Raw genomic sequence first — 56,229 nt, 5'->3', positions numbered from 1 at the left:
CCCACTGCTCGCGCCGCCCCCATCGACGAATCACGGGGGCGGCGAAGACAAGCGGTGGCTACTCGGCCTCGCTGAAGGTCACCTCGACGCCGCCCACCAGATCGGAGGCGATGTTGTAGATGACCGCACCCAGCGTGGCCAAAGCCGTGATCAGCACGACGTTCACCGCGCCGATCAGCGCCGTGTAGCCCAGGATGCGCACCGGCTCGAACCAGGAGGCGATGTTGATCGGGATGGAGTTCTGGCCCTGCTCGCCCTTGCCGAGCTGGTTGACCAGGTCGACCAGCGAGTCGAACACGCCCAGGGCCGACAGCACGCCGTACAGCACGGCGACCGCCACGAACAGCACCACGAAGCAGACCAGGGACACCACGAAGCTGAACTTCATGGCCGACCAGGGCTCGATCCGGCGCAGGACCAGGTGGGCCTTGCGCGGCAGCCTGGCCCCGGCGGCGCCCCCCGCGGACTTCTTCTTGGTGGGTAGCTCGATCTTGGGTGGCGGAGGGGGAGCCTCGGTGGCGAGGGACGGCCGGATGCGGACCGTGTCGTTACCCTCCGCGGGAGCCGGGGCCTCCGGTGCCCTCTGCTCTTCCTTGATCGAGTCAGCGGTCTCCGCCGGCGTGTTCTTCTGAGGCTGCTGCTGGCCGTTCTCGCGAACGACCGGCTTGGTCTTGGCGGGACCACCCTGGGCGGCGCTCATCCGTTACTCTCCTCCCCCGTCTTCCTCTGCCTCGACCGAAGCCTCCAACGACTCGGCGTTTCGGGCGAGAGCCACCACGCTGTCGCCTTCGGCGAGATTCATCAAGCGCACTCCCATGGTCTGACGGCCGGACTGCTTGATCTGCCCGGCACTCGTCCGGATCACCCCGCCCGCTGACGTGATCGCGAAGACCTCGTCCTCCGGGTTGACCATGACGGCTCCAACCAGCTTGCCACGTGCGCTGACAATTTTCGCCGTCAGCACGCCCTTACCGCCACGGCCCTGAACTGGATACTGGTCCACGGGCGTCCGCTTCGCGTACCCAGCCTTAGTGGCAATAAGCACATCTTGACCGTCTGCGATGCGATTCATGGCGAGAAGTTCGTCGCCTTCGAGGAACCTCATCCCGATGACGCCGCTGGTCGCGCGGCCCATCGGGCGTAGCGCGTCGTCCGAGGCGGTGAACCTGATCGACTGCGCCCCCTTCGACACGAGCAGCAGGTCATCCTCCTCCGACACCAGCCGGGCGGCGATGACCTCGTCGTCGTCGCGAAGGTTGATCGCGATGAGGCCGCCGGTCCTGGGGGAGTCGTACTCCTCCAGGCGGGTCTTCTTGACCAGGCCGCTGCGTGTTGCCAGCACCAGGTACTGCGCGACGTCGTAGTCACGCAAATCCAGAACTTCCATGACTGTTTCGTCGGGCTGCATGGCAAGAAGGTTCGCAAGATGCATGCCCCGCGCGTCCCGTGCCACGTCAGGCAGCTCGTACGCCTTGACCCGGTACACACGCCCCTTGTTCGTGAAGAACAGCAGCCAGTGGTGCGTCGTGGTGACGAAGAAGTGGTCGACGATGTCGTCCTGGCGCAGCTGCGCGCCGCGTACACCCTTGCCGCCGCGCTTCTGCTGGCGGTACAGGTCGGTCTTGGTGCGCTTGGCGTAGCCGTCGCGCGTGATCGAGACGACCACGCCCTCCTCGGCGATGAGGTCCTCGATCGACATGTCGCCGTCATAGGCGATGATCTCGGTACGCCGCTCGTCGCCGAACTTGTTGACGATCTCCGTCAGCTCTTCGTTGACGATCTCCCGCTGCCGTGCCTCGCTGGCCAGGATCGCGTTGTACTCGGCGATCAGGGCCATCAGCTGGTCGTACTCGTCCTGGATCGACCGGCGCTCCAGGGCGGCGAGCTTGCGCAGCTGCATGTCGAGGATGGCCTGCGCCTGCACCTCGTCGATGTCCAGCAGCGACATCAGGCCCTGCTGGGCGTGCGAGGCCGACTCGGACGCGCGGATGAGGGCGATGACCTCGTCCAGCCGGTCGAGCGCCTTCAGCAGCGCGCGCAGGATGTGCGCCCGCTCCTCGGCCTTGCGCAGCAGGTAGCGCGTCCGGCGGACGATGACCTCGATCTGGTGGGCCACGTAGTGCCGGACGAACTGGTCGAGCCGCAGCGTACGCGGCACGCCGTCGACCAGGGCCAGCATGTTGGCCCCGAAGGTGTCCTGCAGCTGGGTGTGCTTGTAGAGGTTGTTCAGCACGACCTTGGCGACCGCGTCGCGCTTGAGCACGATCACCAGACGCTGCCCGACCCGCGAAGAGCTCTCATCGCGTACGTCGGCGATCCCCGTCAGCTTGCCTTCCCGGACCAGCTCGGCGATCTTCAGCGCCAGGTTGTCCGGGTTGACCTGATAGGGCAGCTCGGTGACGACCAGCGCCTGGCGGCCCTTGCCGTCCTCCTCGACCTCGACCACCGCGCGCATGGTGATCGAACCGCGGCCGGTGCGGTAGGCGTCCTCGATGCCCCGCCGGCCCACGATGAGCGCGCGGGTCGGGAAGTCGGGCCCCTTGACCAGCCCGATCGCAGCTTCGAGCAGCTCCTCGTCGGGGGCCTCTGGGTTCTCCAGGTACCACTTGACCGCGGCCGCCACCTCGCGCAGGTTGTGCGGCGGGATGTTGGTGGCCATGCCGACGGCGATGCCGCCCGAGCCGTTGACCAGCAGCTGCGGGAACCGCGCCGGCAGGACGTCCGGCTCCTGCGACTTGCCGTCGTAGTTGGGGCGGAAGTCGACGGTGTCCTTGTCGATGTCGCGCAGCATCTCCATGGCGATGGGCGCGAGCTTGCACTCGGTGTAGCGCATCGCCGCCGCCGGGTCGTTGCCCGGCGAGCCGAAGTTGCCCTGGCCGTCGACCAGCGGGTAGCGCAGCGACCAGGGCTGCGCCAGCCGTACCAGCGCGTCGTAGATCGACGTGTCGCCGTGGGGATGGTAGGTGCCCATCACGTCACCGACGACGCGCGCGCACTTGAAGTAGCCGCGATCGGGACGGTAGCCGCCGTCGTACATCGCGTAGAGGACCCGGCGGTGCACCGGCTTGAGGCCGTCGCGGACGTCAGGCAGCGCACGGGACACGATGACGGACATCGCGTAGTCCATGTAGCTGCGCTGCATCTCGGACTGGATGTCCACCGGCTCGATGCGCTCAGCCGGGAAACTGGTGTTCACTTCCGTCACAGGTGGTGATCCTTATTCTGGCTAAACGTCGAGGAAGCGGACGTCGCGGGCGTTACGGATGATGAAGTCGCGCCTTGCTTCGACGTCCTCGCCCATCAGCACGCTGAACAGGTCGTCGGCCTGCGCGGCGTCATCGAGCGTGACCAGGCGAAGCAGCCGGGTCTCCGGGTTCATCGTGGTCTCCCAGAGCTGGCCGGCGTTCATCTCGCCGAGACCCTTGAAGCGCTGGACGTTGTCACGCGGCCGCGGGTCGGGCTTGCCCGCCTCGATGCCGGCCTGGATGACCGCGTCGCGCTCGGTGTCGGAGTAGGCGTACGAGGCGTCGTCACCGCTGCGGTTCCACTTGATCTTGTAGAGCGGCGGGCAGGACAGGTAGACGTGCCCGGCCTCGATCAGCGGCCGCATGAAGCGGAACAGCAACGTCAGCAGCAGCGTGTTGATGTGCTGGCCGTCGACGTCGGCGTCGGCCATCAGGATCACCTTGTGGTAGCGCAGCTTCGAGATGTCGAACTCGTCGTGCACACCCGTGCCGAGGGCGGTGATGAGCGCCTGGACCTCGTTGTTCTTGAGCACCTTGTCGATCCGGGCCTTCTCCACGTTGAGGATCTTGCCGCGGATCGGGAGGATCGCCTGGTAGCGCGAGTCGCGCCCGCCCTTGGCGGAACCGCCGGCCGAGTCGCCCTCGACGATGTAGAGCTCGCACTTCTCGGGGTCGTTCCACTGGCAGTCGGCCAGCTTGCCCGGCAGGCCGCTGCCGGACTCCAGCAGCGACTTGCGCCGGGTCAGGTCGCGAGCCTGGCGGGCGGCGACGCGGGCGCGGGCGGCCTGCAGCGACTTGTTGATGACGTCCTTGGCCTCGCCCGGGTTGCGCTCGAACCAGTCGCGCAGGTGGTCGTTGCAGGCCTTCTGCACGAACGACTTGGCCTCGGTGTTGCCCAGCTTGGTCTTGGTCTGGCCCTCGAACTGCGGGTCGGCCAGCTTCACCGAGATGATCGCGGTCAGGCCCTCGCGGACGTCCTCGCCGGAGAGGTTCTCGTCCTTGCCCTCCTTGAGGAACTTCTGCTCGCGCGCGTAGCGGTTGACGATCGACGTCAGCGCCGCGCGGAAGCCCTCCTCGTGGGTGCCGCCCTCGGCGGTGTTGATGACGTTGGCGAAGGAGTAGACCGACTCCGAGTAGGAGTTGTTCCACTGCATCGCGATCTCGACCGAGATGCCGTCGCCCTCTTCCTCGAACGCGATGATCGAGGCGTGGGCCGGCTCCTTCTTGCCGTTGAGGTGCTTGACGAAGTCGGACAGGCCGCCCTCGTAGAGGTACTCGACCTTGTGCACGTCACCGTTGATGTGGTCGGGCCGCTCGTCGGTGAGCGTGATCGTCAGGCCCTTGTTGAGGAAGGCCATCTCCTGGAAGCGGCGCGAGAGCAGCTCGAAGTTCCACGTGGTGGTCTCGAAGATCGTGCCGTCGGCCCAGAAGGTGATCTCGGTGCCGGTCTCCTCGGTCGGCTCGCCCTGCTGCAGCGGCGCCAGCGGCTTGGAGTTCTCCAGGCGCAGGTGGTGGTAGTAGCCGTTCTGCTTGACCACCACGTCCATGGCTGTGGACAACGCGTTGACCACGGCCGAACCCACGCCGTGCAGGCCGCCGGAGACGGCGTACGAGCTGCCGTCGAACTTGCCGCCGGCGTGCAGCGTGGTCAGGACGACCTCGACCGCGGAACGCTTCTCGACGGGGTGGATGCCCGTCGGGATGCCGCGGCCGTCGTCCACGACGCGCACGCCGTTGTCGGGAAGTAGGGTGACGTCGATGTGTTTGGCAAAACCCGCGAGGGCCTCGTCCACAGCGTTGTCCACGATCTCCTGGACAAGGTGGTGCAGGCCGCGCTCGCCGGTGGAGCCGATATACATACCCGGGCGCTTGCGGACCGCCTCAAGCCCTTCGAGTACGGTGATTGAGCTAGCGTCGTAGGACAAGTGCGAAATCCTCCTGCCGCGGACACGCGGCTGGGTAAGCAGTCAACTGCGAGCTGCCCCTGCCGTGCCCGTCACCGTCGTGAGTGCCCCGATGCGCGGTCACCCGGGGGAGTCGGCTTGCTGCCGGGGTGACACGCAAGCGGACGTGTCCGGAATCCGCTTTCATTCTACCGGCTCGGAGCGCCGAAGGTGGCATTGAACGCGCCTGTGATGCTCTCTAGCTCGTTTTCCCCCCGCTTAAGCATCCCCCCTTTGCGTGGGGGGCTCATCGCGTCAGTGGCTCTCTGATCGCCCGGAGCGGGCTAGCCATAGGTGTCTCCGGGGCCCCGGCTGCCGGTCACGCGCAGGCCGCCGCTGGGGCGTGGCGCGTTCTGCGGACCCCTGACCTTCACTTTTGTGACCGTGTTGTCACCGAGCTCCTCGTTCAGCCTGCGTACGAGGGTGCGCGCGAGCAGCCTGACCTGCGTCGCCCATGCCGTGGAGTCGGCCACGACGAGCACCTCGCCGTCCTCGAAGGACTCCGGTTTGGTGTGCGCGGCGAGATCGGTGCCGACGATGTCGGCCCAGCGACCGAAAACCCCGCCGACCGCCGCGGAGCGCTCCCAGCCGCGATCGGACAGCAGATCCATGATGGCGCGGCCGAAAAGCTGGGGATCGCCCGCTCCACGCGACGGCCCCGCGGCCCTGCGGCGCGGCTCGCGCCGGGGGAGCTGGCCGCGTTTGGCCGCGTCCGCCTTGGCCTGGGCCAGCTTCTCCCTGGCCATCGCGGCGCCACGCGCCGCCGGGTTCTCCTCATCGGACACGGTTCACACTCCCCTCGGCGACGTCGTAACGGGCTCCGACCAGCTCGCCGGGCACGTCGTCATCCACAGCCGCCGTGATCAGGACCTGCTCGGCCGGCGCCACGATCTCGGCCAGCCGGCGCCTGCGCTGGGTGTCGAGCTCGGCGAAGACGTCGTCCAGGATCAGCACCGGATCACCGCCGTCGGCCTTCAGCAGGTCGTAGGCGGCCAGACGCAGCGCCAGCGCGAACGACCACGACTCGCCGTGGCTGGCGTAGCCGCGCGCGGGCAGTTCGCCGAGCCCTAGAACAAGATCATCGCGGTGCGGGCCGACGAGTGTGACCCCCCGCTCCAACTCCGCGGAGCGCACCTCTTGTAGCCGCTCGCGCAGCCGCTCTTCAAGGGTTTTCCCCAAGTCTGTGGATAACGTCTGTGTATCAGAAGATCCACGTCCGCCGGGCTCTTCGCCCTCAGGATCATCCCCACCTGTGGACAACGTGCTGCGGTACGACAGGGTCGCCGCACCGCTCGCCGGGGCCAGCGCGGCATAGGCTCCGGCCACCAGCGGCCGCAGCGCCTCCACGAGATCGAGCCGCGCCTGAAGCAACTCGGCGCCGTGCCGCGCGAGATGCGCGTCCCAGACCTCCAGAGTGCTCAGGACGTCCCCGGCGCCCGCCGACGCGAACGCGGTGTCACTCTCCGCCCGCCGGGCGCTCCTGGAGCCTCTGCGGGCCTGCGCGGCCGTGCGCAGCAGCGCGCCGCGTTGCTTGAGCACCCGGTCGTAGTCGGCCCGCACCGCCGCGAACCGCGGCGCCCTGGACACCAGCAGGTCGTCGAGGAAGCGCCGCCGCTCCGACGGGTCGCCCTTGACCAGCGCCAGGTCCTCCGGCGCGAACAGCACCGTGCGCAGCAGCCCGATCACGTCCCTGGGCCGGGAGACGGCGGAGCGGTTCAGCCTGGCCCGGTTGGCCTTGCCCGGGTTGATCTCCAGCTCGACCAGTGCCCGCCGGTCATCCCTGTGTACGGCGCAGCGGACGATGGCCCGCGCGGCGCCCTGCCGTACCAGGGGAGCGTCGTTGGCGACGCGGTGGCTGGAGTGCGTCGCCACGTAGCCCAGGGCCTCGACCAGGTTGGTCTTGCCCTGGCCGTTCGGCCCCACGAGGGCGGTGATGCCCGGCTCCAGGCCGAGCTCCACCGACGCGTAGGACCGGAAGTCGGTCAGCGAGAGATGGGCGACATGCACCCAAGGAAGGTTAGTGGGCCACACCGGTCCCTGGGGTCACCGCCGTGCCGCCTGTGGAAAACCTAACCGGCTTCCTTGGGCGGCTTGACGTCGGCGCCGGGGGAGTCCGCTCCCTTTTCGTCCGAGCCCGCCGTACCGGTGACCGCGTGGCCGCCGAACTGGTTGCGGAGGGCGGCCACGACCTTCATCGCCGGCGAGTCGTCCTGGCGGGAGGCGAAGCGGGCGTACAGCGCGGCGGTGATCACCGGCAGCGGCACGGCGTGGTCCACAGCCGCCTGCACCGTCCACCGGCCCTCACCGGAGTCCTGTGCATAACCCTTGAGCTCGTCCAGGTGCTCGTCGTCGTCGAGCGCGCGGACCATCAGGTCGAGCAGCCACGAGCGGATGACGGTGCCGGTGCGCCAGCTGCTGAAGCTGCCGCGCACGTCCTTGACGACGTCGGAGGCCTCCAGCAGCTCCCAGCCCTCGGCGAAGGCCTGCATCATGCCGTACTCGATGCCGTTGTGGACCATCTTGGCGAAATGACCCGCGCCCACCTCGCCGGCGTGGACGAAGCCGTCCTCGCCCTCCGGCTTGAGCGTCTCGAAGATCGGCATGACCTTGTCCACGTTGGACTTCTCGCCACCGCACATGAGGGCGTAGCCGTTCTGCAGCCCCCAGACGCCGCCGCTCACGCCGCAGTCGACGAAGCCGACGCCGCGCTTGGCCAGCTCCTCGGCGTGCTTCTGGTCATCCACATAGTGTGAATTACCGCCGTCGACGACGATGTCGCCCTCGGCCAGCAGTTCGCCCAGCTCGTCGACGGTCTGCTGGGTGGGCGCGCCCGCGGGCACCATGACCCACACCACGCGCGGCGCCTGCAGCCGCCCGACGAGCTCCTTGAGGCTCCCCACATCGCTGACGGACGGGTCGCGGTCGTAGCCGACCACGTCGTGGCCACCGCGGCGGAGCCGCTCGGCCATGTTGCCGCCCATCTTGCCGAGTCCGACCATGCCGATCTGCATTGGTTACAACCCCCTTGTCAGGCTTCCATCATTTCAGCTCGACAAGCGGATGGGCATGATCAGGTATCGGTAGTCGGGCGCCGCGTCGCCATCCACAGGCTTGCCGCCGGTGAGGATAGCGGGCTTGGTGGACGTGGTCATCTGGAGCCTGGCCACGTCGGAGTCGATGGCGCCGAGGCCTTCGAGCAGGAACTGGTGGTTGAAGGCGATGTTCATCTCCTCGCCCTCGTAGTCCACGGGAAGGACCTCCACGGCCTGCGCCTCGTCGCCACTGCCCGCCTCCAGCACGACCTCGCCCTCCCTGAACGCCATGCGCACCGGGGTGTTGCGCTCGGCCACCAGGGCCACACGCTTGACCGCCTCGACGAACGGGGCTGTGGACAACTCGGCCTTGGCCGCGAACTCCGTCGGCAGCAGGGAGCGGTACTTGGGGAACTCGGGGTCGAGCAGCCGCGTCGTGGTCCTGCGCCCGGCGCTGGAGAACCCGATCATGCCCTCGCCGGTGCCGCCGGCCGAGCTTAGCGCGATCTCCACCTCGGCGCCCGTGGAACCGAGAGCCTTGGCCGTGTCGGCGAGCGTCTTGCCGGGGATCATCGCGATCGCCGCGAAGTCCGGCTGCCCCGGCTGCCACCTCAGCTCGCGTACGGCGAGGCGGTAGCGGTCGGTGGCCGCGAGGGTCACGGTGTCGCCCTCGATCTCCATGCGCACGCCCGTGAGCATGGGCAGCGTGTCGTCGCGCCCGGCGGCGACGGCGACCTGGCCGACGGCCGAGGCGAACACGTCGCTGCCCACCCGGCCCGCGGCCGGCGGCATCGTCGGCAGGGACGGGTAGTCCTCCACCGGCATGGTCAACAGGGTGAAGCGCGCGCTGCCGCACGTGACCACGGCCTTCGCGCCATCCACCACGAAGTCCACAGGCTGTGCGGGAAGGGCGCGGGTGATCTCGGCGAGCAGCTTGCCGCTCACCAGGACGACGCCCGCTTCACCGGTCTGTAGTTCGAGCGTCACCTCCGCGGAGACCTCGTAGTCGAAGCCGGACAGCTTGAGCTTCTGCTCCCCGGTGACCTCCAGGCGCATGCCGGCCAGGACGGGCACCGACGGTCGCGCCGGGAGGCTGCGTGCCGTCCATGCCACCGCCTCAGCGAGGACGTCTCGCTCGATTCGGAACATCACGGTGATCAACCTCCTGGTTTCGTCGCTGATTCAAGTGTTCACTCTCCCGCACCTCTGGACGGGCGGAACCCCTCTATGGGTCTTGAGTTTCTTTGTAAGAGAGATAAGAGGTCATCACACTAGGGGCGGTGGATACTGTGGACAACCTGAGTTCTCGCAGCTCAGCGGCCCGATTTTCATCCACTGCCCGTGTGGGTGACGCCTGGGGGTAACTCGTGAGCCTGGGGATGAACGGTCGTTCCCCACAGGCCGTCCCCAGATCACAGGGTGTTCATCCACGGGTTATCCACTGGGTTTCCACCGGTTATCCACGGGGTAAACGGAGCTCCAGGTGACCCCTGAAACCACTGTGCACAGGCTGTCCCCAAGTCGTCCACCGGTAGTCCCCAAGTTGTCCGCAGGATGTCCCCAGATTTATCCCCAGGCATCGTGCGGACTTTTCGGGCTCATTCCGGCGGCGAACCCCGGTTCTCCGGGAGTTTCCGCTGATCCACAGTGTTATCCACAGGGTGTGCATGACGACTAGGACCCGTGCGACGTCTGCTTTATACGCATTGTCAGCTCGTTGACCTGGTTGTACATCGACCGGCGCTCCGCGATGAGCGAGCGGATCTTGCGCTCCGCGTGCATGACCGTGGTGTGGTCGCGGCCGCCGAACTGCTGCCCGATCTTCGGCAGGCTCAGGTCCGTCAGTTCACGGGCGAGGTACATCGCGATCTGCCGGGCGTTGACGAGCGCGCGGCTGCGCGAGCTTCCGCAGAGGTCGTCGATACTGATGCCGAAGTACTCGGCGGTCTTGGCCATGATGTTGGCGATCGTGATCTCGGGGCCGGACTCCGAGGTGATGAGGTCCTTGAGCACGACCTCGGCCAGCTGGAGATCCACACCCTGCCGGTTGAGGCTGGCGAACGCCGTGACCCGGATCAGCGCGCCCTCAAGCTCGCGGATGTTGGTGGAGATCCGGCTGGCGATGTACTCGAGCACCTCGGGCGGCGCGGCCAGGCCCTCCTGGATGGCCTTCTTCCTGAGGATCGCGATGCGGGTCTCCAGCTCTGGCGGCTGGACGTCGGTGATCAGGCCCCACTCGAACCGGTTGCGCAGCCGGTCCTCCAGGGTGATCAGCTGCTTGGGCGCCCGGTCGCTGGAGATGACGATCTGCTTGTTGGCGTTGTGGAGCGTGTTGAAGGTGTGGAAGAACTCCTCCTGCGTCTGCTCCTTGCCCTCCAGGAACTGGATGTCGTCCACGAGCAGGATGTCGATCGCGCGGTAGCGGCTGCGGAACCCGTCGGCCTTGTGGTCGCGGATGCTGTTGATGAAGTCGTTGGTGAACTCCTCGGAGCTCACGTATCTGACCCGCGCGCCGTCGTACAGGGATTGCGCGTAATGCCCGATGGCGTGGAGAAGGTGGGTTTTCCCCAGGCCCGAGTCGCCGTAGATGAACAGCGGGTTGTACGCCTTGGCCGGAGACTCGGCCACCGCCACGGCGGCCGCGTGGGCGAACCGGTTGCTGGCGCCGATAACAAATGTCTCAAAGGTGTACTTCTGATTGAGCCTGGCCGGTTCGCTGGGTTTGCTGCTTTTTGCTTCCCAACGGGGCTGGGCGGGCTCCGGCGCCTTCTCCTGTTCATAACCGAACTGGCGCTGTGGATAGTCGGTGGATACCGGCTGTGCCTCAGGCTGTGGGGAATAGAACTGGGGCGGCTCCGAGACCTGGTAACTCGGGGTTTGCGGAGGCTGTGGAAAGTGATCCACACTCTGGGGATAACTCTGAGTCACAGGCTGGGGATGAACCTCGGGCAACGGCCGCGCCGGCGCCGTGGTGTCGATCATCACCGCCAGCCGCATCGCCCGGCCGAGCTCCTGCGACAGCGCGTGCGCCACCAGCGTCCGCAACTTGCCCTCGATGAGGTCTTTCAGGAAGTCATTGGGCACACCGAGCACGATCGTGTCGTCCGCCAGGGCGATCGGCCGGACCATGGACAGCCAGGTTCGCTGCTGGACCGGCACGCTCTCGTTGAGGAAGTTGTCCAGTGCCTTCGCCCATACGCCGCCGAGGTCCATAGTCCGGCTGCTCCTCCCTGTCGCGGCCCCCCGCGATCGTTTATCCACACACGATGGCCGCTCGCTCGGTGATCAGCCCTCACCGTCCACAACAGGGTGGCCGTGTGTTGTCCGCACAGTCTCCACAAGTGATCCACAAGCTGTGCACAGGCTCACGGCGGGCCTAGAAGGGCCGACAGTATCGATGTGCACAGCTGTGTTCAAGACGTTGTCCACAGCCTAGTGGTACCTCGGTGCACATACTGTGGACGTGGCCGAGGCGGTGGAAAACCCACTTGTGGATACGTGGATAACCGGTGCTGGTTTGACCTGGGCCATATATGACCCGTAACGTACGACGGTCGGCTTGCCACACGACGGCGCTTCTGCATGCCCGTGGCGGGCCCGTCCATGAGTGTTAGGCGCCCAGCTCGGGCGCATCATCAAGCCTGGAGCCCACCCGTGAGCAAGCGTACTTTCCAGCCGAACAACCGCCGCCGCGCGAAGACCCACGGCTTCCGGCTGCGCATGCGTACGCGCGCCGGCCGCGCCATCCTTGCCGCCCGGCGTCGCAAGGGCCGCGAGAAGCTGTCGGCCTGACGGCTCGCTGCGCCCGATTCGTCCGCCCGCCGGTGACCTTCGCCGGCGGGCGATAGGCGTCTTCAGTGCTATCCCCAAGCTCCCGGATGCGGCGGGGCGAGGACTTCGCCGCTGCGGTCAAGCGCGGCCAGCGTGCCGGTCGCCCCACTTTGGTGGCTCATCTGAGGGTTTCTGGTGAAGAAGAACCTCTGGTGGGTTTCGTGGTCAGTCGTGCGGTCGGCGGGGCTGTCGTGCGCAACAGGGTCAAGCGCCGCCTTCGACACCTGATGCGCGAGCGTCTCGACCGCCTCCCGCGAGGTAGCCTGCTGGTGATACGCGCCAACCCACCGGCGGCGTCAGCGCCAAGCGAGGTTCTCGCCGGAGAACTCGACACCGCGCTGAATCGTTTGCTGAAGAGGCGCGAGTCCGCGACGGATGGACACAGATGACGGAGCAGCCGCAGGGCGAGCCGAGCCTCCCGGCCCGGGTCCTAATCGCCCCGATCCGGTTCTATCGGGCCTTCATCAGCCCGATGCTGGGTCCGCGCTGCCGTTTCTACCCCTCATGCAGTGCCTATGGACTCGAGGCGATAGCCGTACACGGTGCTCTTCGGGGCATCTGGCTGACCGTCCGGCGCATCGGGCGTTGTCATCCGTTCAACCCCGGAGGACTGGATCCGGTCCCTCCACGCCCGGTCCGGTCACACGAAACGCAAGGGAGCTAGCTCGGTGGATTTCGCCTGGCTGAACTGGCTGTACACAGCCATCGCGCAAGTCATCACCTGGATTCACCAGGCTTACAGCACCTTCATCAACCCCGCAAGCGGCTTGAACTGGGCGCTGACCATCATCACGCTCACCGTCATCATGCGGATCCTGATCTTCCCGCTCTTCCTCAAGCAGATGCGCTCGTCGAAGAAGATGCAGGAGCTCGCGCCGAAGGTGCAAGAGCTGCGCAAGCGCTACAAGAACGACAAGCAGCGCATGAACCAGGAAGTCATGGCGCTGTACCAGGGAGCGGGCGCCAACCCCCTCGGGGGCTGCCTGCCGATCCTGGCCCAGTTCCCGATCTTCATCTCGATGTTCACGGTGCTCCAGGCGATCGCCAACGGCACGGCGACCAAGTACGGCATGACCCAGGCCGTCGTCGACAGCGCCAAGCAGGCGCACATCTTCAGCGCCGGCATCTCGGAGACCTTCTTCTCCGCCCAGGCTGTCACGAGCAAGGTCATCATCGGCGTCTTCGTCGCGGTCAGCTCGCTGACCACCTTCCTCACCGTCCGGCAGAGCGTCACCCGCTCCATGCAGCAGATGCCGGACAACCCCATGGCGCAGCAGCAGAAGATCCTGATGTACATCTCGCCGCTGTTCGCCTTCTTCAGTCTGAACTTCCCGCTCGGTCTGATCCTCTACTGGGTCACCACCAACCTGTGGACGCTCGGTCAGCAGCACTGGTTCTACAGCCGGCACCCGATGCCGGAGTTCGATGCCAAGGGCAACGTGATCCCCGAGAAGCCCAAGCCCGGACTGCTCGCCAGGTTCCGGAAGACCCCTCCCGTGGAGGTGGCTCCCGAACCGGAGCCCGAGCAGCCTAAGATCGTGCGGAACCAGCCCAGCCGGCAGTCTCGCAGCAAGCGCACCGGCAGCAAGAAGTCTTGATCATAAAGGAGACGCTCGCCATGACCGAGGCTGAGCAGGAGAAGGCTGCACCCGACATCAACGCCCTGGAGCAGGAGGGCGAGATCGCCGCCGACTACGTCGAGGGGCTGCTGGACATCGCCGACATCGACGGCGACATCGACATGGACGTCGAGGGCGACCGCGCGCTCGTCTCCGTCGTCGGGGTCAAGGGCGATGACTTGGTCGGGCCTGGGGGAGAGGTCCTGGAGGCCCTGCAGGAGCTGACCCGGCTGGCGGTGCATCGGCAGACGGGGGAGCGGTCGCGGCTGATGCTGGACGTCGCCGGGTACCGCGAGAAGCGCCGGGCGGAGCTCAGCAAGCTTGGCAACGAGATCGCGGCTCAGGTCAAGCGGAATGGCGAGCCGAAGTCGCTGCAGCCTATGACGCCGTTCGAGCGGAAGATCGTGCATGACGCGGTGGCGGCGGCTGGGCTGCGCAGCGAGTCCGAGGGGGAGGAGCCGCTGCGCTTCGTAGTGGTTCTACCCGTTTAACCGGTTTCCGCCTCTAAAAAGGCCGTCTGTCCCCCTGTGGACACGACGGCCTTTCCCTTGCCCCACGTCCCCTATCCACCCTTTTCTCGGGTACGGCTCCGCCTCCTCTGGGCTACGGCGCCGCCTTCTCCCGGGTCCGACTCCGCCACGCCGTACCCCCGACCCGTGTTCCTCCGCCACCCGGCCTACCACCCTCCTTCCGGACCCGCCCATTCGACCTGCCACCCGCTACTCGCCCTCCAGCCGGCGCCCGGCGCTCGGCCCCGCATCCTTGCCAGCGGTATGCGGCCCCGGTCGTGCAATCCGAGATCCCCGGCGACCACCCACATACCTGCGCCCACACAACCCTCGTGATGCCGTGGGCCGCGACGAGGATCACGAGGCGGGAGGTGAGAACGCCGGGCGGTGCCGGGCGGTCCGCGACGTCGCACCCCTCTATGACCCCTAGCCTTGTATCCATCGACATCGGCGTTATTGGAAGGGCCACCAACCAGTGAGCGAAGAGCTACCGGCTCCGCCCGACATCGCACGGGAAGTCTTCACCGGAGAGGCATGGGATCGGGCGAGTGCTTTCGCCGAGATTCTGGCCGGGCCCGGTGTGGTGCGTGGGCTGCTCGGTCCGCGGGAGGTGCCGCGGATCTGGGATAGGCACCTGCTGAATTGCGCGGTGGTGGCGGAAGCCGTACCGGAGGATGTCAGGTTGGTGGACATCGGGTCGGGGGCGGGATTGCCCGGTTTGGTGCTGGCGATCGTGCGGCCGGACATCCGGGTGACGCTGCTGGAGCCGCTGCTGCGCCGTACCGTCTTCCTGGAGGAGAGCGTCGAGGCGCTCAAGCTGGACAACGTCGAGGTGTTGCGCGGGCGGGCGGAGGAGCTGGCCGGAAAGCGTGAGTTCGACGTGGCGAGCGCGCGGGCGGTGGCGCCCCTTGATCGGCTCTTGAAATGGGCGATGCCGCTTCTTCGTGAAGGCGGTGAGCTCATTGCCATGAAGGGGGAGCGCGCCGCCGAGGAACTTGCCGAAGCCAACGCGCAGTTGCAGGCGAGCGGGGCCCGAACGGCTGAGCTTGTGACCGTTGGGCACGGTAAGGTCGAGCCGCCTGCAACATTGGTTCGGGTGGTAGCAGGTCGCACGCCGGAACGTGGTAGGCGTCGACGAAGGAGGTGACCGTTGTGCCAGTGGCCGCATGTGGCCTTGGCTGGCCCGCCGTCCCTTCTTCGGACAGCCCAGCGGGGGTTGGTTGGCCCGAAATGGGCGTGTCGCGACAGCGAATTCCCGACACGACCGTGCCTCTGGTTGAAAGGATGGCCATCGTGACCCAGACCCCCCTTAACCCCGGTGATTCGCCGTTGGTACGAGAGGCGCTCAGCTCAGTGGTTTCACGTGAAACATCTGCTGTCCAATCGGCCCCCGCCGCGGGTGAGGCGCCCGGCGATGCCCGAGGCGCCTGGCCAAGACCGTCCAAAACCCGCGTGATCGCCGTGGCCAACCAGAAGGGTGGAGTCGGCAAAACGACCACATCGGTCAACATCGCCGCCGCCCTCTCCATGAACGGCCAGCGCGTCCTAGTCGTCGACCTCGACCCCCAGGGCAACGCCTCCACGGCCCTGGCCACCGAGCACCGGGGCGACATCCCCGACGTGTACCAGGTTCTGGTGGACGACCTCCCGATGGCGGACATCGTCAAGGAAGTGCCGGAAATGCCCGGCCTATACTGCGCCCCCGCCACCATCGACCTCGCCGGCGCCGAGATCGAACTCGTCTCGCTCGTCGCCCGGGAAGCCCGCCTCCGCCGCGCCCTGGCCGCGTACGACGCCCTCGAGTTCGACTACATCATCATCGACTGCCCGCCGTCACTCGGCCTCCTGACCGTCAACGCGCTCGTGGCGGCGGACGAGGTGATGATCCCGATCCAGTGCGAGTACTACGCCCTGGAGGGCCTCGGCCAGTTGCTCCGCAACGTCGACCTCATCAAGGCCCACCTCAACCCGACGCTCAACCTCTCCACCATCCTCCTGACGATGTACGACGGCCGCACCCGCCTGGCTTCACAGGTGGCGGACGAGGTCCGCGCCCACTTCGGCGAAACGGTCCTCAACACCGTCATCCCACGCAGCGTCCGATTGTCCGAGGCGCCCAGCTATGGCCAGTCCGTCATGACGTACGACCCGGGCTCCAGCGGCGCGATGGCCTACATGGACGCCAGCCGCGAGATCGCCTACCGCGCCAGCAAGGTCTGAGCCCCCACCACGCCTCCCGCCCAACCCCGCACCCCCACACCGCCTCACCTCGGACCCCCACGCCACTCCACCCCCCACGCCGCACGACCCCCTCGCTCGATCCTCCACGCACCATTCCCCGCGCACTCGCCCACGGCACCCCCCACCCCGCGCCACCCCACCCCGCGCCACCCGAACCCGCGTCCCACCCTCCGCACCCCCGGCCCGATATCGCTCCCGCTCCACGCCGCCCAACCCGCGGTCACTCCCACTCTCGCCGGCCTTCGGGCGCCGGTGCCCTCTCACCCACGACGGTCCTCTCTGCCGCGCAGCCTGGCTTGCCGTGCGCGCTCCGCCCGTCGTGCACGCCCTATCCCAATCTCCCTACGGCGTCGGGACGTAAAGAGCGCGCTGGAGGGCGCGAGGCGCATGCAGAGGACCGACCACGCCCGTCAGGGCAAGTGAGTGTAGGGGAGTGAGCAGGATGCGTGAGGGGGTAGTGAGCGGGGGCGGATAGGAGAGTGGTGGAGGGAAATCTGGGGGCTTCGGGAGTAAATGCGGTGAAGCGCGTGTGGCGACGGGACACCGTGTGGCGTTCGCACCGGTAACCTCTCGTGGTGTGACCGGAAACGGCCGGGACGGTGAGGAGACGCAGTGAGTCAGCAGCGGCGGGGATTGGGCAAGGGGCTCGGGGCGCTGATCCCGACCGGTCCCATCGTTGACGGCACCGGAGCTGTGGCGGCCGACAACGGGACGGCTCCGGAGTCTGGTCCGAGGCCGATCGCGGGCGCGTACTTCAAGGAGATCGCTCTTACCGCCATCGTCCGCAACCCGCGTCAGCCGCGCGAGGTCTTCGACGAGGAGCGTCTGGAAGAGCTGGCCGCCTCCATCAAGGAGGTCGGACTTCTCCAGCCGATCGTGGTCCGTTCGGTCGGTGGTGGCCGTTACGAGCTGATCATGGGAGAACGGCGCTGGCGCGCATCCAAGCTGGCCGGTTTGGAGTTCGTCCCCGCCATCGTCCGGAACACCCAGGACAACGAGCTGCTCCGTGACGCCCTCATTGAGAACCTTCAGCGCGAGCAGCTGAACGCACTCGAAGAGGCCGCCGCCTACCAGCAGCTCCTGGACGACTTCCAGGCCACGCACGAACAGCTGGCCCAGAAGGTCGGCCGCTCCCGTTCCCACATCACCAACACCCTGCGCCTCCTGAACCTCCCGCCGGACGTTCAGCTGAAGGTCGCCGCCGGCACAGTCAGCGCGGGCCACGCGCGTGCTCTCCTCGGGCTGGACAGCGCCGACGAGCAGATCCAGCTGGCCAAGCGAATCGTGGCGGAGCTCCTGTCGGTCCGGGCGGTTGAAGAGATCGTCGCCCTGGGCGGTTCCAAGGGATCCGGCAAGGCTCCCCGTGAACGCCAGCCCAACAAGCCGACCGCCCCCGGCCTGACGCATCTGGCCGACCGCCTCTCCGACCACTTCGAGACCAAGGTCAAGGTGGACCTGGGGCGTCGGAAGGGGCGCATCGTCGTCGAGTTCGCCACGATCGACGACCTGGAGCGCATCATCGGCACGATGGCACCAGAAGCCGCCCGCGCCATCCGCGACCACGAGTCCTAACAGCCCCTCGCAACCCCCGGCCTCCACCCCGCGGCTAAGAACTAGCGCGGCCAAGAACTAGCGTGGGCAAGAACCAGCGCGACCAAGGGGTAGCGCGGGCAAGGTCTTGCGTGAGCCGCCGATCGACGCGCTCTCCGGGGTTGCGCGCCGACGCTCATGAAGATGTCGCCGCCGTCTGCGTGTGCCTGGGTCCGCTTGGGTCCGCCTGCCTCTGCCCGGGGCTGTCTAAGCAACGACGGACCGCGAGGGCCCATCCTCGCCGCCTTCACGCGCAATACGGAGAGCGTCTGCAGTTGGCGGCCTGCTGTGTTGGCGCGCTGTTTCACGTGAAACTACGAGCGAGGCTGGCGCTGAGTGGGCCGGTGCCACTGAGCGAGCCGCATCCTTGGAAGGTGTTCTGCGATGCTCTTGTGGCAGAACACCGCCAGAGGGGGAGGCAAGACTTGGCGCTGGGGGGCTTGGTTTCACGTGAAACACGTCGAGGGGTCGACGCCTTACGAGGGCGTTTCACGTGAAACATGGAGTGGAGGACCGGCGCTGTTTCACGTGAAACGGAGAGCGGTAGAGGCGTCGCGTTGGCTGAGGGAGCGCCGGAGGCTAGCGGGAGACGGCTTTGCGGATGGCTGTTAGGAAGTCGTCCACGTGATCTGGTGTCGTGTCGAAGGCTGTCATCCAGCGGACGAGGTCGAGGTTCTCGTCCCAGTACTCGAAGCGGAAGCGCTCCTTGAGCGTCCGTACGGCGTCGCGGGGGAGTGTGGCGAAGACGGCGTTCGACTCTACGGGGAAGGCGATGCCGATCTCCGGGAGGTCCCTGACGCCGTCGGCCAGGCGCTGGGCCATCGTGTTCGCGTGGGTGGCGTTCCGGTGCCAGAGGTCGTCGGTCAAGAGAGCGGTTAGCTGGGCGGAGATGAAGCGCATCTTCGAGGCAAGTTGCAGGGACTGCCTTCGGAGGTACGGGACCGCCTTGCTCAGCGAAGGGTCGAGAAGGATGATCGCCTCGGCGGCCATCGCGCCGTTCTTGGTGCCGCCGAAGCTGAAGATGTCCACACCGGCGTCCGTGGTGATCGTGCGGAGGTCGCAGCCGAGGTGGGCGGCGGCGTTGGACAGGCGGGCGCCGTCTACGTGGAGGCGCAGGTTCGCGCGGTGTGCGGTTTCGGCCAGGGTGGCGATTTCGTCGGGGGTGTAGCACGTGCCCAGTTCGGTCACCTGGGAGATGGAGACGACTGTCGGCTGGACCTCGTGGTGGGCGCCGAGTACGTGGAGGCGGTCGGTGATGTCGTCAGGGCGGAGCTTGCCGTCGACTGTGGGTACGGGGGTTAGCTTGACGCCGAGGAGGCGTTCGGCGGCTCCGGTCTCGTGGGTGGCGATGTGGGCGCTCTCGGGACAGATGATGCTGTCGTACCGGCCCAGGGACAACGCCAGGCCGATCAGGTTGGCGCCCGCTCCGTTCAGCACGGCGAAGCCGTTCGCCTGCTCGCCGAAGATGTGTTTGATCTGACGCTCGAAGGCGGAGGTCCAGTCGTCGCCACCGTAGGCGGGGGCGTCGCCCGCGTTGGCGGCTGCCATCGCCTCCAGGACGGCCGGGTGGACGCCCGCGTGGTTGTCGCTGGCGAAACTCTTGGGGTAGGTCGTGTCGATCAGCACACGGCAAGGCTACTCAGACAGTCCTGGTGGACTAGGCGCGCGTACCTGCGCGTGAGGGTCGACACCTGCGCTCTGGGGGTCGGCGCTTGTGCTCGCCGCTCCGGGGAGGTCCGCGTGGATTCCCTAGCTACGGTCGCCGGGCGTGGACGCGGGAGAGTGCGGAGGTGACGGCCAGCGGGAGGCCACGGGGTACTTGGGCGCACTGCGCGGGGGAGCGGGACGGGCTGTCGCCGGGACTGGGAGAGCGAAGAAGAGAGCGAGCGCGAGCAGAACGGCTGGCAGAACGCCGGGGCGAAACGCGGGCAGGAAGGTGGGGCGAGTATGTCGGGGGAGGTGTGCTGCGGGTCGAGTGGGGGTGTGTTGCGGGGGGTTAAGAGGAGGAGTGGCGGGTGGCGGCTACTTCCAGGAGGCCGCGGCATAGGGTGCCGAGGTCGCGGCCGGCGGATTCGACGGCCATGGGGAGGAGGGAGGTCTCGGTCATGCCGGGGGCGACGTTCACTTCGAGGAAGTGGGGGGCGCCGGTGGCGTCGACGATCAGGTCGGTGCGGGAGATGTCGCGCAGGCCCAGGGCGGTGTGAGCGGTGACGGCGGTTTTCGCGCAGGCGGCGGCTGCCGCTTCTGACAGACGGGCCGGGGCGAAGAACTCGGTGTGGCCGGCGGTGTAGCGGGCGGCGTAATCGTAGACGCCTTCGTCTGGGACGATCTCTACGGCGGGGAGTGCCACCGGGCCGTCTCCCAGGTCCACCACGGAGACGGCTACTTCCACGCCTTCGATGCACCGCTCGATGAGCGCGGTGTCGCCGTAGGCGAAGCAGCCGACCATCGCCGCCGGCAACTCCTCGGCGGTACGCACGATCGAGGCGCCCAGCGCGGAACCGCCCCTTGCGGGCTTGACGAACAGGGGCAGGCCGAGGCGGTCGACGATGCGTCCCAGGACTACCGAGGCGCCCAGGTCGTGGAAGGTCTCCTTGGGCAGCGTGATGGAGTCGGGGGTGCGCAGGCCGACGGAACGTACCACCGCTTTGGCCGTCGGCTTGTCGAACGCCACCCGGCACGCGTCAGGATCGGCGCCTACGTATGGGACGTTCAGCAGTTCCAGGACAGAACGGATCGCGCCGTCCTCGCCGGCCCCGCCGTGCAGCGTGACGAACACTGCGTCCGGGCGGTCCGCCAGCACCGTCGGCACCAGCGACGCATCGGTGTCGCGGGTCTCGACGTCGACACCCGCCGCCCGCAGCACCTCACTCACCCGGCGACCGGAGCGCAGGGACACCTCCCGCTCATAGGAGAGCCCACCGGCCAGCACGAGCACGTGACCCAGTTCGCCCATCTCTTTCCCCTCTGCCGAAAAGCACGCCGTCCAACCGTACCGGTTCGGCTCCGCCATTCGTTTCCCTGCGACGGCGGGCCATCGCCTCTTTTCTGACGTGTTCGGCAGCTCGATCTCGTGTCAGCAGCACACGCAGGGGCTCGCCGGGGCAGGGAGGGCGGGGGAGATGCGGCGCCGGGAGCGGGCGGGAGCGGGCAGCGAACAAATTCGACGAGACAGTCAGCGCTCCGGCAGAGGCGCTCAGGGAGAGACGCGGAGGGAGGCACGGGGAGCGCTGAGGAAGAGGCGCGCCGGGGGCGGCGGGAAGGAAGACGGCGAGGACGGGAAGGCAGGGGGAAATGGCGAAGGGGAGTGGAGAAGGGAAGGGGGAGGGCGGCGTTGAGGTGGGAGTGCGGAAGGGAGGGTGGTGGGCGTGCGGAAGGGACAGCGCGGGGCCGAGCGCCTGGAAAAGGGTGGCTCGGCCCCGGTGACGTCAGGCGAGGTCCGGGCCCGGGGTGTCTACTCCGGGGTGCCCGGGTGGTGAGGTGGTGCCGAAGGTGTCGCGGAGCTGGAGTTCGCCTTCGATGACGCCGGCCAGCCGTCGCACCCCCTCCCGGATCCGATCCGGCTCCGGGTAGCAGTACGACAGCCGCATCTGACGGCTCCCGCTGCCATCGGAGAAGAAGCCGGTCCCGGGAACGAACGCCACCCGCTCCGCCACCGCCCTAGGCAGAATCGCCTTCGAGTCGAGGCCTTCGGGCAGGCTGGCCCAGACGAAGAAGCCGCCCGCGGGCCGGGTCCACGTGACGCCTGCGGGCATGAGGTCGGTCAGCGCGTTCAGGAGGGCGTCGCGGCGTTCGCGGTAGAGCTCCTTGAACGTCTTGATCTGCTCGCGCCACGGCTGGGTGGCCAGGTACTGCCCCACGGCGAGCTGGGTGAAGGAGGAGTGGGACAGAACGGCCGACTCCATGGCGAGGACCAGCTTGTCGCGGATGGCGTGCGGAGCCAGGGCCCAGCCCACCCGGAAACCCGGGGCCAGAGTTTTGGAGAACGAGCCCAGGTACACGACCCCGTCGGGGTTGTCGGCGCGCAGGGCGCGCATGGGCTCGCCGTCGAAGCCGAGCAGTCCGTACGGGTTGTCCTCGACGATCAGCACCCCGGCGCGCTGGCAGATGTCGAGCACCTGCTGGCGGCGGGCGGCGTTGAGCGTGACGCCTCCGGGGTTGTGGAAGGTCGGGATCGTGTAGAGGAACTTGATCGTGTTGCCGGCGGCCTGGAGCGCGTAGATGGTCTGGGCCAGGGATTCGGGCACGAGCCCCTGATCATCCATGGTGATATGGACGACTTTCGCCTGGTATGCGCTGAATGTGCCCAGGGCGCCCACATACGAGGGCCCCTCGGCCAGCACCACGTCACCCGGGTCGATGAAGATGCGGGTGATCAGATCGAGGGCCTGCTGGGAGCCGACTGTGACGACCACGTCGTCCGCACCGGCCTCGATCCCCTCCAGGCGCATGACCTCGCAGATCTGCTCGCGCAGATGCGGATCGCCCTGGCCGGAGCCGTACTGGAGCGCGACCGGGCCACGCCTGGTGACCAGGTCGGAGACCAGCTCGCCGACCATGTCGAGCGGGAGGGCCGTGACGTACGGCATGCCGCCGGCCAGCGAGACCACCTCGGGCCTCGATGCGACGGCGAAAAGAGCTCGGATCTCGGAGGCGACCATCCCGGTAGCTCGCGCGGCGTACCGATCGACGTAGGCGTCGATGCGCGACCCTTGGGTCGCGGGCGTCTGACCGTGATCCGTCTCTTCTGTCACGGTCCACCTCCTAGGTGTCAAATGGAGCCGAGAGACCAGAGTACGTGACTGGCCACGATCGCCGTGCACCCGCTCCCCGCTTCGTCACTGGGCTACGATGCCAGCTGGGGACGCGGAATTCGCGCGTTTTTCCGGGTCAACGATTGGGGCCGTAGTTGTCGCGTCGGCTGGTCAACATCACCCTGGACAATCTCGACGATCTGCCGCGCCGTTGCCGGCGGTGTGTTTTCTGGGAGCTTGACCCGGTCAGCGGCGAGCGCGCGGCCGACGCGGGCGACCCCGGGCTTGAGAAAGAAGCGTGGATTTCCGGAACGCTCCTGGAGTGGGGCAGCTGCGGGAAGATTCTTTATGTCGACGGGGTTCCGGCGGGGTTCGTGCTCTACAGCCCGCCGCTCTACAGCCCGCGTTCCGTGGCCTTCCCCACCTCGCCGGTCAGCGCGGACGCGGTGTTGCTGATGACGGCCCACATCATTCCGGAGTTCTCCGGGGGCGGGCTGGGGCGCATGCTGATCCAGGGCGTCGCCAAGGACCTCACCCGGCGCGGGGTCAAGGCCATCGAGGCGTTCGGCGACCTGAAGTGGGAGAAGCCGGGCTGCGTGGTGCCCGCCGAGTATCTGCTTTCGGTCGGCTTCAAAACGGTACGGCCGCATCTCCGCTTTCCGCGGTTGCGGCTTGAGCTCAAGACGGCCGTCTCGTGGCGTGAGGACGTCGAGGTGGCGCTGGAGAGGCTCCTCGGGTCAATGAGCCCGGAAAGAGCATTGCGTCCCGTCTGAGGGCGTTCTAGGGCCCCGACAGACGCAGGCCCGGGAGAACCAGGTCTCCCGGGCCGCGAAAACCGGCTAGATGATGCCGTCGAGCTCGCGCATCAGCATCGCCTTGGGCTTGGCGCCGATGATCTGCTTGACCACCTCACCGCCCTTGTAGACGTTCAGGGTCGGGATCTGCAGCACGCCGTAGTTGCGCGGGACCTCGGGGTTCTCGTCGATGTTCAGCTTGACGATCTCCAGCTTGTCGCCGTGCTCCTTGGCGATCTCCTCGAGGATGGGCGCGACCTGACGGCAAGGCCCGCACCACTCGGCCCAGAAGTCGACCAGCACCGGCTTGTCGCTCTTGAGGACTTCGGCCTCGAAGGTGGCGTCGGTTACAGCCTTCACGATTGCGCTCCTTAGTTCTCGTGGGTGGCCAGCCAGCGCTCGGAGTCCAGGGACGCCGAGCAACCGGTGCCGGCCGCGGTGATGGCCTGGCGGTAGATGTGGTCGACGACGTCGCCCGCGGCGAAGACGCCTTCGACGTTGGTCTCGGTCGTCGGCGCGGAGACCTGGACGTATCCGTCCTCGTCGAGGTCGATCTGGCCCTTGACCAGGTCGGTGCGCGGGTCGTGGCCGATCGCGAGGAACAGCGCGTCGGTCGCCAGCTCGCTCTCCTCGCCGGTCTTGACGTTGCGCAGCTTGACGGCTTCGACCTTGTCGGCGCCGAGCACGTCCACGACCTCGGTGTCCCATATGAAGCGGATCTTGTCGTTGGCGAACGCGCGCTCCTGCATGATCTTGCTGGCGCGCAGCTCATCCCGACGGTGGACGACCGTGACCATCCGCCCGAACCGGGTCAGGAACGTGGCCTCCTCCATGGCGGTGTCACCGCCGCCGACGACCACGATGTCCTTCTGCCGGAAGAAGAACCCGTCACAGGTGGCGCACCACGACACGCCGCGTCCGGACAACCGCTTCTCGTTCTCCAGGCCGAGCTCGCGGTAACCGGAGCCCATCGCCAGGATGACCGACTTGGCGTAGTACGTGTCGGTGTAGGTCTTGATGACCTTGGGGTTGGCTTCGAGGTCGACCTCGATCACGTCGTCGGCGACCAGCTCCGCGCCGAAGCGTTCGGCCTGCTTGCGCAGGTTGTCCATGAGGTCGGGGCCCATGATGCCGTCGGGGAAGCCCGGGAAGTTCTCCACGTCGGTGGTGTTCATGAGCGCGCCGCCCGCGGTGACGGACCCCTCGAAGACCAGCGGCTTGAGTTCGGCGCGTGCGGAGTAGACGGCCGCGGTGTATCCAGCGGGGCCGGACCCGATGATGATCACGTTACGGACGTCGCTCAACGCTCTCACGCCTTCCTCGTCTGCTGTTGCCTGTGGCGTCAACAGATCCTAGGCCCGCGTGATTCCCTTCCCTGCCCACAAAACGAAAGAGCCCACCGAAGTGGGCTCTGACGTGGGATTTCGCTTACCAGCGGCCGACTGTCGGCTTGCGAAGGTTCTTGCAGTTGAACGGGTCCACAACGTCGAGCCTGAGCTTGTTCTTCGGCTGGTTCTTCCAGGAGGCGACGATCAGCGCCTCCTGACCGTTGTACTGGCCCTGGTCGACCGCGAAGACCTTCAGCTTGGTGCGCGAGGAGACCTGGTTGACGCACTTGGAGACGCCGGTCGGCGTCTCACCGCCGCCCAGTACCTCGGCGTTGCCCATGAAGCCCACCATCGGCTGGCGCAGGTTCTGGTCGCTGTAGTTGTGGTTGCTGTCGGTCAGCGCGTAGCCACGGCTCCTGATCTCGTTGCGCGTGGGTTCGGGGCTAGAAGGTTGCGCGGCCTGCAGGCCGCTGCTGCCGTTCCCGCCCGAAGCCGTGAGCATCCCACTAGACAGTACGGCGGTGCCGACCACCACAGCGGCCGCGGCCGAGGCGACCGCGGGCAGAGCCCACCGGCGCCGCCGAGAGGCCCTTTGCCGAGCAGGGACGATCGTGCCGTCATCGGCGACCACCCCGAGGCGAACCGGCGTCTCAGCGGCCGTTTCCCACGGCGCGTCCCGCATGAGCTCGTCCCAGTCGGGCGCTTCCGCCAGGCCGACTCCGCCTCTGGAGGCCTCGGCCGCCAGCGCCTTGTCGATGCGTAGCGCGACTCCCATCGGCATCGCCGGTGTGGGGGTCGCCGCGAGCACCTCGCGAACCGCCGCCAAGTCCGCCAGCTGCGCCCCGCAGGGGGTGCACACCGCGAGGTGTTCGCGTACTTGGCGCGCCGTGCCGACGTCTAGAAGACCCTCGGCCAGCTCGGCCAGGATCTCGAGGTCGTAGTGCGTATCACCCGTCACGAAGTTCTGCTCCCTTCGCGGATGAGACGCGACCGAGGTCCGAACGGTTCCGCAGATGCGAAAGAATTGGGGCAAGTTTCGCGCGTCCCCGCGCACAGCGGCTTTTCACCGTCCCGCTGGGGACTTCGAGCACTTGAGCTGCGTCTTCGACCGAATAGCCCATCATGTCGACCAGCACAAGAGCAGCTCGCTGATCGGCGGGCAGGAGTTTGAGAGCAGCCGAAACCTCCATGGAAACTTCACGTTCGAGTGTCTGGTCGGGCATCGGTGTGTCACGTTCGGCGGCTTCGATGAGCTCGTCGTCGGCGACCGGCCGGACCGATTTGCGGCGCATCCGGTCGAGGCACGCGTTGACCACGATGCGGTGGAGCCAGGTGGTGACCGCGGCCTCGCCGCGGAAGGTGGCGGCCTTGCGGTATGCGGAGACGAAGGCGTCCTGGACGGCGTCGGCCGCTTCGTCCGGGTCGCCCAGGGTGCGGAGGGCAACCGCCCACATGCGGTCCCGGTGCCTCTTGACTATCTCGCTGAACGCATGTGGATCCCCGTCGATGTGCGCGGCGAGCAGCTCCGCATCGGAATGCTCTGCGCCTGAGGGTGTCTCGGGTGGGGAGTTCACAAGGGGGTTCCTGATTATGCTGATCCGGGAGAATGCACTACTACGTCATAGATGGTGCCATGAAACCCGCCATCGTCCGCAGGAAGACGCGTAAACCAGATCAAAACGTACTGGCCGCTTGCGGGCTGCTCAGGCGTCAGAGTGATCTTTCCTGAGCCGTCCTTGTGACGTGCCACGGTCTTCAGCGAACCCAGCTCGCGCGAGTCGCCCACCTTCAGCTCGACGTCGCTGCCCGAGGCCCCGGACAGCGTGGCCACCACGTCGCTCACCTGGACCGGCTTGCCCATGTCGAGCAGCAGGCCGACGCCGTCCTTGAGCCCGCCGAGGTCGGCGTCGTTGTAGTTCTCGGTCTTCCAGAACGTGCTGGGCTTGCCGTCGATGGCCGCCGAGGCCCGGTCCGGCTTCTCCGAGCCGTCGCCGAGCGGGTCGAAGCCGTCGGCCTTGGCCGGCTTGACCGGCTGGATCTCGGCCGCGGCCGTCTTCGACGTGCTCGGCTCGCCGCCGCCCGCCTCGGGCTCTGACGGGCTGCCGAGGCTGCGGCCGATCGTCCACGCGCCCACGCCGACCGCCGCGATGACCAGGAGCACGACCACGGTCATCAGCAGCCGGTTGAGCATGCTGCCGCCGCCGTTCTGCGGGCGGTTGGAGATCACGGTCTGCTGGGGCGGAGGTTCGCGCCGGGTGTCGAGGCCCTCGGAACGGGAGGTCGTGGTGACCGACGGCGCGGGCGAGGCGTACGAGATGGAGATGGGCATGGGCCGCGGGACGCCGGACAGTTCCTCGGCGACCTCGGCCGGTGTGGTCAGCGCCGGATGGCCCTTGCGCGACTCGGGCAGCACCGCCCGGACGGTGATCGTGTCGAGGTAGCCGGGCAGGCCCGCGGTGACCTGCCGGGGCGTGGCGAAGTGGCCGTCGATCATGGGCGCTGCGGGCAGCCCGCCTTCGTCCTCGTCGCCCGGCCAGTGCCCGGTCAGGCCGGCGTACAGCAGCCGGCCGAGGCCCTCGGCGTCCTCGTGGGCCGGGTGGTCGGCGGTGAGCCCGGCCAGCGCGGCGTCGACCGCCACGCCGAGCACCTTGACCGTGTTGCCGGTGGTCCACACCAGGTGGGCGGGGCGCAGGCAGAGGTGGTAGAGGTCGGCCTCGTGCGCGTGGGCCAGGGCCTCGGCCGCCTCGGCGACCAGGCCGGCGGCGCGCTCCGGGTCCAGCGGCCCGGCGGCCAGCAGGTCCGACAGCGACTCGCCGGTCACCCACTCGCTCACCACGTACGCGTGGTCGTCGTCCTGGGCGGCGTCGAAGACCTGCGTCAGCCGGGGATCGGTGAGGCGGCTGGCGGCGCGGGCGGCGGTGACGACCTCGTGGACACGCGGGAAGTCGGGGGCGAAGGTCAGAACGGACACGGGACGGGCGAGGATCTCGTCGATGGCTTTCCACAAGGTTGCACCGTCGGACTCGCTCACGCGGTCCTCCAGCCGGAAACGCTCAGCGAGGCGCGTGCCCGGTTCGACCGCCGACGTGCTCACTGACCTTCTCCGCTCCGCCGATCGGGCGAGTCCGTGCCTCGACACACCTTCGTGGAGGAATCCCACGTAGGCACGCTATGTCGGGTGGATCCGCCCACGCCCCTCCTGCTGCCATTCGCGCGTGTCCGCACCATCGTAGTGCCGCGCCGTGTACGCCCGCGTTCTTTACCGGCCTACCCGTCCCGCGACCATTCCAACGATTGAGTTGACCTCGGGGATGCGCATCTTATGGGCAATGGCCAAGTAGAGCAGCCCGCCGAGACCGCCGCCGACCGCCAGGATGATCAGAGAGTTGAGGAAGGCGAGCTCGCCGAAGACCTGCTGGCTGACCCACACCGAGGCGAGCGCGAGCACCGCGGTGGGCATCGCGGCCAGATACATGCGGGTCAGCGCGGTGCCGATGGTCCAGCCGCCCAGCCCGGCCGCGCGCCGCGAGGCCATCATCCAGGCGACCACCGCACCCAGCGCGTACGCGCACGCGTAGGCGAACGCGAGTCCCATCACCACGTAGGCCGGCGGCAGCAGCGCGTTGGCCACCAGCATCAGCACGGCGCCGGCGGCGGTGGTCCCGGCCCCGATGAAGACCGGCGTGCGGGTGTCGCCGAAGCTGTAGAAGACCCGGAGCAGGAGCTGGAAGACGGCGAAGGGCATGAGGGCCAGGCCGTACACCTGAAGGACGTTACCGATGTAGACGGCGTCGGCGACGGCGGTCTCGCCGTGGGCGTAGATCGGCACGGTGATCGCGGGACCGAGCACCATGAGCAGGAGCGAGGCCGGGACCATCACGCACGAGATCAGCCGCACCCCGGAGCCGAACTCCGAGCGCAGGTCGTCCATGCGCCCGTCGGTGACCGCGCGGCTCATCTTGGGCAGCATCGCGGTGATCACCGAGACGCCGATGATGCCGTAGGGCAGCTGGAAGAGCTGGAAGGCGTAGGTGTACGGGCTGACGCCGTGGTTGGGCACCGCGTCGCCGGCGGCGCTGGCCAGGTTGGTGATCAGCATGAAGCCGAGCTGGGTGATGACGACGTAGCCGATCGTCCAGCCGCCCGCCTTGGCCATCTCGCCGAGCCGGGCGTTGCGTACGTCGAGGCGGGGCCGGAACTGGAAGCGCGCCCGCTTGAGCGCGATGACCAGGACGGTCGCCTGCGCGACGATGCCGGCGGTGGTGCCCAGGCCGAGCAGCGCGAGCTGGCCGTCGCTGACGGTCGCCAGGTTGTCGCCGCCGGAGTAGGCGAGGAACACGCCGATGACCACGATGTTGTTGAGCACCGGCGCCCACATCGGGGCGGCGAAGCGGTCGCGGGTGTTGAGGATGGCGCCGGCCACCGCGCCGAGGCCGAAGAAGGCGAGCTGCGGCAGGATCAGCCGGGCCAGCAGGACCGCGACCTCGTACTGCCGGGATCCGGGCCGCCAGTTGGTGTAGAGGTCGATGAGCAGGGGGGCGGCCAGCACCGCGAGCGCCGCCACCACGATGAGCGCGAGCGTGGCCAGCGTCAGCAGCCGCTGCTCGAAGGCCCGCCCGCCGTCGGCGTCGCGCTGCTGCGCCTGCACGATCATCGGCACGATGACGCTGCTCAGCACGCCCAGCAGGAGCAGGTCGAGGATGGAGTACGGGATGGCGTAGGCGACGTTGTAGGCGTCGCCGAGCAGCGCGGTGCCGACCGCCGATGCCAGCACCATCGTGCGGACGAAGCCGGTGACGCGCGAGACCATCGTGCCGGCGGCCATGATCGCGCTCGCCCTCATCAGGCGGCTCATACCTTCTCACTCTCCCGGGCCTGCGCCGCTCGCGCCGGACGCTTCTGCGAGCGCCGCCGCAGGATGCGGGTGACCACGGCGGCGAGCATGACCGACAACGCGCCCCCCACGATGACGAGGGCGATGCCGGTGTAGCCGGTGGTCCTGATGGTCAGCTTGACGGGATCACCGTACGCCACGCCGTCGGCCGTCTCCAGCTGAACGGTGATGGTCGCGTCGCCGCTGGTCTTGACCGTCATGGGCACCGGCACGGTGCCGATCTCGCCCTTGCCTATCGTCATGCGTTTCTTGACGTACTTGGGGTCGATCTGCAGCAGCTCGCGGTTGTTGGAGGACACGTCGACCATCAGCGTGACCGACGTGCTCAGCCCGTTGCGCACGCTGATGGGCACCTGGCCGTCGACGCCGGCCAGCGTGCGCGGCTGGTCGCGGCTGGCCCCGCTGATCGTGATGAGGCCGAGCCGGTCGTCGAGCGACGAGACGACCTGCTTGGTGGCCGACCGTCCGGCCCGCGTGCTGTTGCGCCAGGCGGAGGAGGTCAGGCGGAGCACGGCGTTCTCGAACCCGGCCGAGCGCTTGTCGGTGGTGATCCGGGTGGCCAGATCGGCCTCGGCGGCGGCCACCTTGACCGGTTCGAGGTACTTCTGGCTGAGCTCTTCCTTGCGGTCCTGCTCGGTGTAGACGAGTCCGGTACGCGGCGTCTGCACCTTGGCCGGCTTGATCGAGCCGAGCTCACCGGAGGCCAGCCACGGCAGCCGGGCCGCGGTCTTGAGCAGCGCCGAGACGAACACCGGGTCCGGGGACCAGCGCCGCGACGGCGCCACGACCAGGTTCCTCGGCCTGACCTGGCCGGGCTCGGCGGCGATCATCGCCGTCTCGGCGATGAAACGCTGCTTGTTGAGTACGGCGGTGCGCCCGGCGGCCGAGTCGAGCTCGAACATGCGGCTCAGCTCCTCGTCCGGCAGGAGCGCGGTGACCGGGCCCGAGACGCTGTCGAGCGTGGTGGCCGCGTCGAGTGTGGTCGTGGCCGGCGTCTGGGGCGGCACGTTGGCCGGGTTGAGCAGGACGGTGCCGACCTTGCTGACCGACAGCAGGTCGAGGGCGTCGTCGTCGAGCTTGCCCGCCACCGGCCAGTTGGCCGAGGTGGGGATGTCGCGCTTGAAGTGCCGGGCGGCGGCCACGTCGGCGGCGGCGATCGCCGTGTTCACGCCGTTGTCGGGGCCGTGGTGGGCCAGCGCGGCCACGTCGGGGTCGCCGTACGGGATCGCCACGACGGGCGCGCCGGTCAGCGAGGTGCGCAGGGAGTCCAGCCACGGCGCGGCGGCCGGGTCGGCGGGCTGCTTCTTGCCGTTCTTGAGCGTGTAGCCCTTGGTCATCGCCTGGACGTCGTCGAGCAGGCCGGGCTCGACGAACCAGGTGACGTACTTCGGCGCCGTCTTGGCGAGGGCGGCGAGGTCGGCCAGGCGCCCGCCGGGCTTGAGCGCGGCGGCGAGCTTGTCGTCGGTGAACGTGGCGTCGTCGGAGCGGTGCGGCGCGTCGACGATCGGCAGCGCCACCGACAGCCGGTTGCGCGGCAGCTTGGGCGTGGTCGGCGGCATGTAGGTGAGGAAGGTGTGGGCCTTGGCCAGCGGCTGCCAGGACGCCGCGACCGGCACGACCTCGACCGTGATCGGGTAGACGCCGAAGGCGTTCATGCCGAGTTGCATGGGCGTGACCGTGAGACTCCAGTCGACGCTCGCGCCGGCGCCGATCGCCGGGATGTTCATGAGGGAGGTCGGTGAACGCCGGGGCAGCTGGTTCGCCTGGTCCTCGGCGAACGCCTTGATCGAGGCGCGGTCGGTGATGCGCTGGCTGGTGTAGCGCACGCCCACCTGCACGCCGGTCAGGGCGGCCCCTGTGCCGTTGCGGAGCGTGCCCGACAGCCTGATCTGGTCCGTGGGCTTGGTCGGCAGCTCGGGCGTGATCGCCTTGACGGTGAGGGTCAGCTCCTGTCTGGCCGTCATGGCGGCAGCCGTACCCGGCGTTGTCGCGACCACGGGGGCGAGCAACGCGGCGGAGAGGACTGCGAGAAGCGTGGCCTTTCCGATCACGCGTCAGTCCGGGGTGGAGTACGGCGCACGCCCGCAATGGTACGGGCTCAGTGCCGTAGCGCGACCGTCTGGCGGGAACCTCTGGGCCTTGGCGCCCGGAGGTCCATGGACTTGCCAGACATGAGTGACAGCAGGTCGTACGCGCGCAAGGTGAGGGCCGTGTGGCGTTCACCCGTGGCGAGGAAGACGGACTGATGATCAGGCTTGATGCGGTCGTCGATGAGGACGGCGAGGGTGGGCGGCAGCAGCAGCGGGCAGACCAGCCCGGCGGCGTAGTCGGTAACCTCGTTGACCACGAAGGCCGGGGCAGGGTGTACTTTCCTGGCCCCGAGCAGTCCCCCGACCACTCCAGGCCTGGGCGGTGCGGCGACGGTGGACACGACGGCGACGGCCTCCCGGCCCAGCCTGGTGACCGCCTCGAACATCGTCACGGCCACGCAGCGGGAAGGGGCTGCGGAGATCGTCTCGGGCAGCTCGTCCGCGCATGTCATGGGGCGCGGAAGGCGTACGATCTCATGATGGACCTGGTGTGCGAGGAGCCAGCGGTGGATCGCGAGGGCGTCCTTCATAGATGAGCTCCTAGCCTCGTTCCATGGCCCCCGACGGTCTCTGACCGACGGTAACCCGGACCTGGTGTGGCTCGGGGGATATGTTCCGTAATGCGTGAAGGACCTACCCAGCTTGCCGGACTCAAATCAGCACTTTCACAAGATCGCCCCGGTCGCCGACGAGCTCGGCGAGCTGTTCGCCGCCCGAGGGCACGAGCTGGCCCTGGTGGGCGGCTCGGTGCGCGACATCCTCCTCGGGCGCATCGGCAACGACCTCGACCTGACGACGGAGGCCCGGCCGGAGCGGGTGCTCGAACTCGTCAAGGACTGGGCCGACTCCGTCTGGACCATCGGGATCGACTTCGGCACGGTCGGCGTCCGCAAGGGCAACTGGCTGCTGGAGATCACCACCTACCGGAGCGAGTCCTACGACCCCAAGTCGCGCAAGCCCGAGGTCGTCTACGGCGACACGCTGGAGGCCGACCTGGAGCGCCGTGACTTCGCGATCAACGCGATGGCGGTACGGCTGCCCGACCACGAGTTCGTCGACCCCTACGGCGGCGTCTCCGACCTGACCGCGAAGCTCCTGCGCACGCCGGGCACGCCCGAGCAGTCCTTCGACGACGACCCGCTGCGCATGCTGCGCGCCGCCCGCTTCGCCTCCCAGCTGGGGTTCACGGTGGCGCCCGAGGCGCTCAGGGCGATGACCGAGATGGCCGAGCGGATCGAGATCGTCTCCGCCGAACGCATCCGCGAAGAGCTCGACAAGCTGGTCTGCGGCGCGTACCCGCGTGAGGGGCTGGGGCTTCTGGTCGAGACGGGTCTGGCCGCGCACGTGCTGCCCGAGCTGCCCATGCTCCGCCTGGAGATCGACGAGCACCACCGGCACAAGGACGTCTACGAGCACTCGCTGACCGTCCTCGACCAGGCCATCGCCCAGGAGGAGGACGGCAAGGCCGACCGCATCCTGCGCTGGGCGGCGCTCCTGCACGACGTGGGCAAGCCCAAGACCAGGCGGCACGAGGCCGGCGGCCGGGTCTCCTTCCACCACCACGAGCTCGTCGGCGCGCAGATGACCAAGAAGCGCATGACCGAGCTCAGGTTCCCCAAGGACGTGGTGGCAGATGTGGCCCGCCTGGTCGAGCTCCACCTGCGTTTCCACGGCTACGGCTCGGGGGAGTGGACCGACAGCGCCGTACGCCGCTACGTACGCGACGCCGGTCACCTGCTCGACCGCCTCCACAAGCTGACCAGGGCTGACTGCACGACCCGCAACAAGCGGAAGGCGGCCCTCCTCTCGCGTACCTACGACCAGCTCGAAGAGCGCATCGCCCGGCTGGCCGACGAGGAGGAGCTGGCCAAGATCCGGCCGGAGCTCGACGGCAACGAGATCCAGCGGGTCCTCGGCATCGGCCCGGGTCCGATGGTGGGCAGGGCCTACAAGTTTCTGCTCGACCTCCGCCTCGACCGGGGCGTGCTCGGCAAGGAGGCGGCCACGGAGGCGTTGCTGGCGTGGGTTCGGGAGCAGCAGAAGGGCTAGTGCCCGGCGCGTCCTCTCCTCAGCGCGCGGAGGGGACGCGCGACGGCGCCGTGACCAGCCGGTAGATCAGCGCGCTGACCAGGTAGCCGACGGCGATGATGCCGACGGCCAGGTACGACTTGCCGTTGGCGGGCAGGATCGCCGCCGAGAGCCCGGCGGCCAGCACGAACATGCCGTTGAACAACATGTCGTAGAGGGAGAAGGCCCGGCCCAGGTAAGCGTCCTCGACGTCGCGCTGGACGGAGGTGTCGGCGCAGATCTTGACGCTCTGCCCGGCCAGGCCCAGGACGAAGCCGGAGATCCACAGGCCCCACTCCTGGAAGGGCGTCACCAGGATCGCGGACAGGACGCCGGCCGTGACCAGCATCAGCGGCACCCAGCGCTCGACCGGCATACGTTCGGTGGCCAGGGGCGTGACGATCACCGCCAGGGCGTAGCCGACGGCGGAGGTGGCCACGACCACGCCGATGCCCTTCAGGGCCGCCTCGGAGTCGCCGTTGGTGAAGTAGTAGCGGTAGAGGATGATGCCGAGCGCGGTGGCCATGCCGTACATGAAGCGGTGCGCGGCCATGGCGCCCATCGCCGCGGCGGCCCTGCGGCGGTGCGCGAGGTGCTTGGCGCCCTCCACCAGGCCCTTGAGGACGTTGCGCACGGCCTCCTTGACCTGCGGCCGGTTGGGGTCGAAGTCGGGGCCGAGCAGGTCGCGGCGCATGGTCCTGGCGACCAGGGCGCTCAGGCTGAACAGCACGCCCGAGGTGACCAGCACGAGGGCGACGCCGGAGTCACCGGGTCCGAACACGCCGCGCATCAGCGTGGCGACGCCGACGCCGACGAAGGTGATAACCGTGCCGGAGGTCGGCGTGACCGCGTTGGCCGCCATCAACTGGTCCCTGGGCACCACGTGCGGCAGGGAGGCGCCCAGCGCGGCCAGGAAGAAGCGGTTGACGCCGAGCACGCCCAGCGCGGCCGCGTAGAAGAACTCGTCGGGGGTGTCGAGGGCGACCAGGGCGGCGGCGATCAGCAGCAGCACCCCGCGGACCACCGGCGCGATCACCAGGATCTGGCGCCGCGACCACCTGTCGATGAAGACGCCGACGAACGGCCCCAGGATGCTGTACGGCAGGAACAGGACCGCCATGCCCGCCGCCACCTGCAGCGCGGTGGTCTGCTTCTCGGGGCTGAAGAAGGCGAATCCGGCCACGCCGAACTGGAAGATGCCGTCGGAGAATTGGGAGACCAGGCGGGTGCCGAACAACCGTCGGTAGTCCCGGCCCTGCAGGACCACACGGAGATCGGCGACAAATGACACGCAGCCAGCCTAGCCGCCGGCGGCTGCCGCGCTGCTTCTGGTTCTGCCCGTTCTCCGGGGAGACAGGTTCCCGTACGCTTCGTTCTGTGACGACTGAGGAACACGTGGTGTTGGTCGACGGCGAGGGAAACGCGATCGGCGCCGCCCCCAAAACGTCGGTACACGGCCGGGACACCCCTCTCCACCTGGCCTTCTCCAGCTACGTCTTCGACCCGGCCGGCCGGGTACTGCTGACCAGGCGGGCCGGGCACAAGCTGACGTGGCCGGGAGTCTGGACCAACAGCTGCTGCGGCCACCCGCTGCCCGGCGAGGCCGTAGAGCACGCGGTGCTGCGCAGGCTCTCCTACGAGCTGGGTCTGGACGCCGAGCGTGCCGACCTGATGCTGCCGGCATTCTCCTACCGGGCGGTCATGCCCAACGGCGTCGTGGAGCACGAGCTGTGCCCGGTCTACAGGGTCACGGTGAAGGGGCCGGTCGACGCCAACCCCGACGAGGTGGGCGAGGTCCTGTGGATGCCGTGGAAGGAGTTCGCCGTGGGCGTGGGCAACGGCCTGCTGGCGATCTCGCCGTGGTGCAAGGAGCAGGTTCCGCTGCTCACGGCTCTGGGCGACGATCCGCTGGCGTGGGAGACGGCGCCGGAGGACGGGCTGCCTCCGGCCGCTCGGGTGGCTGGGCGCCGGCACGGCGCCCAGCCGTGACCTATCGGGACACCTCGCCGCGGATGAACTTCTCGACGTAGTCGCGCGCCTCGTCGTCGCTGTGCTGGACGGGCGGGGACTTCATGAAGTACGAGGAGGCGCTCAGGATCGGGCCGCCGATGCCCCGGTCAAGGGCGATCTTGGCGGCGCGGACGGCGTCGATGATGATGCCGGCCGAGTTGGGGGAGTCCCAGACCTCGAGCTTGTACTCCAGGTTCAGCGGCGTGTCGCCGAACGAGCGGCCCTCCAGGCGGACGTAGGCCCACTTGCGGTCGTCGAGCCACGGCACGTGGTCGGACGGGCCGATGTGCACGTCGGCCTTGCCCATCTCGTGCGGGATCTGCGAGGTGACCGACTGCGTCTTGGAGATCTTCTTGGACTGGAGGCGCTTGCGCTCCAGCATGTTCATGAAGTCCATGTTGCCGCCGAAGTTGAGCTGGTACGTGCGCAGCAGCTCGACCCCGCGGTCCTCGAAGAGCTTGGCCATGACGCGGTGCGTGATGGTGGCGCCGACCTGCGACTTGATGTCGTCGCCGATGATCGGGACGCCCGCCTCCTCGAACTTCTCCGCCCACTCGGGGTCGGAGGCGATGAAGACCGGCAGCGCGTTGACGAAGGCGACCTTGGCGTCGATGGCGCACTGCGCGTAGAAGCGGTCGGCCTCCTCCGAGCCGACTGGGAGGTAGGAGACGAGGACGTCCACCCGGTTCTCCTTGAGGACCTTCACGACGTCCACCGGAGCCTCGTCGGACTCCTCGATGATCTCGCGGTAGAACTCGCCGAGACCGTCGAAGGTGTGGCCCCTCTGCACGATCACACCCGTGGGCGGCACATCCGTAATCTTGATCGTGTTGTTCTCACTGGCCACGATCGCCTCGGACAGGTCGCGCCCGACCTTCTTGGCGTCCACGTCGAAGGCGGCGACGAACTCGACGTCACCGACGTGGTACTCGCCGAACTTGACGTGCATCAGGCCGGGGACCCTGGCGTCCGGGTCGGCGTCCTTGTAATAGTGCACGCCCTGGACCAGCGATGCCGCGCAGTTGCCGACACCGACAACGGCCACGCGAACCGAACCCATCGCACTCGCTCCCTTACTCATCTGTGTTATTTCTCGCGGGCTCCGAGGCCCGTCTCTCTGTCGCGATCAGCTCATTCAGCCAACGCACCTCGCGCTCGACCGATTCCAGACCGTGACGCTGCAACTCCAGGGTGTAAGCATCGAGCCTTTCCCTGGTACGCGCGAGCGCGGTGCGGACGGCGTCGAGTCGTTCCTCGAGCCGGCTGCGGCGGCCTTCGAGGATGCGCAGGCGCACCTCGGCCTCGGTATGGCGGAAGAAGGCGAAGTGGATGCCGAAGCTCTCGTCCTCCCACGCGGACGGCCCGGCCTGGGTGAGCAGCTCCTGGAGCCGCTCCTTGCCTTCGGCGGTGAGCTTGTAGACGATCTTCGATCTGCCGCTCACCCGAGTGGGTTGCTCTTCCACGATAAGACCCTGCTCCAGGAGCGACCTCAAGCAGGGGTACAGCGAACCGTAGGAGAACGCACGGAACATGCCGAGCAGCTCGTTGAGCCGTTTGCGCAGCTCGTAGCCATGAAGCGGCGTCTCGTGCAGCGACCCGAGCACGGCCAGTTCCAGCACTCTGCCCTGTCCGCTGACCATTGGAACCGCCCTCCTCTCGCGTCGATGTATCGGCTCGATACATCTTGAGGATACGTCGCTCCGCTATATGGCCGCAATTAATGACTTTCCCAAGGCGTTGGGAGGAATCGGTAAAAAGCCGTAGTCTGGCGCGCATGTGGTCACAGCGAAGGGTGGTGGATTACGGCCTCGCCAAGCGGGCGGTGGTCCGCTCGGTGCGCTCAGGGCGCACTGTGCCCCGTGACGTCTGTGACGCACAGCCGTACCTCCTCCGCGCGGCACGCCACCTAGGCGAGCCCACCGAACGCACCTGCCCGGTGTGCGAGAGGGAGAACGTCACCAACGTGACCTATGTCTATGGGGATTCCCTGGGTCGCCATGCTGGTCAAGCAAAGGCCACGTCAGAACTCGTCGACATGGCCCATGATTACGACGAGTTCAGGGTGTACGTCGTCGAGGTCTGCCAAGGTTGTTCCTGGAACCACCTGGCGGTCTCGTACGTCCTCGGCAACGGACCGCCTGACCTCGTCGGCCAACCGTGAGACCGAGGGCGGCGAGCAGCCTCACGCCCACCCGCCGTGCCATCCGACGACGATGCGAGGACGTGTGAGTTACAGCAGCAACGAGGGGACAGGACGCCAAGGAAGGCGCCGTCGCTCAAGCTCACCCCGTTCAGCTGCCTCTCAGGGGCAGACCCCCCAGACCGGTTCCTGGGGTACGGCGCAGCCGCCACGTCGTCCGGAGGCAGCCTACGAGCAGACCGGTGCGATGGCCGCGCAGCAGGGGCAGGGGCCGGGCTTCGACCCGCCGCAGCCCCGCCGCGCCCAGCCCGGTCAGCCCGGTCAGCCCGGACAGCAGGGCCAACCGGGTCAGCAGGGCCGGCCCGGTCCGCGCCCCGGGCAGCCTGGACAACCCGGGCAACCGGGGCAGCCTGGTGCGTACCCGGGACAGCCCGGCGCGCACCCGGAGCAGGCCGGCACGGGACCGCAGCGCACCTCGCGCCGTCGCCCGCAGGAGCAGCAGGACACCGTCGTGAGCCAGGCGCCGCGCCGTGGACGCGGACGCGGCGGCCCGGAAGGCCCGCCACCGCCCGCCGGGCCCGGCAGGGGCGACGGTGAGGGCCGCAACTGGCGCCGGTTCCTGCCGAGCTGGAAGATCGTCGTGGTCGGCATCGTGGTCGTGGCCGCCGGCGTGTTCGGCATGATCATGGTGGGCTACTCCCTCACGCCCATGCCCACGCAGGCACAGGTGCAGGACGGCGTCGACGACCAGGCCAGCATCATCCGCGACGCCAACAACAAGGTGATCGCCAGGCTCGGCACCAAGCGCAAAGAGGTGCAGATCCAGCAGGTCCCGCGGCACGTCCAGGACGCGGTGATCGCGGCGGAGAACAGCTCCTTCCGCGACGACGCCGGCATCTCCTTCTCCGGCATGGTCCGCTCGCTGTGGAGCACGGCCACCGGCCAGCAGGTCCAGGGCGCCTCGACCATCACCCAGCAGATGGCCCGCAACTACTACGACGGCCTGTCCCAGGAGCGCTCGCTTGAGCGCAAGGTCAAGGAGATCTTCGTCGCGGTCAAGCTGAACAAGTCGCTGCCGAAGGAACAGATCCTCTCCCAGTACCTCAACACCATCTACTTCGGCCGCGGGGCCTACGGCATCGGCGCCGCCGCCGAGGCCTTCTTCAAGAAGGACGTCAAGGACCTCACCCCCGAGCAGGGCGCCTACCTCGCCGGCCGCATCCAGAACCCCTCCTCCTTCGACCAGTCGGAGAAGTCGGGAGACAAGGGCCCCACCCAGTTCCGGTACAAGTACGTGCTCGAGCAGCTGGGCAAGCTCGACCCGGCCAACTACGGCAACCTGCTCAGCAAGTCGCCCACCGCGCCGAAGCTCACCAGCAGCCGCGAGAAGGACTACTTCAAGGGCGTCGAGGGCTACATGATCATGGCCGTGGTCAACGAGCTCGAACGTGACCACGGCATCGACATGGACGACCTGAAGACCGGCGGCTACAGGATCACGACCACCCTCGACACGGGCCTGATGGAGGCCGCGAAGAAGGCGGTCAACCAGCACACGGCGAACGCACCCGACGAGGTCATGTCCACCATGGCCGCGGTGGACCCGCGCGACGGCCGGATCAAGGCCTTCTACGGCGGTGACGACTACGCCAACGACCAGTGGATCGACGCGTTCATGTCGGTGAAGCAGGCAGCCTCCGCCTTCAAGCCCTATGTGCTGGCGGCCTGGCTGGACCAGGGCTACAGCCTGCGCAGCTACCTGCCCGCCAAGGGACCGATCACGCTTGAGGGCACCAAGCCCATCGACAACGACCACGCGTCGAAGGCGTCGGCGGTCGACGTCGTCAACGCCACCGCGAGCTCGGTCAACACCGCTTTCGCGAAGATGGGGGAGAAGGTCGGCCTCGACGCCGTCATCGACATCGCCTCCCGCGCCGGCATCAACAAGGAGCGCCTGGTGTCGACCAAGGAACGCCAGATGTACCAGCTCACGATCGGTTCGAGCGGGGTGACGGCGGTCGAGCAGGCCGGGGGCTACTCGATCTTCGCCAACGCCGGCATGCACTTCAAGAACCACGTCATCATGAAGGTCGTCAACCGGGACGGCCAGACCCTCTGGGACGACAAGAAGCGGATCAACCCCGTCAAGGTGATCACCCCTGAGGCCGCGGCGGACGCGACCGTGGCGCTCCAGGCCGTGGTCAAGAGCGGTACCGGCAGGAACGCCGCCCTCTACAACCGCCCGGTCGCCGGCAAGACCGGCACCAACAACGACAACAAGGACGTCTGGTTCGTCGGATTCACCCCGCAGATCTCCACCGCCGTGGGCATCTTCCGCCAGCAGTGCGTGACCAAGTCGGGAAAGATCGTCCGGCCGAGGTTCGACAACTGCCCGTGGTACCGGGGCAAGGACCCGGCCAAGGAGAAGAAGTACACGCCGCAGAAGCCGTACAGCACGGCGGCCGAGGCGCCGCTTCCGAGCGGATACCAGGGTGCCACGTACCCGGCCGCCATCTGGAAGACCTTCATGACCGAGGCCACCAAGAACGACAAGGTCGAGCAGTTCCCGCCGCGCGCGGACACCGGTGTGCCGGAGAACCTGGCGCCCAAGCCCACCCCGACGCCCACGCGCACGATCGACCCGGAGAACCCGTTCGAGGACCCGACCGACTGCCCGCTCCTCGACCCGGCCTGTGAGGACGACGGCAACGTCAACGTCGACCCCAACGAGCAGGGTTTCCCCGAGGGTGACGACGGCATGATGGGCGGCGGCGCGACGGTTCCCGATCCGATGCCGAGCCGCCGCGAGGACGGATGAAGCCGCCTGTCCACATAAGGGCGGCTTCGTACCTGCCCCTGGGGTTGTTCGCCGCCCTGGGGGCGACGCTGGCGTACCTGTTCAGGCTGCCGTGCCGTACCGGCGGGTGGAACGACCAGGTCACCACCTACACCAGCTTCTGCTACACCGACATCTACCCGCTCTACTTCGACCGGCAACTGTCGACCGAGAACCCCTACTTCGCCCAGGTCCCGTTCGACAAGCAGGTCGAGTACCCGGTCGTGCTGGGCGAGGTCATGCAGGTCATCGCCTGGCTGGTCAGGTCCGCGGAGGGCGTGGCCGCGCAGGGCGTGCGCTTCTACGACATCACCGTCGTCCTGCTCGGCGTCTGCCTGGTGATCGGCGTGCTGCTGATGGCCGCGGTGGCCGGCCCGACCCGCCGCTGGGACGCTCTCTGGTACGCGCTCGCGCCGTCGGTGATCCTGGCCGCCTACATCAACTGGGACCTGGTGGCCGGGGCCCTCTCGATGGGCATGCTGCTGGCCTGGGCCAGGAAACGGCAGGTCCTGGCCGGAGTTCTGCTCGGGCTGGCGATCGCCACCAAGTTCTACCCGCTGATGTTCCTGGGCGCGCTCTTCCTGCTCACGGTGCGCACCGCGCGATGGCGGCCGTTCATCGTCACGGTGGCCGGGGCGGTGACCGCCTGGCTCCTGGTCAACCTGCCGTTCATGATTTTCGCCTGGGACGGCTGGCGCCGCTTCTACTTCTTCTCCCAGGAACGCGGCGTCGACTGGGGCTCGCCCTGGCTGTTCTTCCAGAACAAGGGCTGGCCCGTGCTCGGCACCGCCGACGTGAGCCTGCTCGGCACCGCTTCGCTGGCCGTGCTCTGCCTCGGCATCGCCGTGCTCACGCTGGCCGCACCGCGCCGTCCCCGGCTGGCGCAGATCTGCTTCCTGGCGCTGGCCGCGTTCATGATGACGAACAAGGTGTGGTCGCCGCAGTTCGTGCTGTGGCTGGTGCCGTTCGCCGTGCTGGCCAGGCCCAACTGGAAGCCGCTGGCCCTGTGGCAGGTGGCCGAGGTCTGGTACTTCTTCGCCATCTGGCTCTACCTGCTCGCCCAGCCGCCGCTGGACCGGGCCGACCTGGGCATCGGTGACGACACGTACTTCACCGCGGTGTGGGGCCGTGTGATCACCATCGGCATCATGATGGCCTTCGTCGTGCGCGACATCCTCCGTCCCGACAAGGACGTGGTACGGCAGGGCGGCGTCGACGACCAGATCGGTGGCGTCTTCGACGAGGCCCGCGACCGCTACACCCTGCTGCCCGCCTCTCGATGATCACTCGTTCGGCCGATCGTGACGCGCTGCTGCTGTGGCTCGGCTCGCGCGCCGGACTGCTCGTGGCGACGCTGCTCGGCATCTCCCTTCAGGACTATCTGGGCAAGTGGCGGGCCTGGGACGCCGGGTTGTTCGTCATCATCGCCGAGCACGGCTACGACGGCGTACCCGGCCGGCCGCCGGACGCGGGGCTGCCCGCGTTCTTCCCCGGGCTGCCGATGGCGCTGCGGCTGGTGCACCTGGTCGTACCCGACTGGGCGCTGGCCGGGCTGCTGATCTCGCTGGTCGCGGGGGCGGTGGCGACGATCTTCCTGGCCCGGCTCGCCGTTTTCGAGGGCGGTACCGGCTGGGTGGCCGTGCTGGCGCTGCTGCTCTTCCCGACCGCCGTCTTCCTGGCCGCCGGCTACAGCGAGTCGCTCTTCCTGGCGTTCGCGGTGCCGGCGTGGCTGGCCGCCAGGCAGCGGCGCTGGCCGCTGGCCGTCGTGCTGGCCGCGGGCGCCTCGTGTGTGCGGATCACCGGGTTGTTCCTGGCGCTTGCCCTGTGGGTGGAGTTCGCCTCGTCGCGGCCCTTGCTCCGGCTGGCGCCTTGGCTGGCCGTACCGTTTCTGCCGTTGGTGGGGTATTCGTATTTCCACTACACGCGCTCGGGCGACTGGTTCGCGTGGAAGCACGCGCAGGAGGCCGGCTGGGGCCGGGAGATGGTGTGGCCCTGGGAGTCGTTCGCCAAGACGTGGGGCGCGGCCATGGGCGAGGACGAGTTCGCGGTCGCGTTCCGGATGGAGATCGCCGGGGTCGCCGTGGCCGTGCTGGGGCTGGTGTGGCTGCTCGCCCTGCGGCGCTGGAGCGAGGTCGTCTACTGCGGGTTGCAGGCCGGGGCGCTGATGACCTCGGCCTACTACCTGTCGATCCCGCGTTCGCTGCTGCTGTGGTTTCCCCTGTGGGTGGCGATCGCCCGGTTGCGGCACCGGTGGGTGATCGCCGCGTACGCCATGGTGTCGGGGCCGCTGATGGTGCTGAACGTCGTGCGGTTCCTCACGGGCGCGTGGGCGGGCTGACGCCCTTACCCACTTCCGCGGCTCGGTAATCCAGGGAAGTTATCCACAGGCTGTGTATCAGAGGTTCTTGCGGAGGAAGGCGATGTCGTCCGCCTGGCCCGCCGCGGGGGTCTCGACGATGACCGGGGCGCCGGCGGCCCGGCAGACCGCGAGGATCAGCTCAGGGTCGATCTTCCCCTCGCCGATGTTGGCGTGCCGGTCGGCACCGGAGTCGAAGTCGTCGCGCGAGTCGTTGCAGTGGACCAGGTCGATGCGGCCGGTGATGGCCTTGACCCGGTCGACCAGGTCGACGAGCTCCTCGCCGCCGGCGTGGGCGTGGCAGGTGTCGAGGCAGAACCCCACGTCGAAGCCGTCGAGCGCCTCCCACAGCCGGGCGATGCGCTCCAGCTTGCGGGCCATCGCGTTGCCGCCGCCCGCGGTGTTCTCGATGAGGACGGGGATGCGCCGCTCCTCCAGGCGCTCGAACACCTTGCGCCAGTTGTCGAAGCCGACCTGGGGGTCGTCGCTGTTGTTGACGTGGCCGCCGTGCACGATCAGGCCCTTGGCGCCCAGGTCGGCGGCGGCCGTCAGATGCTGGGTGAGCAGCTTGCGGCTGGGAATCCTGATCTTGTTGTTGGTGGTGGCCACGTTGACCAGGTACGGGGCGTGGATGTAGATCTCCACACCCTCGACCGGCTTGTCCGGCAGCACCGGGCCCTTGTAGCCCTGGGGATCGCCGAGGAAGAACTGCACCACCTCGGCGCCGACCTCGGCGGCGTGGGCGGCGGGATCGTCCTGGTCGACATGAGCACCGATGAGCACCATGGCTTGAGGGTAGCCGTTTGGTCCGACGTTCTCAGGGCAGTCGCCAGGAGCCCCCCGACCACCTGAGGAGCGTGATGGCGCTGTATCGCAGAGGCGTGAGCCTGATATTCCTGATCTACGTGCTCGTCGGCATCTACGTTGCGTGGATCCACGACTACATCACCCCGGCCCTGCTCAAAGACCTGGCCGAGGCGCTGCTGGCCATATTCCTGTGGTTCCTGATCCTGCTCGGTGTCGATCTGCACCTGGGCGGGTGAGTCTGCGGGGCCTTCGCGGCCCCTCAGACCATTTCTAGGGAAGGAAGCCGCCCCGCGCGATGCCGAGCGCCACGCCGACGAACGCCGCGACGATACCGATGATGTTGAGAACCCGCTCGCCCGTGGTCACCGAGACGTACTGCGAGTACAGGCCCATGCCGAATCCGAGCGCGCCGGCCCACGAGGCCACCCAGTGCCCGCCGGTGAAGAACGTCGCCACGAACGCCACGAGGCCGACGACCAGGGTCGCGACGGCCAGGGCGTTCTCACGCGGATGCGCGTGTCCATCACTGTTGAGGGCGAGCATGGAGCGTTCGCTGTCGGACGGTTCCAGCATGTGTGGCACGGTCACCACCCCCTTGTCCTTACAGGCCTTCCCATCCGTGAGCGGCTGGTAACCTGGTCAGGCTGCGTTGTGATTGACCTTTGGCGCCGAAAGGGGCGCCTGGGCAGAAACGTCAGCGTCCTCCTGTCACGACAGATCGTCGTGACCGCAAGAGTCCAGAGGAGGTTGGAGTCCCGCATGCGTCGTTACGAAGTAATGGTCATCCTGGACCCTTCGCTCGATGAGCGTACGGTGGCACCGTCCCTCGACCAGTTCCTCACCGTCGTCCGCAACGACGGCGGCACCGTGGAGAAGGTCGACGTCTGGGGCCGTCGCCGCCTCGCCTACGACATCGACAAGAAGTCGGAAGGCATCTACGCCGTCATCGACCTGTCCGCGGAGCCCGCGACGGTCAAGGAGCTCGACCGGCAGATGAACCTCAACGAGGGCATCATGCGCACCAAGGTTCTCCGCCCCGACGTGCACTAACCAAGCTTGTCTCCCGGCTTTTGTCGGGCGGCAGCCGTACTCTGAGCCGGTAACCCAAGAAGTTCAGGAAGGCTCCTAGCCATGGCAGCAGGCGACACCGTCATCACCATCGTCGGCAACCTTGTCGACGACCCGGAGCTGCGCTTCACCCCTACGGGTCAAGCCGTGGCTCGTTTCCGAGTCGCGTCCACTCCGCGGTTCATGGACCGCCAGACCAATGAGTGGAAGGACGGCGAAAGCCTCTTCCTGACCTGCAACGTGTGGCGTCAGGCGGCCGAGAACGCCGCCGAGTCGCTGCAGCGCGGCATGCGGGTCATCGTTCAGGGGCGGCTCAAGCAGCGGTCTTACGAGACCAAGGAAGGCGAGAAGCGCACGGTTTACGAGGTCGAGGTCGACGAGGTCGGCCCGTCCCTGCGCAACGCGACCGCCAAGGTCAACCGCACCTCCCGTCAGGGTGGCGGCGGTGGCGGCGGCTTCGGCGGCGGTCCCGCCGACGACCCGTGGGCCTCCGCGTCCCCGGCCCCGTCCCAGGGCGGCGGTTTCGGCGGCGGCGGTGGCGGCGGTCAGCAGCAGCAGCAGGGCGGCGGCGGCTTCGGCGGCGGCGGCAACGACTTCAGCGACGAACCGCCTTTCTAATCACCAGTCCACAAGCCCGAGTCCATTCCCGCATCACAGCGGGGCTCTGAAAGGAGCACCACGATGGCTAAGCCGGCACTGCGCAAGCCCAAGAAGAAGGTTTGCCTGTTCTGCCACGACAAGATCTCCTACGTCGACTACAAGGACACGGCGCTGCTGCGGAAGTTCATCTCCGACCGCGGCAAGATCCGTGCCCGCCGGGTGACGGGCAACTGCACCCAGCACCAGCGCGACGTGGCGACCGCGATCAAGAACGCGCGTGAGGTGGCTCTGCTGCCTTACACGAGCACCGCGCGCTAAGGGAGGTTTCGTCGATATGAAGCTCATCCTCACCAACGAGGTCTCCGGCCTCGGCGCCCCCGGCGACGTCGTCGAGGTCAAGGACGGCTACGGCCGTAACTACCTGATCCCGCGCGGCTTCGCGATCCGCTGGTCGCGTGGCGGCGAGAAGCAGATCGAGTCCATCAAGAAGGCTCGTGACGCCCGCGAGATCCGCGACCTCGGCACCGCCAAGGAGGTCGCCGGCCAGCTCGGCGCCCTCAAGGTCAAGCTGGCCACCCGCGCCGGCGACAGCGGCCGCCTGTTCGGCTCGGTCACCACGGGCGACGTCGCCGACGCGGTCAAGGCCGCCGGCGGCCCGATCCTCGACCGCCGCCGCATCGAGATCGTCAACCCGATCAAGAGCCTCGGCAGCCACAAGGTCAGCGTCAAGCTGCACCCGGAGGTCTCCGCCTCCATCGACGTGGAGGTCATCGCCGGCTGACGGCCCCACGTTCCGCTCAGGCCCTCTTCCGCTTCTGTGGTCGAGGGCCTTTGGCGTCTCTTTCTGCTACAACGCCCGTGCCTCTTTCCGTCACAGCGTCCCTGTCCGTTACGGCTCCGCCCTCCCCACGCCACCCGCCGACGTCGGCGGGCGCCGATCGTGGGGGTCGCTTCTCACGTCGGACGTGGTCCCCACCGCAACGGCCCACCTTGCCCACCCGACACCCGGACATCACACCCCGTGTAGCCACGCCGACGCCCGACGCCACAGTCATCCGCACCTCGACGCCCCAGGACCGGCTGTGCTAGCCCTCCGCCGTCGACCACGTGGCGTCTGTCCGGGGCGCGGGGGCTGGGCGGGTGGGTGTTGTGTTTTCCGGGCGGATTGAGGGGTGGGGTTCTGGGTTGTCGGGACGCCTCCTGGGCGGTGATCGGGGTGGGCTATCGGGGGTGGTTGGGTTACGGGGTGTAAGGGCTGGTCGTGGCTTATTTCCTAGCTGACCTTAGTAGAATGTGGAACGTTCTTCCCCGTGTTCCCTGGAGGCTCAGCCATGGTCCGTCCCTCGATGCTGTTCGCGCTCGGAGCGCTCGCGGCCGCCGTAGTCGCCTGTGCCCCCGCAGACAACACCACGGGCGCCTCCGCCGCCCCCTCGGCCTCCACCGCCTGCACCAAGGACCAGCTCAAGCTCATCACCGCCGGCAAGCTGACCATCGGCACCGACAAGCCCGCCTACGACCCGTGGTTCAAGGACGACGACCCGGCCAACGGGCAGGGGTTCGAGAGCGCGGTGGCGTTCGCCGTAGCCGGTGAGCTGGGGTTTGACCGTGACGAGGTGCAGTGGAGCACGGTGAAGTTCGACTCGGCGTTCGCTCCGGGGCCGAAGAAGTTCGACTTCGACGTCAACCAGGTCTCCATCACGCCCGACCGCGCGAACGTCGTCGCCTTCTCCAAGGGCTACTACACGGTCAAGCAGGCGATCGTGGCCGTCGAAGGCGGTAAGTACGCCGGGGCGAAGAGCCTGGCCGAGCTCAAGGACGCCAAGATCGGCGTCCAGGTCGGCACCACCTCGCTGGACGCGGTGAAGGAGGTCATCCAGCCCGCCGCCGACCCCAACATCTACAACGAGCAGATCGACGCGGTCAACGCGCTGAAGAACAAGCAGGTCGACGCCCTCGTGGTGGACCTGCCGACCGCCTTCTACGTGACCGCCGCCCAGGTCGAGAAGTCCAAGATCGTCGGCCAGTTCAGCTCGACCGGCGGCGCGCCGGAGGAGTTCGGGCTGGTCATGGAGAAGGGCAGCGCGCTGAAGCCCTGTGTGGACAAGGCCGTCGAGACGCTGAAGTCCAAGGGTGAGCTGGCCAAGATCGAGCAGCAGTGGCTCGGCTCGGCCGCCGGGGCCCCGGAACTGAAGTGACCACCGCCTGGGTCAAGAGCGATCGGCAGGTCGAGCGCGAGCGGGTCCGCAAGTCGCGGGCCCGCCGGTCGGCGTCCGTGGCCACGGCGTCGACGATCATCTTCCTGCTGCTGATCGTGGGGGTGGTGGTCAACGCGCCGGGGTGGCCGCGGGTTCAGGAGACCTTCTTCAGCCCCGAGCACTTCGTCAGGGCGCTGCCGGACGTGCTCGAAGGCTTCCTGCTCAATGTGAAGATCTTCCTGATCGCCGAGCCGTTGATCCTGGTGATCGGTCTGCTGCTGGCGCTGGCGCGGGGGTTGAAGGCCCCGGTCTTCTTTCCGTTGCGGGCACTGGCGGTCTTCTACGTCGACTTCTTCCGCGGCGTCCCCACGCTGCTGCTGATCTACCTGGTCGGGTTCGGTCTGCCAGCGCTCAACCTGCAGGGGATTCCCGCCGACCCGGTGACGCTGGGCATCATCGCGCTGACGCTGTCCTACAGCGCGTACGTGGCCGAGGTGTTCCGGTCGGGCATCGAGTCCATCCATCCGAGCCAGGTGGCCTCGGCCAGGTCGCTGGGCCTGAGTCATGCGAAGACGATGCGGTTCGTGGTGGTTCCGCAGGCCACCCGGCGGGTCGTCCCGCCCCTGCTGAACGACTTCATCTCGTTGCAGAAGGACACGTCGCTGGTCGCGACCATCGGCGCCGTCGAGGCGCTGCGGGCCGCGCAGATCCACGCGGCCAAGACGTTCAACTACACCTCCTACCTGGTGGCGGCGCTGCTGTTCCTCCTGCTGACCATCCCGATGGCCAGGTTCACCGACTACCTGGCCGCCCGAACCCAGAGGCGGCGTGGGGCATGAGCGTGCTGACGATCGAGGGCGTCTGGAAGAACTTCGACGGCCACCACGTGCTGCGCGGCATCGACCTGGAGGTCCACTCGCACGAGGTGGTCTGCCTGATCGGGGCGTCGGGTTCCGGCAAGTCGACCCTGCTGCGCTGCGTGAACCTGCTGGAAACGGTCGACGACGGCGCCGTGTACCTGGAGGGGCAGGAGATCACCGATCTGCGGGTGGACGTCGACGACGTGCGTAAGCGGATCGGGACGGTGTTCCAGGCGTACAACCTGTTCCCGCACATGAGCGTGCTCGACAACATCACGCTCGCGCCCCGGCAGGTCCACGGGATCGGCCGGCGGGAGGCGGAGGAGCAGGCGCGGGGGCTGCTGGGCAGGTTCGGGCTGGCGGACAAGGCCGAGGCCTATCCCGACCGGCTCTCGGGCGGCCAGCAGCAGCGGGTGGCGATCATCCGGGCGCTGGCCACGCAGCCTCGGCTGATGCTGCTGGACGAGGTGACGTCGGCGCTGGACCCGGCCCTGGTCCGCGAGGTGCTGGGGGTCATCAGGGAGCTCAAGGACACGGGCATGACGATGCTCCTCACCACGCACGAGATGGGCTTCTGCCGCGACATCGCCGACACGGTCTGCTTTCTGGACGACGGCGTGCTGGTGGAGAAGGGCCCGCCGGAGAAGATCTTCACCGATCCCGGACATCCGCGCACTCGTGAGTTTCTCAGCACCGTGCTGGAGTCGGGGCGGTTCTGAGCCGGTCTAGCGCCTGTGCCGGCCCCGGCCGACCTTGGCGTTGCCGGCCGCCAGGAGGCTGTGGCGCTTGCCGTACAGGAGATAGGCCACGAGGCCGAAGGCCATCCACAGCGCGAACCACCCCCAGGTGAGCACCTGGAGGTTCACCATCAGCCAGAGGGTCGCCACGATCGACAGGCCCGGCAGCCACGGCGAGAGCGGCACCGTGAAGCCGCGCTCCAGGTCGGGCAGGCGGCGGCGCATCACGATCACGCCCACCGCCACGAACAGATAGGCGAACAGCGCGCCCAGCACGACGAGTTCCTGCAGCGTGAACACCGGCACGAACTGGGTGAGCAGCATCGCGATCACGCCGATCACCCACGTCACCCGCGACGGGGTGTGGAAGCGGCGGCTGATCGTGGCCAGCCCGCGGGGGAGCAGGCCGTCGCGGGCCATGGAGAACATCACACGCGTCTGCCCGACCAGCAGGACCAGGATGACCGTGGTCAGCCCGAGTACCGCGCCGATGTCGATGACGTGCACCATCCAGTCGACGCCCGCGATCTTGAACGCTCCGGACAGGGGCGCGTCTACGTCGATGCGCTCGTACGGCACCATGCCGATCATCACGATCGCGACGCCGAGGTAGATGACCGTGGCGATCACCAGGCTCCTGATGACGCCTTTCGGTACGGCCCGCCGCGCGTTGACCGTCTCCTCAGCCGCCGTGGTCACCAGGTCGAAGCCGATGTAGGCGAAGGCGATCGCCGAGGCGGCGGCGAACACTCCGAACCAGCCGAACGTCTGGCTCTGCCCGAACACCACCTCCAGCACCGTGTCCGGCGGCGTCGGCGAGGGCTTGGCCTCGACGAAGAAGTCGCCGAAGTTGGCCACGTCGATGTGCAGCGCGCCCACGACCAGCACCGCCGCGATGGCCAGCAGTTTGGCGCTGACGATCACCCAGAGCGCCCGCAACCCGACGTGCGCGCCCAAGGAGACGATGCCGGTCAGCAGCGCCAGGATGAACAGGGCGAACCCATTGGAGAACGCCTCCGGGTACGGCAGGCGGATCCCGAAGTCCGTCAGCAGCTGCGCCGCGTACAGGGACCACGCCTTGGCCACGACCGCCGAGGCGAGCTGCAGCTCCAGGATGAGCGCCCACCCGATGACCCACGCCCAGACCTCGCCGAAGATGACGTAGGCGAAGGTGTAGGCGGTGCCCGAGGTCGGCATCGTGGACGACAGCTCGGCGTAGCACAGGGCCGCGAGCAGGCAGGCGATGCCGGCGATCATGAAGGACAGCAGGACGCCCGGCCCGGCGGCGGTCGACGCCTGCACGCCGGCGACGCTGAAGATGCCGGCGCCGATCGTCGCGCCCAGGCCGAGGACCACGAGGTCGGCGGGGCGGTAAAGTTGCGCGAGGCGGTGCCGGGCACCGGTGCGTAACCCGGTGGCCTCGGACGGTGGTAAACGGCGCATGATCGTGGACAAAGGCAACCCACTCAGCTCTGTGAACCCGCTCACAGTGCCTTACCGTTCACCTGACGACAAGCACGGGACGGTTACGCCCCGGTCACCAGCCAGGCAGTGCCGGAGGCCCGCCGTACCAGCGTGATCAGTCGTGCAACCATCCACACCCCTAGCGCGCACCAAAGTGCAACGATGCCCCATCCGGCGGCGAACAGCGCGGCCGGAAGGTAGGCGAGCGTCGTCCACACCCCCGCCCACGCGAGGTACTTCTGGTCGCCCGCGCCGATGAGCACGCCGTCGAGGACGAACACGATCCCGCAGATCGGCTGGAAGAGCGCGACCGGCCACAACACGGCCAGCAACTCCGCGGTGACCTGCGGGTCGGCGGCGAACAGCCCCGGCACCCACGGCCTGGCCACCAGCACCAGCCCGCCCAGCACGACCCCCGACCACAGGCCCCAGCGCACCATCCGGGTGGTGGCCGCCCTGGCCGCGGCGACGTCCCCGGCGCCCAGCGCCCGTCCGGTGATCGCCTGCCCGGCGATGGCGATCGCGTCGAGGGCGAAGGCCAGCAGCGTCCAGACCTGGGTGGCGATGGCGTACGCGGCCAGTTCCGGGCGGCCCATGCGGGTGGCCACCACGGTCGCGACGACCAGCACCACGCGCAGGCAGACGGTCCGCACCAGGAGCGCGAACCCGGCCGTGCCCGCCTGCCCGATCCCCGCCCAGTCGGGGCGTAGCGAGACGCCGCGGGCCCGCGCACCTCTGACCACGATCACGAGGTAGACGGCGGCGCCCGCCGTCTGGGCGGCGACCGTTCCCCAAGCCGAACCGGCGATGCCCCAGTGGAGTCCGAGGACGAACCAGGTGTTGAGCGCGGCGTTCAGCGCGAAGGAGCCGATCGCGACGACGAGCGGGGCGAGCGTGTTCTGCAGGCCGCGCAGTACGCCGGTGCCGGCCAGCACCACGAGCATGCCCGGGGTGCCGAGCAGGCTGATGCGCAGATAGACGACGGCCTGCCCGGCCTGGTCCGGGGCCGCGCCGAACAGGCCGACCACGGTGGGCGCGAGCGGCCAGCCGACGAGGATCACGGCGAGGCCGATGCCGATCGCCAGCCACAGGCCGTCCACGCCGCTGCGCATGGCGCGGGCGTGCTGTCCGGCCCCGGTGAGGCGGGCGACGGAGGCGGTGGTGCCGTAGGCGAGGAAGACGCAGAGGTTCACCACGGTCGCGAGGACGGTGCCCGCGACGCCCAGCGCGCCGACCGCGGTGGTGCCCAGACCGTGGCCGACGATGGCGTAGTCGGCGAGCAGGAAGAGCGGTTCGGCGACCAGCGCGCCGAAGGCGGGCACGGCTAGTCGGAGAATCTCCCGATCCTGGGAGGTAATGGGCATTTGTCTAGTATGAGCCTTACACGGCGTGTCGCGGCAACTTTCTTTCCTCCACAGTCGGTGGACATTGTTTCCCCAGGTCAAGACGCTGTTTGAGGGTGCTGTCCAGAGTTATCCCCAGGACTGTCCACAGTGCTCCCACACCCTGAGGCGCGTCGTGCACAGCTTGACCACAGCCTTGTCCACAGGCCGCGTTGCCGTACCTCGCGGAACCCGCGAAACTGTCAGACCGGTCGGCTACAAGTGGGGGTGGTGCGACCGCCTGCTAGTTCGAGGGGGCGCGGTAAGCATGGACGACGAAGAGCCGGGCGGCGGTGGCGGCCCGAGTTTCGAACGTACCCCGCCCCACAACATCGAGGCGGAGCAGTCGGTCCTGGGCGGCATGCTGCTGTCCAAGGACGCCATCGCCGACGTCATCGAGATCCTGCGTTCCGACGACTTCTACCGGCCCGCCCACCAGATCATCCACGACGTCATCACCGACCTCTACGGCAGAGGCGAGCCGGCCGACGCCGTCACCGTCTTCGACGAACTGCAGAAGCGCGGCGAGATGGCCAGGGTCGGCGGCGCCGCCTACCTCCACACGCTGACCGCGGTCGTCCCGACGGCCGCCAACGCGGGCTACTACGCGAAGATCGTCCGCGAACAGGCCATTTTGCGCCGCCTCATCGAGGCCGGCACCCGCATCGTCTCCTACGGCTACGGCGGCCAGAACGAAGAGGTCGACGACCTGGTCGACCGCGCCCAGGCCGAGATCTACAAGGTCACCGAGCGCCGCACCTCCGAGGACTACCGCCCCCTGTCGGAGATCATGCCCGGCGCCCTCGACGAGCTGGAGGCCATCGGCAGCCGCGGCGGCCACATGGTCGGCGTACCCACCGGTTTCCAGGACCTCGACCAGCTCACCAACGGACTCCACCCGGGCCAGATGATCGTCGTGGCCGCCCGCCCCGCCATGGGCAAGTCCACGCTCGGACTGGACTTCGCGCGCTCGGCGGCGATCAGGAACGGGATGACCACGGTCATCTTCTCGCTGGAAATGTCGCGCAACGAGATCACCATGCGCCTGCTCTCGGCCGAGGCCCGGGTCGCGCTGCACGCGATGCGCTCCGGCATGATGAGCGACGACGACTGGACCCGGCTGGCCAGGCGGATGAGCGAGGTGGCCGAGGCGCCGCTGTTCATCGACGACTCGCCCAACATGTCCATGATGGAGATCCGGGCCAAGTGCCGGCGCCTCAAACAGCGCCACGACCTGCGCTTCGTCATCATCGACTACCTCCAGCTGATGAGCTCGCCGAAGAAGACGGAAAGCCGCCAGAACGAGGTCTCGGAGATCTCGCGAGGCATCAAGCTGCTGGCGAAGGAGCTTGAGGTCCCGGTCATCGCGATGTCCCAGCTCAACCGTGGCCCCGAACAACGCACCGACAAACGCCCCCAGGTCAGCGACCTGCGCGAGTCCGGATCCATCGAGCAGGATGCGGACATGGTGATCCTCTTGCATCGTGAGGACGCCTACGAGAAGGAGTCGCCGCGGGCCGGCGAAGCCGACCTGATCGTGGGCAAGCATCGTAACGGTCCCACCGCCACGGTCACCGTGGCCTTCCAGGGCCATTACAGCCGGTTCGTCGACATGGCCCAGCACTGACGCGAAAAACCGGATGACGCCCCCGCCGCCGCGGAGTTAGCCTGCCTGGCGACCCCAGGAGGTGCCCATGCAGGTCAAGGACGTCATCCGGTCCCAGCGTCCCTTCTCCAGCCGAGGAGTCTCCTTTTGTATGCCCTGCCTGCCGAGCTCAGGCATGCCCTGACCGAAGAGCTCGAGTCCCACCGTGAGCACGACCTGGCCGCCTCGGCCGCCGAGCTCACGGCGCGTTATCACCGTCCCATCGACCGGCCCGCGCTGCGGTCGGCGACCGACGTGGCCGCCTACGCGGCAGTCCGCATGCCGGCCACCTTCGCCGCCGTCCGGTCCGCCCTGGCCCAGGCGGCGGCCGTGGCGCCGGGTTTCGGCCCGCGTACCCATCTGGATGTAGGGGGTGGCACCGGCGCGGCGGTCTGGGCGGCCGCCGACTGCTGGCCCGGCCTGCGCGAGGTGACCGTCCTCGAGCGCGACCGCGCGGCCGCCGGCCTCGGCCGTGCGCTGGCCGCCCGTTCCGCCCATCCCGCGGTACGGCAGGCCACCTGGCGCCAGGCCGATCTGGTGAAAGACATCACTACGGAACCGGCCGACCTGGTGACCGTGTCGTACGTGCTGGGGGAGTTGCCGGAGGCGGCCCGGCTGCCGCTGATCAGGAGGCTGGCCGGGCGGGCCGGGATGCTGGCCGTGGTCGAGCCGGGTTCGCCGGACGGGTTCGCGCGGGTGCTGGCCGTCCGTGACCTCCTGGTCGAGCTGGGCATGAACATCGCGGCTCCCTGTCCCCATGAGGAGGCGTGCCCGCTCGCGCCCGGCGACTGGTGCCATTTCGCCGCCCGGCTGCCGCGCGAGAGCCTGCACCGGCGGCTCAAGGCGGGCTCGCTGGGCTTCGAGGACGAGAAGTTCTCCTATGTCGTGGCGACGTCGGCGCCGGTCACGCCGCCGGCGGCGCGGGTGCTGCGCCATCCGCGTACCCGCAAGGGGCTGGTGACGCTGACGTTGTGCGGCGACGGCGTCAGCGACCAGAACGTCTCCAAGCGCGACGGCGAGCTTTACCGCGCGGCCCGCGACACCGCGTGGGGTGAGGCGTGGCCGCCGGTGTGACCCAGTAGACACGCGGCGGCGGAATCGGGCTGATCTTCGCGGTGCTTTAGCAGATGACTACAGCGAAGGGAAGAAGCCATGACCATCTTGATCGCCTATGACGGTTCCGCCGACGCGAAGGCGGCCATCGAGTTCGCGGGCGAGCACCTCGCCCGGGAGTCGACGGTCGTGATCACGGTGTGGGAGCCGCTGCTCGTGCAGCTGAAGCGGCACCCCATCGCCGGGCCCGCGCTGATTTCCGACCAGGGCGAGGAGTGGAAGGAACTGGCCGAGCAGCAGGCCAAGGAGGGTGCGGAGCTGGCGGTGAAGGCCGGTCTGAGCGACGTGACGGCACGCGCGGTGGCCGACCGCGAGTCGATCTGGAAGACCATCGTGGACGTGGCCGACGAGATCGACGCCTCGCTGATCGTGACCGGTTCGCGGGGGCTGGCCGGGGTGCGCTCGGTGTTGCTGGGCAGTGTGTCCAACCACGTGCTGCACCACGCGCACCGCCCGACGCTCATCGTGCCACCGGCGAAGAACTAGCAGGCCGCGCAGTTGGAGGCCGGGGAGAGCCGGGTGTCGATGCGCCTGGCTCCCGGCCCCTCGTCGCCCAGGCGGTCGAAGGGGTTGGCCAGTACGCACCGGTCGAGCGACAGGCACCCGCAGCCGATGCAGTCGGTCAGGTCGTCGCGCAGCCGTTGAAGCTGCTCGATGCGGTCGTCGAGCTCGGTACGCCACGCGGCGGAGAGCTTGGCCCAGTCCTCGCGGTTGGGCGTGCGCTCCTCGGGGAGCTGGGCGAGCGCGTCCTTGATGGTCTTGAGCGGGATGCCGATGCGCTGGGCCAGCCGGATGAAGGCGACCCTGCGCAGGGTGTCGCGCGAGTAGCGGCGCTGGTTGCCGGTGGTGCGGCGGCTGTCGATCAGGCCTTTGGCCTCGTAGAAGTGCAGCGCGGAGACGGCGACCCCGCTGCGCTCGGACAGCTGGCCGACGGTGAGCTCCTTGGAATTCCACGGCGCCTTGCTCATCTGCGCAGCCTATGTCACCTGTGTCGGGCGATCGAAGAGGGTCTCCAGCACGACGATGGTCTGGGTGCCGGTGACGCCGTCGATGTCGAAGATCTCGCGCAGCACCTCCTG

At 68.1% G+C, this 56,229-nt stretch carries 55 protein-coding genes (1 of these 55 running past the window's edge); 26 read left to right on the top strand and 29 right to left on the bottom strand.

The window, feature by feature from the left end; translation table 11 throughout:
* Positions 1-58: 58 nt before the first annotated feature.
* The 8 genes from ACFWY5_RS27805 to dnaA all read right to left on the bottom strand — a co-directional run bounded on the left by ACFWY5_RS27805 (position 59) and on the right by dnaA (position 11,433).
* Positions 59-700 carry a DUF3566 domain-containing protein gene (locus tag ACFWY5_RS27805; protein ID WP_379613045.1) on the bottom strand — a complete coding sequence of 214 codons (642 nt, stop codon included), beginning with the start codon at positions 698-700 and terminating at the stop codon, positions 59-61.
* A gap of 3 nt (positions 701-703) precedes the next feature.
* Positions 704-3,205: a DNA gyrase subunit A gene (gene gyrA, locus ACFWY5_RS27800; protein ID WP_379613046.1), complete on the bottom strand. Its 2,502-nt coding sequence runs from the start codon at positions 3,203-3,205 to the stop codon at positions 704-706.
* 21 nt (positions 3,206-3,226) lie between these two features.
* Entirely contained in the window at positions 3,227-5,170 is a 1,944-nt protein-coding gene (gene gyrB / locus ACFWY5_RS27795; protein WP_379635260.1) for a DNA topoisomerase (ATP-hydrolyzing) subunit B, read from the bottom strand.
* Between the two features lie 302 nt (positions 5,171-5,472).
* Positions 5,473-5,973: a DUF721 domain-containing protein gene (locus ACFWY5_RS27790; protein ID WP_379613047.1), complete on the bottom strand. Its 501-nt coding sequence runs from the start codon at positions 5,971-5,973 to the stop codon at positions 5,473-5,475.
* Positions 5,963-7,195, bottom strand: coding sequence for a DNA replication/repair protein RecF (gene recF, locus ACFWY5_RS27785; protein ID WP_379613048.1), 1,233 nt, complete (start codon positions 7,193-7,195; stop codon positions 5,963-5,965). The genes ACFWY5_RS27790 and recF overlap by 11 nt, the downstream gene beginning before the upstream one ends.
* A gap of 62 nt (positions 7,196-7,257) precedes the next feature.
* Positions 7,258-8,199, bottom strand: a complete 942-nt coding sequence (gene gnd, locus ACFWY5_RS27780) for a phosphogluconate dehydrogenase (NAD(+)-dependent, decarboxylating) (RefSeq protein ID WP_379613049.1) — start codon at positions 8,197-8,199, stop codon at positions 7,258-7,260.
* A 33-nt stretch (positions 8,200-8,232) separates the two neighbouring features.
* The gene (dnaN, locus tag ACFWY5_RS27775; protein ID WP_379613050.1) at positions 8,233-9,372 is read right to left on the bottom strand and encodes a DNA polymerase III subunit beta; all 1,140 of its coding nucleotides are present in this window, start codon (positions 9,370-9,372) and stop codon (positions 8,233-8,235) included.
* A gap of 522 nt (positions 9,373-9,894) precedes the next feature.
* Complete coding sequence (gene dnaA, locus ACFWY5_RS27770; RefSeq protein WP_379613051.1) at positions 9,895-11,433, bottom strand: chromosomal replication initiator protein DnaA; 1,539 nt, start codon at positions 11,431-11,433, stop codon at positions 9,895-9,897.
* Between the two features lie 441 nt (positions 11,434-11,874).
* Between dnaA and rpmH the strand changes: the two genes are divergently transcribed.
* The 8 genes from rpmH (at position 11,875) to ACFWY5_RS27730 (ending at position 17,992) form a co-directional block, all read left to right on the top strand.
* Positions 11,875-12,012, top strand: a complete 138-nt coding sequence (gene rpmH / locus ACFWY5_RS27765) for a 50S ribosomal protein L34 (RefSeq protein WP_043614899.1) — start codon at positions 11,875-11,877, stop codon at positions 12,010-12,012.
* A 65-nt stretch (positions 12,013-12,077) separates the two neighbouring features.
* Complete coding sequence (rnpA, locus tag ACFWY5_RS27760; protein ID WP_184959118.1) at positions 12,078-12,440, top strand: ribonuclease P protein component; 363 nt, start codon at positions 12,078-12,080, stop codon at positions 12,438-12,440.
* Complete coding sequence (gene yidD, locus ACFWY5_RS27755) at positions 12,437-12,715, top strand: membrane protein insertion efficiency factor YidD (protein WP_184959119.1); 279 nt, start codon at positions 12,437-12,439, stop codon at positions 12,713-12,715. Before rnpA ends, yidD begins: the two co-directional genes overlap by 4 nt.
* A 4-nt stretch (positions 12,716-12,719) precedes the next feature.
* Positions 12,720-13,649 (top strand): membrane protein insertase YidC, encoded by a 930-nt coding sequence (gene yidC, locus ACFWY5_RS27750; protein WP_379613052.1) that lies wholly within the window; start codon positions 12,720-12,722, stop codon positions 13,647-13,649.
* 20 nt (positions 13,650-13,669) lie between these two features.
* Complete coding sequence (locus tag ACFWY5_RS27745) at positions 13,670-14,161, top strand: protein jag (protein ID WP_379613053.1); 492 nt, start codon at positions 13,670-13,672, stop codon at positions 14,159-14,161.
* A gap of 493 nt (positions 14,162-14,654) precedes the next feature.
* Complete coding sequence (gene rsmG, locus ACFWY5_RS27740) at positions 14,655-15,326, top strand: 16S rRNA (guanine(527)-N(7))-methyltransferase RsmG (RefSeq protein WP_379613054.1); 672 nt, start codon at positions 14,655-14,657, stop codon at positions 15,324-15,326.
* Positions 15,327-15,463: 137 nt separating this feature from the next.
* Complete coding sequence (locus ACFWY5_RS27735) at positions 15,464-16,399, top strand: ParA family protein (protein ID WP_379613251.1); 936 nt, start codon at positions 15,464-15,466, stop codon at positions 16,397-16,399.
* A gap of 633 nt (positions 16,400-17,032) precedes the next feature.
* The gene (locus ACFWY5_RS27730) at positions 17,033-17,992 is read left to right on the top strand and encodes a ParB/RepB/Spo0J family partition protein (protein WP_379613055.1); all 960 of its coding nucleotides are present in this window, start codon (positions 17,033-17,035) and stop codon (positions 17,990-17,992) included.
* A 597-nt stretch (positions 17,993-18,589) separates the two neighbouring features.
* Here the strand turns inward: ACFWY5_RS27730 and ACFWY5_RS27725 are convergent.
* The 3 genes from ACFWY5_RS27725 to ACFWY5_RS27715 all read right to left on the bottom strand — a co-directional run bounded on the left by ACFWY5_RS27725 (position 18,590) and on the right by ACFWY5_RS27715 (position 22,671).
* On the bottom strand, positions 18,590-19,636 hold the full coding sequence (locus tag ACFWY5_RS27725; RefSeq protein ID WP_379635258.1) for a threonine aldolase family protein: 1,047 nt from the start codon (positions 19,634-19,636) through the stop codon (positions 18,590-18,592).
* 370 nt (positions 19,637-20,006) lie between these two features.
* The gene (locus ACFWY5_RS27720; protein ID WP_379635256.1) at positions 20,007-20,966 is read right to left on the bottom strand and encodes a D-alanine--D-alanine ligase; all 960 of its coding nucleotides are present in this window, start codon (positions 20,964-20,966) and stop codon (positions 20,007-20,009) included.
* A gap of 472 nt (positions 20,967-21,438) precedes the next feature.
* Complete coding sequence (locus ACFWY5_RS27715; protein ID WP_379613252.1) at positions 21,439-22,671, bottom strand: PLP-dependent aminotransferase family protein; 1,233 nt, start codon at positions 22,669-22,671, stop codon at positions 21,439-21,441.
* Between the two features lie 248 nt (positions 22,672-22,919).
* Here ACFWY5_RS27715 and ACFWY5_RS27710 point away from each other — a divergent pair, with 248 nt between their 5' ends.
* Entirely contained in the window at positions 22,920-23,537 is a 618-nt protein-coding gene (locus tag ACFWY5_RS27710; protein ID WP_379613058.1) for a GNAT family N-acetyltransferase, read from the top strand.
* 66 nt (positions 23,538-23,603) lie between these two features.
* Here the strand turns inward: ACFWY5_RS27710 and trxA are convergent, their stop codons facing one another.
* The 8 genes from trxA to ACFWY5_RS27670 form a co-directional block, all read right to left on the bottom strand.
* Positions 23,604-23,918 carry a thioredoxin gene (gene trxA, locus ACFWY5_RS27705; RefSeq protein ID WP_379613059.1) on the bottom strand — a complete coding sequence of 105 codons (315 nt, stop codon included), beginning with the start codon at positions 23,916-23,918 and terminating at the stop codon, positions 23,604-23,606.
* Positions 23,919-23,929: 11 nt separating this feature from the next.
* Entirely contained in the window at positions 23,930-24,862 is a 933-nt protein-coding gene (trxB, locus tag ACFWY5_RS27700) for a thioredoxin-disulfide reductase (RefSeq protein WP_379613060.1), read from the bottom strand.
* Between the two features lie 124 nt (positions 24,863-24,986).
* On the bottom strand, positions 24,987-25,844 hold the full coding sequence (locus tag ACFWY5_RS27695; RefSeq protein ID WP_379613061.1) for an anti-sigma factor family protein: 858 nt from the start codon (positions 25,842-25,844) through the stop codon (positions 24,987-24,989).
* Positions 25,834-26,460 carry an RNA polymerase sigma factor SigM gene (gene sigM / locus ACFWY5_RS27690; protein ID WP_379613062.1) on the bottom strand — a complete coding sequence of 209 codons (627 nt, stop codon included), beginning with the start codon at positions 26,458-26,460 and terminating at the stop codon, positions 25,834-25,836. Before sigM ends, ACFWY5_RS27695 begins: the two co-directional genes overlap by 11 nt.
* 14 nt (positions 26,461-26,474) lie before the next feature.
* The gene (locus tag ACFWY5_RS27685; protein WP_379635254.1) at positions 26,475-27,980 is read right to left on the bottom strand and encodes a protein kinase family protein; all 1,506 of its coding nucleotides are present in this window, start codon (positions 27,978-27,980) and stop codon (positions 26,475-26,477) included.
* A 165-nt stretch (positions 27,981-28,145) separates the two neighbouring features.
* Positions 28,146-29,741 (bottom strand): murein biosynthesis integral membrane protein MurJ, encoded by a 1,596-nt coding sequence (murJ, locus tag ACFWY5_RS27680; RefSeq protein WP_379613064.1) that lies wholly within the window; start codon positions 29,739-29,741, stop codon positions 28,146-28,148.
* Complete coding sequence (locus tag ACFWY5_RS27675) at positions 29,738-31,831, bottom strand: DUF6049 family protein (protein ID WP_379635252.1); 2,094 nt, start codon at positions 31,829-31,831, stop codon at positions 29,738-29,740. The genes murJ and ACFWY5_RS27675 overlap by 4 nt, the downstream gene beginning before the upstream one ends.
* A 47-nt stretch (positions 31,832-31,878) precedes the next feature.
* Positions 31,879-32,400, bottom strand: a complete 522-nt coding sequence (locus tag ACFWY5_RS27670; RefSeq protein ID WP_379613066.1) for an aminoacyl-tRNA deacylase — start codon at positions 32,398-32,400, stop codon at positions 31,879-31,881.
* A 112-nt stretch (positions 32,401-32,512) separates the two neighbouring features.
* On the opposite strand from ACFWY5_RS27670, the gene ACFWY5_RS27665 reads away from it, so the two are divergent.
* The gene (locus tag ACFWY5_RS27665) at positions 32,513-33,919 is read left to right on the top strand and encodes a CCA tRNA nucleotidyltransferase (RefSeq protein WP_379635250.1); all 1,407 of its coding nucleotides are present in this window, start codon (positions 32,513-32,515) and stop codon (positions 33,917-33,919) included.
* A 19-nt stretch (positions 33,920-33,938) separates the two neighbouring features.
* Here the strand turns inward: ACFWY5_RS27665 and ACFWY5_RS27660 are convergent, their stop codons facing one another.
* Positions 33,939-35,228, bottom strand: a complete 1,290-nt coding sequence (locus ACFWY5_RS27660; protein WP_379635248.1) for an MFS transporter — start codon at positions 35,226-35,228, stop codon at positions 33,939-33,941.
* Positions 35,229-35,314: 86 nt separating this feature from the next.
* Between ACFWY5_RS27660 and idi the strand changes: the two genes are divergently transcribed.
* Positions 35,315-35,926 (top strand): isopentenyl-diphosphate Delta-isomerase, encoded by a 612-nt coding sequence (gene idi, locus ACFWY5_RS27655; protein ID WP_379613069.1) that lies wholly within the window; start codon positions 35,315-35,317, stop codon positions 35,924-35,926.
* 1 nt (position 35,927) lies between these two features.
* Here idi and ACFWY5_RS27650 read toward each other — a convergent pair whose 3' ends face one another.
* Both ACFWY5_RS27650 and ACFWY5_RS27645 read right to left on the bottom strand, forming a co-directional pair.
* Positions 35,928-37,007, bottom strand: a complete 1,080-nt coding sequence (locus ACFWY5_RS27650; RefSeq protein WP_379613070.1) for an inositol-3-phosphate synthase — start codon at positions 37,005-37,007, stop codon at positions 35,928-35,930.
* 13 nt (positions 37,008-37,020) lie between these two features.
* Positions 37,021-37,587, bottom strand: coding sequence for a helix-turn-helix transcriptional regulator (locus tag ACFWY5_RS27645; RefSeq protein WP_379613071.1), 567 nt, complete (start codon positions 37,585-37,587; stop codon positions 37,021-37,023).
* 134 nt (positions 37,588-37,721) lie between these two features.
* Here ACFWY5_RS27645 and ACFWY5_RS27640 point away from each other — a divergent pair, with 134 nt between their 5' ends.
* Positions 37,722-38,108 carry a DUF5318 family protein gene (locus ACFWY5_RS27640; RefSeq protein WP_184959142.1) on the top strand — a complete coding sequence of 129 codons (387 nt, stop codon included), beginning with the start codon at positions 37,722-37,724 and terminating at the stop codon, positions 38,106-38,108.
* Between the two features lie 130 nt (positions 38,109-38,238).
* Here the strand turns inward: ACFWY5_RS27640 and ACFWY5_RS27635 are convergent, their stop codons facing one another.
* Entirely contained in the window at positions 38,239-38,529 is a 291-nt protein-coding gene (locus tag ACFWY5_RS27635) for a hypothetical protein (protein ID WP_379635245.1), read from the bottom strand.
* A gap of 69 nt (positions 38,530-38,598) precedes the next feature.
* On the opposite strand from ACFWY5_RS27635, the gene ACFWY5_RS27630 reads away from it, so the two are divergent.
* Genes ACFWY5_RS27630 through ACFWY5_RS27620 form a run of 3 tightly spaced genes read left to right on the top strand, consistent with a single transcriptional unit; the run spans position 38,599 to position 43,261 of the window.
* Positions 38,599-40,905 (top strand): transglycosylase domain-containing protein, encoded by a 2,307-nt coding sequence (locus ACFWY5_RS27630; protein WP_379613074.1) that lies wholly within the window; start codon positions 38,599-38,601, stop codon positions 40,903-40,905.
* Entirely contained in the window at positions 40,902-42,206 is a 1,305-nt protein-coding gene (locus ACFWY5_RS27625; RefSeq protein ID WP_379635243.1) for a glycosyltransferase family 87 protein, read from the top strand. Before ACFWY5_RS27630 ends, ACFWY5_RS27625 begins: the two co-directional genes overlap by 4 nt.
* Positions 42,203-43,261 (top strand): mannosyltransferase family protein, encoded by a 1,059-nt coding sequence (locus ACFWY5_RS27620; RefSeq protein WP_379635241.1) that lies wholly within the window; start codon positions 42,203-42,205, stop codon positions 43,259-43,261. Before ACFWY5_RS27625 ends, ACFWY5_RS27620 begins: the two co-directional genes overlap by 4 nt.
* A 57-nt stretch (positions 43,262-43,318) precedes the next feature.
* Here the strand turns inward: ACFWY5_RS27620 and ACFWY5_RS27615 are convergent, their stop codons facing one another.
* A complete protein-coding gene (locus tag ACFWY5_RS27615; protein ID WP_379613077.1) occupies positions 43,319-44,065 on the bottom strand; it encodes a deoxyribonuclease IV in 747 nt (248 codons plus the stop codon).
* A gap of 95 nt (positions 44,066-44,160) precedes the next feature.
* On the opposite strand from ACFWY5_RS27615, the gene ACFWY5_RS27610 reads away from it, so the two are divergent.
* The gene (locus ACFWY5_RS27610; protein WP_379613078.1) at positions 44,161-44,322 is read left to right on the top strand and encodes a hypothetical protein; all 162 of its coding nucleotides are present in this window, start codon (positions 44,161-44,163) and stop codon (positions 44,320-44,322) included.
* A 34-nt stretch (positions 44,323-44,356) separates the two neighbouring features.
* Here ACFWY5_RS27610 and ACFWY5_RS27605 read toward each other — a convergent pair whose 3' ends face one another.
* Entirely contained in the window at positions 44,357-44,659 is a 303-nt protein-coding gene (locus tag ACFWY5_RS27605; RefSeq protein WP_379613079.1) for a hypothetical protein, read from the bottom strand.
* 186 nt (positions 44,660-44,845) lie between these two features.
* On the opposite strand from ACFWY5_RS27605, the gene rpsF reads away from it, so the two are divergent.
* The 7 genes from rpsF (at position 44,846) to ACFWY5_RS27570 (ending at position 49,528) form a co-directional block, all read left to right on the top strand.
* The gene (rpsF, locus tag ACFWY5_RS27600) at positions 44,846-45,136 is read left to right on the top strand and encodes a 30S ribosomal protein S6 (protein ID WP_184959149.1); all 291 of its coding nucleotides are present in this window, start codon (positions 44,846-44,848) and stop codon (positions 45,134-45,136) included.
* Between the two features lie 81 nt (positions 45,137-45,217).
* Positions 45,218-45,772: a single-stranded DNA-binding protein gene (locus ACFWY5_RS27595; RefSeq protein ID WP_379635239.1), complete on the top strand. Its 555-nt coding sequence runs from the start codon at positions 45,218-45,220 to the stop codon at positions 45,770-45,772.
* 63 nt (positions 45,773-45,835) lie between these two features.
* On the top strand, positions 45,836-46,072 hold the full coding sequence (gene rpsR / locus ACFWY5_RS27590) for a 30S ribosomal protein S18 (RefSeq protein WP_020543048.1): 237 nt from the start codon (positions 45,836-45,838) through the stop codon (positions 46,070-46,072).
* A gap of 16 nt (positions 46,073-46,088) precedes the next feature.
* A complete protein-coding gene (gene rplI / locus ACFWY5_RS27585; protein ID WP_184959151.1) occupies positions 46,089-46,535 on the top strand; it encodes a 50S ribosomal protein L9 in 447 nt (148 codons plus the stop codon).
* Between the two features lie 550 nt (positions 46,536-47,085).
* Entirely contained in the window at positions 47,086-47,949 is an 864-nt protein-coding gene (locus tag ACFWY5_RS27580; RefSeq protein WP_379613081.1) for an ABC transporter substrate-binding protein, read from the top strand.
* A complete protein-coding gene (locus ACFWY5_RS27575; protein WP_379613082.1) occupies positions 47,946-48,788 on the top strand; it encodes an amino acid ABC transporter permease in 843 nt (280 codons plus the stop codon). The genes ACFWY5_RS27580 and ACFWY5_RS27575 overlap by 4 nt, the downstream gene beginning before the upstream one ends.
* The gene (locus ACFWY5_RS27570; RefSeq protein ID WP_379635237.1) at positions 48,785-49,528 is read left to right on the top strand and encodes an amino acid ABC transporter ATP-binding protein; all 744 of its coding nucleotides are present in this window, start codon (positions 48,785-48,787) and stop codon (positions 49,526-49,528) included. The genes ACFWY5_RS27575 and ACFWY5_RS27570 overlap by 4 nt, the downstream gene beginning before the upstream one ends.
* Before the next feature lie 6 nt (positions 49,529-49,534).
* On the opposite strand, the gene ACFWY5_RS27565 is transcribed toward ACFWY5_RS27570, so the two are convergent.
* Positions 49,535-50,989, bottom strand: coding sequence for an APC family permease (locus ACFWY5_RS27565; RefSeq protein WP_379635234.1), 1,455 nt, complete (start codon positions 50,987-50,989; stop codon positions 49,535-49,537).
* Between the two features lie 83 nt (positions 50,990-51,072).
* Entirely contained in the window at positions 51,073-52,374 is a 1,302-nt protein-coding gene (locus tag ACFWY5_RS27560) for an MATE family efflux transporter (RefSeq protein WP_379635232.1), read from the bottom strand.
* A 286-nt stretch (positions 52,375-52,660) separates the two neighbouring features.
* Here ACFWY5_RS27560 and dnaB point away from each other — a divergent pair, with 286 nt between their 5' ends.
* The 3 genes from dnaB (at position 52,661) to ACFWY5_RS27545 (ending at position 55,636) form a co-directional block, all read left to right on the top strand.
* Positions 52,661-54,019, top strand: coding sequence for a replicative DNA helicase (gene dnaB, locus ACFWY5_RS27555; RefSeq protein WP_379613086.1), 1,359 nt, complete (start codon positions 52,661-52,663; stop codon positions 54,017-54,019).
* A gap of 126 nt (positions 54,020-54,145) precedes the next feature.
* Entirely contained in the window at positions 54,146-55,111 is a 966-nt protein-coding gene (locus ACFWY5_RS27550; protein ID WP_379635230.1) for a small ribosomal subunit Rsm22 family protein, read from the top strand.
* Between the two features lie 78 nt (positions 55,112-55,189).
* Complete coding sequence (locus ACFWY5_RS27545; RefSeq protein ID WP_379613088.1) at positions 55,190-55,636, top strand: universal stress protein; 447 nt, start codon at positions 55,190-55,192, stop codon at positions 55,634-55,636.
* Here the strand turns inward: ACFWY5_RS27545 and soxR are convergent.
* Positions 55,633-56,118 carry a redox-sensitive transcriptional activator SoxR gene (gene soxR / locus ACFWY5_RS27540; protein WP_379613089.1) on the bottom strand — a complete coding sequence of 162 codons (486 nt, stop codon included), beginning with the start codon at positions 56,116-56,118 and terminating at the stop codon, positions 55,633-55,635. The two genes, ACFWY5_RS27545 and soxR, sit on opposite strands and share 4 nt — an antisense overlap.
* 9 nt (positions 56,119-56,127) lie before the next feature.
* Positions 56,128-56,229, bottom strand: the 3' portion of a protein-coding gene (locus tag ACFWY5_RS27535; protein ID WP_379635228.1) for an Lrp/AsnC family transcriptional regulator. 336 nt of this gene lie beyond the right edge of the window; 102 of the gene's 438 nt are visible here — the last part of the coding sequence; the start codon falls outside the window, past its right edge — the gene reads right to left on this strand; the stop codon is at positions 56,128-56,130.

This window comes from Nonomuraea sp. NPDC059007, assembly GCF_042740555.1.
GTDB lineage: Bacteria > Actinomycetota > Actinomycetes > Streptosporangiales > Streptosporangiaceae > Nonomuraea.
The sequence above is the reverse complement of the archived record's forward strand: the minus strand, read 5'-3'. Positions and strand labels throughout refer to the sequence as shown.

What these genes read in the sequence shown, in the direction of transcription:
- ACFWY5_RS27570 (WP_379635237.1), top strand. Translation starts at nt 48,785, where the DNA reads ATGAGCGTGCTGACGATCGAGGGCGTCTGGAAGAACTTCGACGGCCAC.
- dnaA (WP_379613051.1), bottom strand. Translation starts at nt 11,433, where the DNA reads ATGGACCTCGGCGGCGTATGGGCGAAGGCACTGGACAACTTCCTCAAC.
- ACFWY5_RS27545 (WP_379613088.1), top strand. Translation starts at nt 55,190, where the DNA reads ATGACCATCTTGATCGCCTATGACGGTTCCGCCGACGCGAAGGCGGCC.
- ACFWY5_RS27640 (WP_184959142.1), top strand. Translation starts at nt 37,722, where the DNA reads ATGTGGTCACAGCGAAGGGTGGTGGATTACGGCCTCGCCAAGCGGGCG.
- dnaB (WP_379613086.1), top strand. Translation starts at nt 52,661, where the DNA reads ATGGACGACGAAGAGCCGGGCGGCGGTGGCGGCCCGAGTTTCGAACGT.
- ACFWY5_RS27605 (WP_379613079.1), bottom strand. Translation starts at nt 44,659, where the DNA reads ATGCTGGAACCGTCCGACAGCGAACGCTCCATGCTCGCCCTCAACAGT.
- murJ (WP_379613064.1), bottom strand. Translation starts at nt 29,741, where the DNA reads ATGAGCCGCCTGATGAGGGCGAGCGCGATCATGGCCGCCGGCACGATG.
- gnd (WP_379613049.1), bottom strand. Translation starts at nt 8,199, where the DNA reads ATGCAGATCGGCATGGTCGGACTCGGCAAGATGGGCGGCAACATGGCC.
- ACFWY5_RS27805 (WP_379613045.1), bottom strand. Translation starts at nt 700, where the DNA reads ATGAGCGCCGCCCAGGGTGGTCCCGCCAAGACCAAGCCGGTCGTTCGC.
- soxR (WP_379613089.1), bottom strand. Translation starts at nt 56,118, where the DNA reads ATGAGCAAGGCGCCGTGGAATTCCAAGGAGCTCACCGTCGGCCAGCTG.
- ACFWY5_RS27560 (WP_379635232.1), bottom strand. Translation starts at nt 52,374, where the DNA reads ATGCCCATTACCTCCCAGGATCGGGAGATTCTCCGACTAGCCGTGCCC.
- ACFWY5_RS27580 (WP_379613081.1), top strand. Translation starts at nt 47,086, where the DNA reads ATGGTCCGTCCCTCGATGCTGTTCGCGCTCGGAGCGCTCGCGGCCGCC.
- ACFWY5_RS27650 (WP_379613070.1), bottom strand. Translation starts at nt 37,007, where the DNA reads ATGGGTTCGGTTCGCGTGGCCGTTGTCGGTGTCGGCAACTGCGCGGCA.
- ACFWY5_RS27735 (WP_379613251.1), top strand. Translation starts at nt 15,464, where the DNA reads ATGGCCATCGTGACCCAGACCCCCCTTAACCCCGGTGATTCGCCGTTG.
- ACFWY5_RS27620 (WP_379635241.1), top strand. Translation starts at nt 42,203, where the DNA reads ATGATCACTCGTTCGGCCGATCGTGACGCGCTGCTGCTGTGGCTCGGC.
- ACFWY5_RS27615 (WP_379613077.1), bottom strand. Translation starts at nt 44,065, where the DNA reads ATGGTGCTCATCGGTGCTCATGTCGACCAGGACGATCCCGCCGCCCAC.
- ACFWY5_RS27715 (WP_379613252.1), bottom strand. Translation starts at nt 22,671, where the DNA reads ATGGTCGCCTCCGAGATCCGAGCTCTTTTCGCCGTCGCATCGAGGCCC.
- ACFWY5_RS27595 (WP_379635239.1), top strand. Translation starts at nt 45,218, where the DNA reads ATGGCAGCAGGCGACACCGTCATCACCATCGTCGGCAACCTTGTCGAC.
- ACFWY5_RS27670 (WP_379613066.1), bottom strand. Translation starts at nt 32,400, where the DNA reads ATGAAGGACGCCCTCGCGATCCACCGCTGGCTCCTCGCACACCAGGTC.
- rplI (WP_184959151.1), top strand. Translation starts at nt 46,089, where the DNA reads ATGAAGCTCATCCTCACCAACGAGGTCTCCGGCCTCGGCGCCCCCGGC.
- ACFWY5_RS27720 (WP_379635256.1), bottom strand. Translation starts at nt 20,966, where the DNA reads ATGGGCGAACTGGGTCACGTGCTCGTGCTGGCCGGTGGGCTCTCCTAT.
- yidD (WP_184959119.1), top strand. Translation starts at nt 12,437, where the DNA reads ATGACGGAGCAGCCGCAGGGCGAGCCGAGCCTCCCGGCCCGGGTCCTA.
- rpsR (WP_020543048.1), top strand. Translation starts at nt 45,836, where the DNA reads ATGGCTAAGCCGGCACTGCGCAAGCCCAAGAAGAAGGTTTGCCTGTTC.
- ACFWY5_RS27745 (WP_379613053.1), top strand. Translation starts at nt 13,670, where the DNA reads ATGACCGAGGCTGAGCAGGAGAAGGCTGCACCCGACATCAACGCCCTG.
- ACFWY5_RS27565 (WP_379635234.1), bottom strand. Translation starts at nt 50,989, where the DNA reads ATGCGCCGTTTACCACCGTCCGAGGCCACCGGGTTACGCACCGGTGCC.
- rpsF (WP_184959149.1), top strand. Translation starts at nt 44,846, where the DNA reads ATGCGTCGTTACGAAGTAATGGTCATCCTGGACCCTTCGCTCGATGAG.
- ACFWY5_RS27625 (WP_379635243.1), top strand. Translation starts at nt 40,902, where the DNA reads ATGAAGCCGCCTGTCCACATAAGGGCGGCTTCGTACCTGCCCCTGGGG.
- ACFWY5_RS27645 (WP_379613071.1), bottom strand. Translation starts at nt 37,587, where the DNA reads ATGGTCAGCGGACAGGGCAGAGTGCTGGAACTGGCCGTGCTCGGGTCG.